We start from the raw sequence: 57,671 nt of genomic DNA, 5'->3' as shown, positions 1-57,671 counted from the left end.
AGAAATTTTATGATGGTGTTTTCCAATATCTGGCTGAACAGCAAGATATGGTCGGAAATCCTTATCTAATGAAATTCTATAAAGAGTTATTGCCTTCATTACGTCGTAGTTATTTTTTGACCTTAAATACTTCTAAACGAGAACTACAAGAAGCATTTGCATTATTTAAACTCGTGATTGATGCAATTTTGATCCGAAAATCACAACAAGCCGCTTTATTTATGGAAGATTTTTGTCGACACTTACGTAACCTTGTGTTGGAATCGCTGACACGAATGAAACAGATTGAATTGGCCTGGGCAAGACGCTCACGCCGCTAGTTAGGGCATTATGCGTTTAAGCAGTTTAAAACTTTCCGGCTTTAAATCTTTTGCAGATAGTACAACTTTAAATTTTAAGGCTAACCGCACAGCAGTGGTTGGTCCAAATGGTTGTGGCAAATCAAATGTAATTGATGCCATTCGTTGGGTGATGGGTGAATCAAATGCTCGTCAACTGCGTGGTGGTAGCATGCAAGATGTTATTTTCACAGGAACCTCCAAACGTAAGCCAGTTGGTGTGGCGAGTGTTGAGCTACGTTTTGATAATACATATGGCAAGTTAGGTGGATCCTATAATGCTTATAATGAGCTAGCTGTTCGTCGTCAGGTCACCCGTGAAGGCAAGTCCGAATATTTCTTAAATGGCACACGTTGTCGCCGTCGTGATATTACCGATATTTTCTTGGGAACAGGATTAGGGCCACGTTCTTATGCGGTGATTGAGCAAGGAATGATTAACCGTTTGGTTGATGCCAAACCTGAAGAAATGCGTATCTTTATTGAAGAGGCAGCAGGTGTTTCACGCTATCAAGCTCGTCGACGTGAAACCTTGCAACATCTTGAACATACTGAGCAAAACCTTTCACGTTTAGAAGATATTGCCCTAGAGTTAAAATCGCAGCTTAAGACGCTTAAACGTCAATCTGAAGCAGCGGTTCAATATAAAACGTTAGAAGGTCAGATTCGTACGCTTAAGATTGAAATCTTATCTTTTCAGGCAGATAAAAGTGTACGCCTTCAAGAGGAATATACGGTTCAAATGAATGAACTGGGCGAAACTTTTAAATTGGTTCGCTCAGAGTTAAGTACAATTGAACATGATTTAGAAGCAACCAGTGCTTTATTTCAGCGACTCATTCAGCAATCTTCACCACTACAACACGAATGGCAGCAAGCTGAAAAAAAACTATCTGAACTGAAAATGACTCTGGAACAAAAACAGAGTTTATACCATCAAAACAGTACAACTCTCGTTCAATTAGAACAGCAAAGATTCCAAACTAAAGAACGTTTACAGCTTTCTGAATTGCAACTTGAAACGTTGAATAATCAGTTAGATGAACAAACTGAAGCCTTAACTGCAATTGAGCATACCGCAACGGAAGCTGAACAAAACTTTGCTGATTTACAATCCCAACAAAAACAGGCACAACAACAGTTTGAACAAGTAAAAGCTCAGGTTGAAAAACAACAGCAGCAAAAAATGCAAATGTCTGCCCAAATTGAGCAGTTAGGCAAAAATGTTCTAAGAATTGAGCAGCAAAAAGAAACGTTGCAACATCAAGCAAGTCAGATTCAATCGCACGTTGATGAAGATGAGCAGGGTGATCTTGAGCAACGGCAACAGCAGCTTCGTCGTGAAATTGCGACACTTGAGACTGAAATTGAGCAGCTCTCACAGCGTTTAGAGCAGTCTCAACAGCAACATCAGGCAAGTAAAAATCAACAGCAAACGCTGAAAACAGAAATACAAGTTTTATTATCAGAGCAGAAAAACTTAAGCCAGCTTGTTGCTAAGCAAAGCCCGAAGCAACATCAAGATGCACTACGTTTAATGCAAGCTTTGCAATTAACAGAGCAAGGCAAACCACATGCGCAGATTATTGAAAAGTTTTTAGCGAAATGGTTACAAGCTCATATTCTGGAAGCTGAACAAGCTTTTCAAGAAGGAGTTTCCCGTCAGTTAAAACCTTCAGAGCAAACAAATCAATTTAAGCAAAACTTAGCTTGTTTAAATGACTGGATTGAATCTCCCCAGCTATCAATCTTTTCGAATGTAGCGATTGCACAAGATTTGGCTCATGCGTTAAATGAGCAAAAGCAACTGCAACATGGGCAGTCTATTTTGACTTTAGATGGTTATCATGTTGGGCAGGATTGGGTCATTGCTCTTATGTATGATGACGAGAGTCAAAGTGCACAAGGTATGCTCAGTCATCGCATTCGTCTAGATGAAATTGAACAAGTTCTTGAAAAGCAACAACCCGAATTACAAGCATTAGATCAAATTGTAGTTCAGCAAAAAGATGAACTAGGGCAGTTGCAGTCTGATGTGCAACAGAAACAGCAAGTTGTTAAACAAAAACAAAAAGACTTACAACAGCTTGATGTGCAAATTGCTAAACAGCAAACTGCGGCACAGGCATTTTTACTGCAAAAACAGCAATTGAAAGATCAGTTAGCTCAGTTAGACATGCAACTTGAAGAAGATGCAATGCAAAAAGATGATCTGGAGATTGATTTACATGCGCTAGCAATCAAGCTTGAAACCATTTTACCTGACTATAAAACATTGCAATTTCGGGTAGAAGAGTTAACAGAGCAACTAGAGGAACAACAACAAGCTCTGCATCAGCAACAACAAGAACGTGAAATTTTGCGTCGTAACAGCACGCAAACGACTCAACAGATAGAGTTGCTTGAAAAAGATATTTCGTTCTTGCAGAGCCAATATCAGCAAATTAATGCTCAAATGGAACAGGCGAAAAAATTTGTTGATCCTATTCAGTTAGAGTTGCCAAATCTTGAGTCCGAATTTCAGCAACAATTTGCTCAAACTGAAAAGTTGCAAAAGAACTGGAATGAATGGCAGCTTGAATTAAATAGTGTGCAGGAAAAACAACAAACCCTGACAGATCAGCGTCATCAATATCAACAAAAAGATGAGCAGCTCAGAGAACAACTTGAAGCAAAACGTTTGGCATGGCAAGCAGCTAAGTCAGATCGTGAACATTACCAAGAACAGCTTAAAGAGCTAAATGCCGAGCTCCAAAAGGGCTTACAAATCGATTTAACCGAGCACCAGCAAAAACTGGAAAAAGTACAGAAACAGTTTGAAAAAATCGGTGCGGTTAACCTTGCCGCTTCACAAGAGTTTGAAGAAGTTTCCCAACGTTTTGATGAGTTGAGCCACCAGATCCAAGATTTGGAAAATACGGTAACTCAACTAAAAGATGCGATGAAAAGCATTGATCAGGAAACACGTAAGTTGTTTATGACAACCTTTGATCAGATTAATCAAGAGTTGCAAAATTTGTTTCCAAAGGTCTTTAATGGTGGTGAAGCAAGTTTAAGTCTTGAAGATGACTGGCAATCTGGTGTTAAACTGATGGCTAGACCACCGGGTAAGAAAAATAGTTCTCTAGCATTACTTTCCGGTGGAGAAAAGGCTTTAACAGCTTTAGCATTAGTATTTGCGATTTTTAGATTGAATCCGGCACCGTTTTGTGTGTTAGATGAAGTGGACGCACCACTTGATGATGCGAATGTTCAGAGATATTGTAATTTGGTAAAAGAGCTTTCTGAACATGTACAATTCATTTACATTACACATAATAAGCTGGCGATGACCATGGCAACTGATTTGTTGGGTGTGACCATGCCTGAACCGGGTACATCAAAATTAGTCACTGTCGATTTAGAACAGGCAAAAGAATACGGGTTAGTTTCGGAGTCATAGAATGGAAATCAATACGATTATTGGCATCGTTGTCGCCATTATTATTATGCTAATTGGCTTAAAAATGATTTTAAAAAAGTCAAACCATGCTGAACCCTCATTAGACAGTGATTTGCATATTAATCCTGATAGTAATCAGCCGGTTATACCTAGGCATGTGAGAGATCAGCTTGAGCAAGCTGAAGCCGAGGGTGTATCGGCGACTAGCGCAGAGCGAGTAGAACCGACTTTAAATGCGGCGTCACAAGTCAGTGAAACAAAACAAACAGAAACTTTGGCTGTAGAATCTACTAAATCAATTTCGGCCGAACAAATTCAACCAGTTGTTGAAACGTCTCCAGATGAAATTAAATCTGAAGACACTGTAAAAAACTCTACCATTAAGACAGATAGTTCAGTTGAGTTGGTTGATACGGTTTCTGTCAAATCGGAAGAAAGCTTGGAACCTGAAAGCGAAAAGGCTGAGCCTGAGTTGAGTTTGAACCCAAATATTGAAACTGCCGAAATTGCTGAATTTGAAGGCGAGAGTAATATTCTGGATGTGCACTTGCATGAACAGCAACGCTATGATGATGAAAGTGCATTAGCGATGGCTGAACAGATTATTGCATTAAATGTCTATCCAAACCCTCGTCGCGCGTTGTCTGGCGATAAAGCACTTAAAGTGCTGCTGAAATACGGTTTACGTTATGGCGAAATGTCATGTTTCCATCGCTATGAAAATACTGATGAGCCAAGCGTACTTATGTTTTCAGTATTGCGTATGACGGACAATGGACCAGCTGGGTTTGATCTTGAAACCTTATCTACTGAACAAGTCCAAGGGTTGGCATTTTTCCTTGCGCTTCCAAACAGTAAAGCTGTAACTGGTTTTGACATGATGGCGAGTATTGCAGGTTTAATTGCTCGTGAAATTGACGGCAAAGTTTATGATGAGAATAATCTTGAATTTACACCACAGTTAAAAGAGCACTGGCGTCATCATGTGATTGATTATCGTCCGGCACAGGCGACCGCCTAGTTTTAATTTTTTACATTCGTTGCGATAATTGCAACATATCTAGTCGCAGTTCAGGGTGGAGAAATTTCCACCCTTTTTTATGGTGAATAACATAATGGCAACAACTTCCGTGATCGAACAGATGCGTCAGCTTATTCAACTGATTGCAAAGCATAACCATGCATATTATGTGATGGATCAGCCGACAATCTCGGATAGTGAATATGATCATTTATTTCACCAGTTAAAAGCTTTAGAAGAGCAATATCCAGAACAGGTTCAATCAGACTCCCCAACTACAAAGGTAGGCGGACAAGCACTCTCTAAATTTGAAAGTGTGACCCATGTGGTTCCTATGCTTTCATTAAATAATGTTTTTGATAAGGATGAGGTATTTGCTTTTGCCAATCGTGTAGAAGAGCGGTTACCCAATCAAAAAGTACAATATGATGTCGAATTAAAATTTGACGGTCTCGCGATTTCGCTTTGGTATGAAAATGGCGTGTTAGTACGAGGTGTTACACGTGGTGACGGAGAAACCGGAGAAGACATTACCCAGAACGTTAAAACTATTCGCAATTTGCCTAAAGTGTTGCATTCGGATCATTTTGAAATTCCACGTCTGCTAGAAGTACGCGGTGAAGTACTGATACCAAAGGCTGGATTCAAAAAATTAAATAAACATTTGAAAAAACGTGGAGAAAAAGAATTTGCTAATCCACGTAATGCCGCAGCTGGTAGTTTACGTCAATTGGATTCTCAAATAACAAAGACCAGACCTTTAGCTTTTTATGCGTATGGTATTGCTCAATGTATTCCAGACAATAATGTAGAAACAATAGGAGAAAATTTAGACTGGTTATTATCTTTTGGCTTTGAAAATTATGATCATTGGGTTGTGGATAGTATTGAACAAGCTCAATTAAAATATGAAAAACTAATAAATGAAAGACCAAATCTAACAGTAGAGATAGATGGAATGGTCATTAAAGTGAATAGTCTAGAACAACAAAAACAACTAGGCTTCGTAAGTCGAGCTCCAAGATGGGCGGTGGCTTATAAATTTCCTGCTGAGATAGCACTGACAACTGTTGAGCAGATTGATTGGCAAGTAGGGCGTACAGGCACTTTAACTCCGGTAGCACGCTTAGTTCCTGTTAATGTTGGGGGAGTGACTGTTTCTAATGTAACTCTACACAATATTGGCGAAATCCATCGCCTCGATGTTCGTGTTGGGGATACTGTTGGTGTCTACCGTAGTGGAGATGTGATTCCTAAAGTCGAAAAAGTTTGGACAGATTTGAGATTAGTTGATCAAGAATATCATGTGGTGCAGCTTCCTGAAAGCTGTCCTGTTTGTGCCTCACCCGTTGTAATGCCTGAAGGGGAAGCCTTAGCGCGTTGTTCTGGTGGTCTTTATTGTGCTGCTCAGCGAATTGAAGCCATTCGTCATTTCGTGTCACGTAAGGCTCTCGATATTGAAGGTTTGGGCGATCGTTGGGTAGAGTCTTTATTACATCTCGATTTGCTTAAAGATGTTGCCGATATCTATCATTTACATGAGCACCGAGAAACTTTACTCGGTATTGAGAAAATGGGCGAGAAGTCGGTACAAAATCTGATTGATGCCATCGAAGCCAGTAAAAAGACAACCCTTGCGCGTTTTATTTATGCTTTAGGAATTCGTGGGGTAGGTGAAACTACTGCCAGAATGTTAGCCAATACTTTCCAAACTTTAGAAGCCCTAAAAGCTGCCGATGTTGAAGCTTTAAAGAAAACACCGGATGTCGGCGATATTACAGCAGAATGGATTGCTGACTTTTTCTTGGCACCTCATAACATTGAAGTGCTTGACCGCTTAATTGCAGCAGGAATTCATTGGGATGCACCGACTGCACCAACACGCCAGCCATTAAATGGCGAGAGTTGGGTTTTAACAGGTACATTAGAGCAAATGACCCGTGATCAAGCGACTCAAATGCTACAAGCCTTAGGTGCGCGTGTGAGCGGTAGTGTATCGAGCAAAACGAAATGTGTTGTTGCGGGTGAGAAGGCTGGTTCTAAGTTAGAAAAAGCAGCAAAACTTGGTATAGTCGTTATGAATGAGACTGATTTCTTATCTCTTATGGCGAGCTATGGGCAGACCTTAAGCGAATAAGCCTACCGAAATAAGAACCATTGATTTTAGTTACAAATTTATAAATTGATGGTTTATGTCATATTTTAATGCTTGTCTGAGCTTACAAATCGGACAAGCGTTTCTTTTTACAGAGAAAATTTAATTAACTTAAACTGCAAATGCGTATGTTTCTCATTTTAATTTTATAAAAATCATAAACTTAACTATTTTTTACTTTGCAATCATTTTTAAGATTGCCCATAATAGTTCTCATACGATAGGAGATTTATTATGCGTGGCAATCCAGAAGTCATAGACTATTTAAATATGCTCATTGGCGGAGAATTGGCTGCCCGTGATCAATATCTAATCCATTCTCGTATGTACGAAGATTGGGGTTTAAATAAAATTTATGAACGTATTGATCATGAGATGCAAGAAGAAGCTTCTCATGCTGATGCGATCATTCGCCGTGTATTGTTTTTAGGTGCTAAACCAAACATGCACCGTGAAGATATTAATGTCGGTACAGACGTTGTTTCTTGTTTAAAAGCTGATTTGGCGCTTGAATATCATGTTCGTGAAAAGTTAGCGACAGGTATCAAACTCTGTGAAGAGAAAGGCGATTACATTAGCCGTGATATGTTACGTCAACAATTATCTGATACTGAAGAAGACCATACCTACTGGTTAGAAAAGCAATTACGTTTAATTGAGTTGATTGGCTTACAAAACTATATTCAATCTCAAATTTAATAAAAAAACCCAGCTGATGCTGGGTTTTTTTATCGCCTGATTTTTAGCTTTAATAAAATAGAAATAAAAAAGTGTTTTTCTCAATTTTAATATATTCAAAGCCTTACTACATAAGGCTTTGGTAGTTACAAAAAAGTCAGAAAAATTGTATCACACCTCCTGTTTTTTTTATGAAATTGGATATAATTTCGCCAACAAAACCCTTGCCTAGAAACTTCATGAGGCAAGGGTTTTTCTATGGAAAATCGGTTGGTATGGATCGCCAATGATTTTATGGTGAGTTCGCGAAATATGTTATTTACCAAATCTGCTGTTTTAGATACAGCTACTCTCTTAAGCACGCAGCGTCTTGCAACACGACTAAGCTTTTTTAGCTTAGGTTTTGCGACCGCAGCTTGGGCACCACTGATTCCTTTTGCCCAGCAGCGTTTAAACCTCAATCATGCCGATTTTGGTTTGCTGCTCTTGTGTATGGGTATTGGCTCAATGATTGCAATGCCTGCGACTGGCGCTTTAGTGAAGCGTTGGGGATGTCGTCCATTAATTGCGTTGGCATTGATGCTGTTAATGGTGTTATTACCTAGCCTAACGATGTGGAACAGCATTGTAATGATGGCTGTAGCATTATTTGTGTTTGGGTCGGCAGCAGGCTGTCTTGGGGTAGCTATAAATTTACAGGCAGTGGTTGTTGAAAAACATAGCCTGCGAGCTCTGATGTCTAGCTTCCATGGAATGTGTAGTCTTGGTGGTTTAACTGGGGCTATGCTGGTGACTGCATTATTGGCAGTAGGTCTTTCTCCATTAATGAGTACTTTGTCTGTTGTAATGATTTTGCTCGTCATTGGTGTAGTTGCTATTCCTCCTTGTTTAACGTCTTTTGAACAGGATGAAAAGCCACATCAAGTTACAGCCGATAAACCTAAAAGACTCTATCGGCCTAACGGCATTATTTTGCTTATTGGCGTGATGTGTTTTATTGCCTTTTTATCAGAAGGTGCTGCAATGGATTGGGGTGGTATTTATTTAACAAGTAAGTATGAACTTAATCCAGCCTTTGCTGGTCTTGCTTATACCTTTTTTGCTCTGAGCATGACGACTGGACGTTTTACGGGCCATATCTTGCTAAAGCAATGGGGTGAAAAAAATGTCGTAACGTATAGTGCAATTGGTGCAGCAATTGGTATGGCTGTTATTGTGACTGCACCCGTATGGCAAGTGGTTGTATTAGGCTATGCACTTTTAGGGTTAGGCTGTTCCAATATTGTGCCAGTGATGTTTTCTCGCGTAGGTCGACAAAACGATATGCCTAAAGCAGCGGCACTTTCTTTAGTATCAACGATTGCTTATACAGGTTCCTTAAGTGGACCAGCTTTAATTGGTTTAATTGGTGAATCGACTGGTTTAAGTACAGTTTTAACAGGTGTAGCTGTATTGCTATTTATTATTGCTTTACTTAACCGCTTTACACTCGCAAAGGCGAATTAATTTATAAATAATAGAAACAATCTAAAGAACATCGAGAAATTTAATTTCTCGATGTTCTTTTATTTAGATTTATAAAACCTGATAGATAGATTGATAATTGTCTTGTAATAAGCGCTGGGGTTTCATCAGTAAAGTTGGTGTTTTTTCCAAATCATCTAAGAAATCGTTTCTCCAATGAGTAAGATCAGATGCTGATAATCCCTCTATCAATTGCTGATAACGATTGATACGCTCAGCTTTAGACATTTCTAAAGCCATTTTTAAAGCATCCATCATTGCCGCTCTATCTTGCGGGTCAACAATCAAGGCTTGAGACATTTGCTCAGCAGCACCAGCATATTTAGATAAAATTAGTACGCCAGGATTCTCTGGATCTTGAGCTGCAATATATTCTTTAGCGACTAGGTTCATACCATCGCGTAGTGAACTAATCCAGCAAATATCAGAGTGACGATAAATATGCATGAGATTATGGTGTTGAACTGGATCATAGCAACAATCTACAGGTCTCCAGTCTTCATGTGCAAACTCTTCATTAATCAATTCCAACTTGGTCTTAAAACGTTCGTATAAACGTTGATAAACTGCAATATCAGTACGTGATGGTGTTGCAACTTGCAGATGTCGGACTAAGCCATGATATTCAGGATTAGTTTCCAAGAAGGTTGCAAATGCATTAAAACGCTCAAGTAAACCTTTTGAATAATCAATTCGGTCAACCCCAATGATTGTTTTTTGACGAGGTATTTCTTCAAAATTAAACACACAAGGGCTTGGCAAATCTTGTTGCGCTTGTTTTTGAATAAGTTCTGGCTGAACGCCAATTGGGTATGATTTAATTAGTATTTGACGTTTTTTGTAGCTGATACTGTCGCGGTGAATTTTCTGAGCTTCAAGTAAACTTAAACATGTTTGCATACATGCATTTTGATCAATCTGGGTTTGTAAACCAATTACATCATATTGGCTCAAGTCTTGAATTAATTCTCGGGCTACGGGAATTTTGAGCCAGATGTTCAGACTAGCAAAAGGGATATGTAGAAAGAAACCAATTTTATTTTGCATGCCTAATTCACGGCAGTAACGGGCTACACTAAAAAAATGATAATCGTGTATCCAGATGATATCTTCAGGCTGAGCCAGCTGTTTTAACTTTTCAGCGAATAATCGATTGACCTTTTGATAGGTATTATATTCTTGCGAATCATATTCAATAAGATCCTCTCGGTCATGCATCGCTGGCCACAGAACCTTATTTGCAAAACCACAGTAATATTGCGCGTATTGTTGATGGGTGAGAGGGCAGGTAATGTAATCAATTCCCTGAGAATAGGCCTGCTCAAATTCTGGCGCTTCGCTATCGGTAATTTGCTGACCATTCCAGCCTAACCAAATACCATTGCTATCATTCAATGCATCTTGTACAGCTACAGCAAGGCCACCTGCTGAAGCCTTACCAGATGGCATACTTATTCGGTTCGATAATACGATTAATTTAGACATATTTTTTCTCCATTCTGATTTCGGCTATTTTTGACATATAAGTTTTTTATTCTGTTTTGAAATAAAAAAAGAAAATTAGCGACGTCATCGATATCTTTTAATCTATATTTGGCATGTGTTTCACCAGAACCTACTTTAATGGTGAGGCCAGATTGCTGATTAATACAAATAAAACCAGATTCATCTGTTAAATCATCTCCTATAAAAATAGGTAATACTGAGGTTAAATTAAGATGATTTAATATAGTTTGAATTGCTTTGCCTTTATCAGCTTGGTGAGGAATTAATTCAACAACAAATTTTCCTCTATTTATTTTTAACTGAGGGTAAAAGGATTTAATCTGTTGCATTATATTAAATGCATAATTTTCTAAGTTGGGATTTTTGCGATAATGTAAAGCAATAGAATATCCTTTATCTTCAATTAATAACTCAGGATATTTTTCGCAAGATTTTATAATATCGTGTTTTAATTTTTTAAAATTAATACTACTTAAATCTGGTCGAATATAATTATCTGAACCAAAATAAATATCTAAACCATGTAAGCCCGCGATAGGAACTTCAATAGGGTGTAGCAGCTTGACTGCTGTATCTATATTACGACCTGTTACAGCAATAACGGGAATATTTAATTCAATAATTTTTTTTATAATTTCTAATGTGGTTTTTGGAATAAAACTCTGCTCGGGGTTAATTTGAAATGGTGCTAATGTTCCATCAATATCTAAAAATAAGCAGTAATTTTTATCTAAGGATAAAGTATTTATAATATCGTTGGATGTAACAAAATATGTGTTTTCTTCTCTCCTATTAGATATTGTGCTTTGACTGTTCATATTAGCCTTCCTAATATTTTTTGATCAATAATTAATCTTCTAACATTAAAATGAATTGATGAGTCATTTTTTTTAATAAAAAAACATAAGTATTAACATTAATTACATTGCATAATGGATTTATAGGCGAAGTGTGGAGTATGTTGTTTTTTGATTGGCTTCAATGTTTAGATAATTAAATTTTTGTATGTTTCCTATTAATAATGAAGGTCTTGTTTATCAATATATTTCAGAATATTAATGGGTTTTAATGTGTGATTTAAAATCAATATTTTAAATTTTAAGGCTGATTTTAAAAGATATTTTCTTGAAATATTAATATATAATTTGCATTAAATGAGCTTTGGGTAAGAATATGAAGTTACACAATAAAATTTTATTGATTACAGGCTGGGGAGTAGGAATTGAACCTTTAGAATCATTAAAATTGCATTTGCAACAGAAGGGTTTTGATGTACAACTTATTAATATATTTGATGTTTTAACTAGTAGTTTTCAGAAACAGCTTGATTTAGTGGCTGAGGGTGATGTGGTAATAGGCTGGTCTTTAGGTGGGCAGTTAGCAACTCAACTTGTTGATATTTTTTACAAGCAAATAGGGAAAACTAAAACTTTAATTACGCTTGCTTCTAATCCATGTTTTGTTGCCAACACTAATTGGCAGACTGCAATGCCTGCTGATGTGTTCAGTCAATTTAAAACTTCTTTTTTGCAAAACCAACAAGCCACTTTAAAGCGCTTTTATTATTTAATTACTCAAGGATCAGCACAAGCTAAAAAAGATTGGCTAAACATGCAAAATATAGCAAATCCACCCTCTTATGAGTTGTTATTACAAGGGTTAGAAATGTTAGAGCATCTAAACTTGGTAGATAACTTAAAAAATTACTCAGGTCCACAGCTTCATTTATTTGCAGAACATGATGGTGTCATTCCTTGCAAAATTGAGGAAAATTTTGCACATATCGCGACAGAAAAGATGAAATACAAAGTATTAAGTGAAGCTACTCATGCTTTTCCATATCTACAAGTAGAACGAACAATTGAAGAAATCTGCCAATTTTTAACAATTCATCAGCAAAGTTAATCAGCTTTGATTGATATCGCAATTTTCTTTCATTCTTAACAGGTTTAACATGTGTTCAATGAAAGATTTGAACGCTGTAAAAGGGTAAATAGGATGACCGATAATTTTGATTTGGAACATATTTGGCATCCTTATACTTCAATGACCCAACCTTTACCAACATTTAAAGTTAAACGTGCTTTTGGCGCGACGATTGAGTTAGATGATGGTAGAACTTTAATTGATGGTATGTCATCTTGGTGGTGTGCAATTCACGGCTATAACCATCCTGAATTGAATCAGGCAGTGACCGATCAATTACAAAATATGTCTCACATCATGTTTGGGGGTTTAACGCATGACCCTGCAATTGAACTTGGAAAAATTCTTTTAAAAATTACCCCGCCAAGTCTCGATAAAATTTTCTATGCAGATTCAGGTTCTGTTGCCGTTGAAGTTGCTTTGAAAATGGCAGTGCAGTTTTGGACCGCTCAAGATAAACCGCAAAAAACAAATTTTATTACAACGCGTTCTGGCTACCATGGGGATACATGGAATGCGATGTCGGTGTGTGATCCAGTTACAGGCATGCATCAGATTTTTGGTACAAGCTTACCAAATCGTCTTTTTGTTGCAGCACCACAAACCAAATTTCATGAAGAATGGAATCCACAAGATATTGCAGAATTAGAACAAGCGATTCAGCAAAATCATGAGCATCTTGCAGCCTTAATTATTGAGCCGATTGTACAGGGTGCAGGTGGCATGCGTTTTTATCATCCTGAATATCTACGTCAAGCCAAAGCACTTTGTGAACAATATAATCTGTTATTAATTTTTGACGAAATTGCGACAGGCTTTGGGCGTACCGGTAAACTCTTTGCGTGGGAACATGCACAAGTCGAGCCGGATATTATGTGCATTGGTAAAGGGCTAACAGGCGGTTATATGACATTGTCGGCTACTTTAACAACGAAGCATGTTGCCGAGACCATTAGTCGGGGTGAGGCTGGCGTATTTATGCATGGTCCAACCTTTATGGCGAACCCCCTTGCTTGTGCTGTTGCCTTAAAAAGTACGCAATTATTAATTGAGCAAGATTGGCAAGCCAATATTGAGCGAATTGAACAACAACTTACTCAATACTTAACACCACTCAATCAGCTTGATTATGTTGCTGATGTAAGAGTATTGGGGGCAATAGGGGTAGTTGAACTCACTGTTAATGTTGATATGAAAACGTTACAGCAACAGTTTGTTGATCGTGGAATTTGGATTCGTCCTTTTGGCAAATTGGTCTATGTAATGCCACCTTATGTGATTACCAGTCAGGAATTAAGCTATTTGCTTGAGCAGTTGGTTGAGGTTGTTAAAACCATGCAGGGAGTGCATTGAAATGTCATTGCTTGATCATTTTTCTGCCGAGTTAGATGAGTTAAAACAACACGGCAATTTCAGACAGTTCACTCAAAATGTACAGCATGAGCGTTTTATTACGATTCAAAATAAAACGATGCTGAACTTGGCATCTAATGATTATCTTGGCCTAGCTGCGGATGTAAAACTTCGTGAAGAGTTTTTAGAAAATTTTCCAGTCGAACGTAGCTATTTTAGTTCTTCGTCATCCCGTTTATTAACGGGTAATTTTGAAGAATATGAAAAATTAGAAAATAGCCTAAGCCAAGCATTTGGTGGTCGGGCAGCACTATTATTTAATAGTGGCTACCACATGAATATCGGTATTTTGCCAGCTGTTGCCGATGGAAAAAGTTTAATTTTGGCTGATAAGCTGGTTCATGCGAGCATGATCGACGGTATACGTTTATCGGGTGCGCAATATGTACGTTATCGCCATAATGATTTGCAGCACCTGGAGCAACTTTTGCAAAAATATCATGATGATGACAAGATTGAACGCATTGTTGTGGTGACTGAAAGTATATTTAGTATGGACGGTGATGAAACTGATTTAGCCGCTTTAGTGCAGCTAAAAAAACGCTTTGCTAAAACTATGCTGTATGTTGATGAAGCGCATTCAATTGGTGTGCGTGGCGAACAAGGTTTAGGGTGTGCTGAACAATACAATGTCATTCACGATATTGATTTTTTAGTGGGGACATTAGGTAAAGCACTAGCAGCAGTCGGGGGATACATTATTTGTCATCCCATTATTAAAGATTATTTAATTAATAAAATGCGTCCGCTTATTTTCAGTACTGCTCAACCGCCAATTGTGATGGCTTGGGCAGACTTTATTTTTCAAAAAGTATTAGTTGCTCAACCTCAGCGTGAACACTTAAAGAATATTAGCCAATATCTTCAACAAGCTGTTGTGGAAAAAGGTTATGTAAGTCCGTCGACCAGTCATATTATTCCAGTTATTGTGGGAGAAAGTCAGGCTGCTATCGATAAGGCAAAGCAGGTTCAGCAAAGTGGTTTTTATGCCATGCCTGTACGCCCACCAACAGTCCCTAAAAATAGTTCGCGTTTGCGTATTTCTTTAACGTCAATGGTACAGCAACATGAGCTTGAAGAATTGGTGAGTTTTCTGTGAGTCTGAATAAAAACTTGGTTGCCCAGCGTTTTGCCAAAGCAGGGCAAAGCTATTCAGAGCATGCAATTGTTCAAAAACAAATTTGCCAAAATTTAACGGTTTTACTCCAACAGTTTTGCCCTACAACGATGTCACGTGTCTTTGAAATTGGTTGTGGTTCTGGGAATTTAACTCGTCTTATTGCTGCATCTTTTCAGATTGAAGAGTTAATTTTGAATGACTTGTATGCAGATGTGCAGCAGCACTTTAACCATCAAGAAAATTTGAAATGGTTGATTGGGGATGTTGAAACTTTAGTGTTTCCGCAGCAGCTCGACATGATCGTTTCTGGTTCGGCTTTGCAATGGATGCAAGATTTACCCCGTGTACTTCAACATTGTCATACTGCTTTAAATGAAAAAGGCTGGTTATGTTTTTCAACTTTTGGCCCAAGAAACTTAATCGAGATTAAAGAATTAACAGGGCAAGGTTTAAGTTATTGGTCTATTGAAAATTGGAACAATGCCTTAACTCAGGCGGGTTTTGAAGTTCTGCATTTGTCTGAGTCAGAAGCCCAACTCTATTTCGATTCGCCTAAAGCTGTATTGCAGCATTTAAAAGCAACAGGTGTGACTGCAACTGCTCAGCATCGTTGGACTAAGCAAACTTTACAACAGTTTTATCAAGATTATGATCGGTTTAAGCATGCTGAGGGATATTCCTTAACATATCATCCGATCTATTGTATTGCGCGGAGAATTAAATAAATGAGTGGTCAGATCTATTTTGTTAGCGGGATTGATACCGAAATTGGTAAGACCTACGCGACAGGCTTTTTAGCAAAATTATGGACTGAACAGGGTAAAAAAGTGATTACCCAAAAACTCATTCAGACGGGTAATGCTGATATTTCTGAAGATATTGAAAAGCATCGTGAAATTATGGGGCAGGGTTGGTTTCAAGAAGATCATGAAAAGCTCACCATGCCGGAAATTTTTAGTTATCCTGCTTCGCCTCATCTGGCAACACGCCTAGATAACCGAGAAATTGACTTTCAAAAAATTGAAAATGCAACACAAACACTAGCTGAGCGCTTTGATATTGTTTTACTCGAAGGAGCTGGTGGATTAATGGTGCCATTAACTACAAGTTTACTCACCATTGATTATGTTGCTCAGCACCAGTTCCCCGTTATTTTAGTAACATCTGGTCGTTTAGGAAGTATTAACCATACTTTACTTAGTCTTGAAGCACTTAAGTCTCGTGGGTTGAAATTACAAGCCTTGGTATATAACCTAAAAGATGAATCAAAAGATCCATTAATTTCTCAAGATACGTCAAATTACTTGAAAGACTATTTAGCAATTCATTTCCCTGAAGCTCAATGGATTGAGCTGGAAAAAATGAATTAATTTAAAATAGGCTATAAAAAACCGCTCTTATAAGAGCGGTTTTTTTATGCATTATTTAATATTTTAGAATTTCTTAGAACCACGGTTAAAACCAGTCGATTTGCGTTGGTTACCAGTATTCACAGGAGCTTCTTTTTCGTCATCGCGACGTTGTTGACGCAAGAAACCGCCACGACGAGCTGCCATTGGCTTTTCGGTCATACGGTCAGTACGACGTTTTGCCATACCAAATAAACCTGTGCCTTGACGTGGTTTTAATTCAACTGATTTTGCTAGATTATCGATATCAGTTTTATCGAGTTCCATCCAGCGGCCAGTACGTAATTCGCGTGGTAAAATAACTGTACCGTAGCGTGTACGCAATAAGCGGCTTACTTTAAGTTCTTGTGATTCAAAAATACGACGAACCTCACGGTTACGACCTTCTTTCACTACTACTTGGTACCAGCGGTTAATACCTTCACCACCAATTTCCGAGAAAGATTCGAATTTAGCTGGACCATCTTCAAGCTCTACACCAGTTACCATTTTTTGGCGTATTTTAGGCGTTACTTCACCCATAACTCGAACAGCATATTCACGTTCAATTTCATTTGATGGGTGCATTAAGCGGTTAGCAAGCTCACCATCATTTGTGAACAACAATAAACCAGTACTGTTAATATCTAGACGACCTACCATTACCCAGCGGTCATTTGCAATTTGTGGTAAATGATCAAATACGGTTGGGCGTTTTTCAGGGTCATTACGTGAACAGATTTCGCCCTCTGGCTTATAGTAAATCAATACACGACGACGAATTTCGTCTTCAATTTGAAACTGAACTTTACGGCCATCAATGCGTAATTCATCGCCTGGTTCAATGCGCTCACCCACTTGGGCAACACGGCCGTTCACACTCACGCGTCCTGCGGCAATAACCTCTTCCATATATCGGCGGGAACCTAATCCGATCCGCGCTAATACTTTTTGCAATTTTTCACTCATGACAGCACAACCTTAGACATAATGATCAACAGTCCACCTCTTTATGATTTCGGTGCATTTGCATCGAGGGCCATAAAGGCTTCCTTGGCGTTCTGTAGGGGAGGCAATTGGCCTAGCGAAGCTAGACCAAAAGCATTCAGAAACTGAGGCGTTGTAATTAGCAACGCAGGTCTTCCGGGTAAATCTCTAAAACCGGCTTCTTTAATCCAGTTCCAGTCAAATAGTGTTCTAAGAATCTGACTATTATTAGACACACCACGAATTTGTTCAATATCAGCACGGGTAACCGGTTGATGATAAGCAATGACGGCCAGTGTTTCTAGTAATGAAGGCGACAGTTTTGTTGGTCGCTCTGGCCATATTTGCGCAATAATACTACGATATTTAGATCTTACCTGAAAGCGAAACCCTTGCGCTGTTTCAATCAACTCAATAGATCGGCCATGTTGTAATAGCGCGAGCTGTTGTAAAAGTTGACGAAGCTGTTGTTTATTATACTGATTATTAAATGCTTCTTTTAAACGGGCAATTGAAACGGGCGCTTCACTGGCAAAAATAATTGCTTCAAGTTGTAATAAGACTTCGTGATGAATGTCAGCTAATGACAAATCACTATTATTTTGTTCAAAGCTCATATTGAAGATCCTTGAATTGCTAAAGGAGCTTCAATACCAGACGCAATAATTTTAACTCGCTGTTGTCGGGTTAACTCTAAAACAGCCATAAAAGTCACAACCATTCCCATGCGACCTTGCAAAGGATTGAGTAATTCTTTAAAACTTAACACGTCACCAGACTCTAATTTCTCTTCAATATATGCAATGCGTTCTTCGAGTAATACAGGCTCTTGAGCCACGACATGAATAACGGGTTCTGGGCGATTAAACACACAGAACAACGCATCATGTAATACTGAAATATCATAGCCTTCATAAACAGGAGCGATATGACCTAAGCTTACATTTGCACTGAATGTATCACGCTCAAGAATTGGCATTTGACCTAAACGCTCAGCCGCTTGCTTAATGCGTAGATAGGTTTCAAGTCGATCAATAAGTTCCTGTTTAGGATCTTTTTCAATACTTATAACCGTAGGTTTTGGCAAAAGTAGACGAGATTTCAGGTCAGCCAATAAAGCTGCCATCACCATATAATCAGCGGTTAGCTCAATATTTAACGACTTCATACTATCCATATAAGTTAAATATTGAGTTGCTATGGGAGCAATATCGACTTGAATTAAATCAAAACCGTTTTTTTGAATCAGATAAATTAAAAAATCTAGTGGACCTTCAAACTGTTCGAGCAAAATCTCAAATGCAGCAGGAGGTATATAGAGATCTTCAGGAATCTTGTCATGCCACTCATCTAAAACACGGATGTGTGGAGCGTCTTCCATGGATTGATGAAGTGATTGATTCATTACGATTATAAGCCACGCGAATTTTCAAAAGCATGAGACTTGTTATTCAAGTCAAAGAGAGCTGTAAATAGAAGAACAGCAGATAGTGGAAATCATTCTAAATGAATTGTGCCTTTTAATAAATTACTTAACGACTAAAGTGTAAAAAAAATCCAAAATAAATAAAGAGTATTTTTTTGAGTGATAATACTTTTTTTAAAACTATTGGTAAAAATTGTAAGTGCTTATTCAAAAGCACTTACATCGCCAATACCACGGCGAATAATTTCAGGATGTTCACCCGATAAATCAACAATACTTGTGCTTGTTAAAGTACCGAAACCTCCATCAATAAATACATCAATTCGCTTATCTAACTGATTTTCAATATCGTATGGATCGTCTAGAGGATCTTCTTGTCCTGGTAAAATTAATGTACTGGTGAGTAGGGGTTCACCAAGTTCTTTTAATAGAGCCTGACAAATTGGGTTACTTGGAATACGTAAGCCAATGGTTTTCTTTTTAGGGTGCATCAATCTACGAGGAACTTCACTGGTTGCAGGTAAAATGAAAGTCGTAATGGCTGGGGTATTTGCTTTCAATAAACGATAAGTTGCATTATCAACTTTTGCATAAGTTGCAATATCAGATAAATCACAGCACATAATTGCATATTGATGCTTCGGCCCTAAACCGCGAATCTGCGCAATACGTTCCATAGCATTTTTATTACCGATCTGACAGCCAATTGCGTAGGCAGCATCGGTAGGGTAAACCACAACATCTCCGGCACGAATGCGTTCAACCGCTTGGCTAATGAGGCGTTGCTGTGGATTTTCAGGATGTACATGTAAATGCATCATATTTTGGAGACTCCATCACGCCTGTGTTAAAAATAATTATTAGGCTTTTTAAATGAACTAGACAAGTAGTGAACGTAGTTTTTTTGTCAATTAATCAAGGAGTTCACGTTTGAATTCATTTAATTGTAATGGTGTACCCGAACGTGTACATTGGCAAATAAAGCCAATAAATGCTGTTGCATCACGTGGCAACTTAGCTTCACCTGAAAAGTAACGTTGTATTTGAGCATAAACATTATCTTTAAATATTTTGCCATCTCCGACATCACCTGTCAGGTTATCAAGCGAAACTCTAAACTTTCTACCAAAAGACTGAGAGAACAACCATTCAATTGCCTGCGGCTTAATTTCTACTTGTTCAAATAAACTTTGTTGCTCTTGAGTGCGGCCATCAGGTGCATACCAATATCCTAAATCAGGTAATAGGCGGCGTTTTTCACCAGCAATCGACCAATGACTGATTTCGTGAAGGGCGCTGTTAAAAAAACCATGGGCGAATTGGATTTTAGCAGGACCCTGATTTGTTGCCGGGAAATATTCTGGTTCAAAATCTCCACGAACTAATGTCACATTATGGTGGGAAAACCAGTGATTAAAGTGTAAAATAAGCCAATCGACTTGCTCAGACTCTGATTTTGAGCTTGACCATGGTGAGAGTTGCACTATGTTAGGTACAAGAGTGTTCTGATGAGTTGAATGGGTGCAAACGAGTAATGAAGAGTTAACTTCAGGTTGCGGCTGCAACAGGTGCATTGCTTAATTTACCCCGAGTTCTGTCTAAAGAAGTGCAAAATTGTATCTTAATCTTTGACAGAGTACCGATGAATTTGTAGAATTGCCGCCTTAATTATGTCAGCAAATACCTTTCCGGCACAGATTGAGCCGTTTAAATGGGCTGAACAAGGCTTTACATGGTCAGGTCAACTGCCCCTGTCTCGCTTTGCTCGTATCGCTCGTGAAGCTGTTGGATCAATTGATAATCAATTGATCAACATAGACTGTAAGCTATCAATGGATGCATATCATCGCATTGTGTGGATGGATGGTCATATGGACACGAAAGTTCCAATGGAGTGCCAACGTTGTTTGGAACCTGTTGAAATGCCTCTTGTCTTAGACTTTCATATTGCATTAATGGATGATGAGTCACTGATAGAGCGCTTGGATGAGGATGCTGATTTCATCGTTTTAGGTGAAAGTGAGTTTACGACGAAAGGTGATTATGATACGCCAGCCTCGATTAACTTACTCGCACTACTAGAAGATGAACTGTTATTGTTGGTGCCTTTATCTCCCAAGCATGATGCTTGTGAAAATAAACATCAACCTACCATTCAAAATGTTGTTGAAGAAAAACGGGATAATCCGTTTGATGTTTTGGCAGGTTTGAAGGGTAAACTTAACTCATAATTTGTGATATAATTGTGAGATAAGACAACTGAATTTGTTCTGATCCATTTTTTCGATCTTTGTAAGGAGCCATCATGGCCGTTCAGCAAAACCGTAAAAGTCGCTCTCGCCGTGACATGCGCCGTTCACATGACGCTTTAACCGAGAATGCATTAACAGTAGACCAAGCAACTGGTGAGACTCATCGTCGTCACCACGTTACTAAAGACGGTTTCTACCGTGGTCGTCAATTATTCGCTAAAGCAGCTGATGCTGAATAATTGTATGATATGCATTAAGCGTGATGCTTAAGTATAGAAAAAATGGGAGCGAAAGCTCCCTTTTTTTGTTGTTTTTCGCAATTATAAAAATATAAATAACATGTTAAATTTCCGCTCCAGAAATGAGTGAAAACCCAAAAAAGGATTTCTTATGTCTGCTAAACGTCTTGAACAAGTAGCTTTAGCCACAAAAACTGCGTTTGTGTTTCCAGGTCAAGGTTCACAAAAAGTCGGTATGCTTGCTGAACTAGCAGAACAGTTTAGTGGGGTTGGGCAAACCTTTGCTGAAGCTTCAGATGCGCTTGGATTCGATCTGTGGCATATCGCGCAAAGTGGTGAAGGCCTCAACCAAACAGAAAATACCCAACCTGTGTTATTAACTGCCAGTATCGCTCTATGGCGTGTATGGCTTGATTTAGGCGGTCTGGCACCTAAGTATCTTGCAGGACATTCTCTAGGTGAATACAGTGCTTTGGTTGCTGCAGAATCTATGAGTTTGGCAGATGCAGTGAAACTAGTGAATTTGCGTGGCAAACTCATGCAAAGTGCTGTTCCTCAAGGGGAAGGGGCTATGGCTGCAATCCTTGGTTTGGCTGATGAAAAAGTGGTTGAACTTTGCCAAATCGTGAATGCAGAAGGTCAAGGTTCAGTAGAAGCTGCAAACTATAATTCACAAGGCCAAGTCGTGATTGCTGGAAGTACAGCATCTGTACAACAAGTGATGGCTTTGGCAAAAGAGCAGTCTGCTAAGGCAATTGCTTTACCTGTGTCGGTTCCTTCGCATTGTTCATTGATGAAACCTGCTGCTGAAAAATTTGCAGAAGCTTTGGAACAAACTGCCATTGAGCTGCCTACCATTCCTGTAATACAAAATGTCAACGCGGGAATAGCTACCGATGTTGCTCAATTGCGTCAGGCGTTAACTGCTCAATTGTACCAATCTGTACAATGGACAGACACGATGCAGTTTTTACAAGACCAAGGTATTCACTACGTTGTTGAGTGTGGACCTGGTACAGTATTGAGTAATCTCGCGAAGCGTTTACCAAATATAGAAAAAGCTTTTGCTATTGATAGCAAGAGTAAAATGGAAGATGCCCTAAATGCTGTTTTAGTGGCAGAAGGAAAAATTGCATGACACAAGAACGCAAAGTTGCATTAGTAACGGGCGCGAGTCGGGGCATTGGCGCTGCAATTGCCCAGCAACTTATTCAAGACGGTTATTTTGTTGTAGGTACTGCGACATCTGAATCTGGTGCACAAAAGTTAAGTGAAAGCTTTGGTGAGCAAGGTGCAGGTTTAGCTCTCGATGTGCGTAATCTCGATGAGATTGAAGCAGTCGTTTCTCATATTGAACAGAACTATGGCCCTGTGCTTGTTTTGGTTAATAATGCGGGTATCACGAAAGACAATTTATTGCTACGTATGTCAGAAGATGATTGGGATGACATTCTCAACATTCACCTTAAAGCTGTATATCGTTTATCTAAACGTGTGCTTAAAGGTATGACAAAAGCGCGCTTTGGCCGCATTATTAATATTAGTTCTGTTGTTGCACATTTTGCAAATCCAGGTCAGGCGAACTACTCTGCTGCAAAAGCAGGTATTGAAGCGTTTAGCCGTAGTCTTGCAAAAGAGATGGGTAGCCGCCAAATCACTGTGAACAGTGTGGCACCAGGCTTCATTGCAACAGAAATGACAGATGCACTTAGTGAAGAAATTCGCAAAAAAATGAGTGATCAAGTGGCTTTAAATCGCTTAGGCGAGCCACAAGATATCGCAAATGCGGTGAGTTTCCTTGCAAGTGATAAAGCAGGTTACATTACCGGTACGGTATTACATGTAAATGGTGGTTTATACATGGCCTAGGGCTGATGTATAACTTTTAAAAATTTTTATATTCAATTAAACTAGTGGCAAATCAAACGCCACGAGCAATGAGGAGAATTCCTGTGAGCGATATCGAACTACGCGTTAAGCAAGCAGTTGCAGAACAACTTGGTCTTAAAGCTGAAGAGATTAAAAACGAAGCATCTTTTATGGATGACTTAGGTGCTGACTCTTTAGATTTAGTTGAACTTGTAATGTCTTTCGAAAACGACTTCGACATCACTATCCCTGATGAAGATTCAAACGAAATCACTACAGTTCAATCTGCAATTGACTATGTAACTAAAAAACTTGGTTAATTCGCATATTGCTGAATAAAAAGAAGGCCACCGTAAGGTGGCTTTTTTTATTTGAGTAAAATAAAAGAGATACATATTTTTACAAGATCAACCTCAATTGATAGCAGAGGCTTGTCTTTTTTGAAGTATAACAATAAAGGTCAGTTTAATGACTTTACTATAAACAATAATATGAGGACTAAAAGATGGGTCTTTTTGATTTTGTAAAAGGTATTGGTAAGAAAAATACCGCACCAGCAGAACCACAACCAGCTCCGGCAACACCAGCAGAACCTTCTGCACAAGAAATCGCAAATAAATTATTAGGATTAATTAAAAGTTTAGGCCTAGGGGTAGAGGGTTTATCTGTAACGTATAACGGTGCAACTGATACCGCAATCATTAAAGGACAGGTAAAAAGCCAAGCGGATAAAGAGAAAATTATTCTTATTGTTGGGAATATTGATCATGTTGCACAAGTAGATGATCAAATGACCGTTGCAACTCCTGAACCAGAAAGTAAATTCTACACAGTAAAATCTGGTGATAACCTGTCAAAAATTGCGAAAGAATTTTATGGTGATGCGAATCAATACCAAAAAATCTTTGAAGCAAACAAACCAATGCTTAAAGATCCAGATGAAATCTTCCCAGGACAGGTTTTACGTATTCCTCAATAATTGAGGGTAATAAAAAAGGCGCTTTTAGCGCCTTTTTCTTTTTCTAGAATCTTTTTGGTATTTTTTGCCCATTTGCTATAGGAGTCTCGGCGTTCTTTAAAACACCAAATAACCATGTTTCGGCATGCTGTACCGCAATTTTTAAAGAATCACCTAAAGCCAAACGACCAGCAATAAAACTAGCTAAAGAACAACCTGAACCGTGATACTCACCGTCTAAGCGGGGGCAACTACTACTCGCTGCAAGTTCACCATTAATATATAAACTATTTTTAATATAATCTGGTGTATCTTCGTGTCCACCTTTGACTAAAACAGCTTTTGCACCCATTTCAAATAGCTTTTGCGTTGCTTGTTCTAAGTCATCGACACCCGTGAGAGCACGTAATTCGACTGTATTTGGAGTAATAATAGTGGCTAGGGGAATAAGCTCAACGAAAGCTTTTACAAGAGTGGCTTGATCACCTAAAGAACCCCCGCTGTTTGCCACCAAAACAGGATCGAGTACATATTGATATTCTGGATGGGCGCGAAGAAATTCAGCGAGAGCAGCAATGTTATCTGTGGTGCCAAGCATGCCTGACTTAACGCATTTAATGGGCAAATCACCTACAACTGCATTTGCTTGAGCTAATAATAGTTCTTTTGAGGTTGCTTCGAAGCCAAATACTTGTTGTGAGTTTTGTATGGTGAGGGCTGTACATGCAATGGCTGCATGAGCACCACTTTGTCCAATCGCTTCAATATCAGCTTGTAAACCTGCACCACCTGAAGGGTCTAAACCCGAGAAACAAAGTACGGTTGGACGCACGGTTATTTCCTTTTCAATTTAAATTTACGTTAGTATAAGAGAGTTTGATTAAACTCTCGACCAATTGAATTAAATACTTTACTGGGTTAATGATTGAATGGCTATAAAACATATTTTGATTGATTTGGATGGAACACTAACAGACCCAAAAGTTGGTATTCATACTTCAATTCGTTATGCAATGGATAAGTTGGGCTTTCCATTGGCTGCCGATTTAAATATTGACTGGACAATTGGGCCTCCTTTAAAAGCCTCATTAGCAAAACTATTAGCCACTCAAGATGATGCTTTGGCTGAACAAGCTTTACTTGCTTATCGTGAGCGCTTTTCAGTTACAGGTTTATTTGAAAATGAAGTATATCCATCTGTTGCGCAAACACTTAATGCATTGAAAGAAGATGGGTATCGTTTATTCGTCGCAACAGCTAAACCAACTATTTATGCAAAACGTATCTTAGATCATTTTGACTTAAGCCAATATTTTGTAAATATTTATGGTAGTGAGTTAACTGGAGAACGTACCAATAAAGCTGAACTTATTCATTATATTCTTGAACGTGAGCAATTAAACTCAGAAGAATGCTTAATGGTAGGTGACCGTCAATATGATGTTTTAGGTGCTCGCCACAATGGTATTGAGGCGGTCGCTGTGACTTATGGTTACGGAACACCAGAGGAACTTAAGCAAGCACAACCTAAAGCAATGATTACGCAATTTTCTGAACTTTTGGAATACGTCGAAGATCAGGCAACACAAAAGAAAGTATCTTAAATATTAGTAAATTTTAATTTGAAGGTTTGGCTTTTATCTAAAGCCAAACCTTTTTTTATTTAAATACTGTGTTGTTGGCGGTATTGAACAAGTTCTTCAATTGTAATCACGGTTAAGTGATGAGTTTGGGCATATGCCAAAACTTGAATACCTGATGCCATCGTGCCATCTGGGTTGGTTAATTCGCATAATACGCCAGCAGGTTTAAGCCCAGCTAGTCTTGCTAGATCAATTGTTCCCTCAGTATGACCTCGGCGAGTCAGTACTCCTCCAGTACGTGCACGTAAAGGAAAAACATGGCCCGGACGGTTAAGATCACTTGGAACGGCACCATCTTTAATTGCAGTTTGAATGGTAGTAACGCGGTCTTTAGCCGAAACACCAGTGGTAACACCTTGGGCTGCTTCAATGGTCACTGTAAAAGCGGTATGAAACTGGCTTGAGTTTTGAGAAACCATTGGGGGAAGTTCTAAATGATCTGCTAATTCTTCTGTCAGGCATAAACATACAATACCTGAGCCATCACGAATCATACGTGCCATGGTTTCAACAGTTAGAGTTTCGGCTGCGACAATTAAATCTGCTTCATTTTCACGATCGAAATCATCCATGACCAAGACAGGTTTGCCTTGACGGATATCTTCTAATGCTTGTTGAATGCGTTGTTCAGCAGGAGAGAGGGCTGAGAAAAAAAGTTCTGGTTGAATTAAGCTAGACATAATGAAACGCTCTCGTAAAAATACGGTTGAACATTTCAGGACTGATGTAAAAACAGGCTGGCACTGAAATAAAACGGATTTATCCCAGTTCGTCGTCTTCTTTCATCCGGACTATACCGTCGGCTTTGGAGTCTCACCAAATCTGCTCAAATCATAAAATTTAAGCTCGTGGGCTTGTTAATTTATCAATAAAAATTAACTTTACCACCGGTGGGGAATTACACCCCGCCCTGAAGCGATGGGTTTTATTATAGCGCGCTGGATAAAATTGACTAGATGCTTTTGTAGAATGCTAAGTTTCTTTATGAATAAGTATTTTCACAAATGGAAATAGGCTTATTAACAAGAGCTTACTTGTTGATATGAAAATGGAATGCTATGTTTTTTATAGAAAATTATAAATAAAATAGGTGTTTCATGCAGATAAGAGACGATTATCCCCTTAGGAATACTTTATTTATTCAGCATCTCCATATTTTTAGTTATGTATTTATGGCGGTCAGTATTCTTTATTTAATTGCTGCTAATTGGTTAATGCTTCCAGACAGCATTCAGCTAGCAATCCCACCACTTATATTACTTGTGACAGCATGGATCAGCGTAAAAGATATTTTAAGTGAAGGAGTTAGGCATACTTTACATGGTATTTGCGGCTTGATGGTAGGCTTAAGTTTGGCTGTAATCGGGCAGGTCTATCAAACTGGAGCAGACAGTTATTTACTTTTCCTGATTTGGACATTGCTTTTATTACCTTGGCTATATCGACCAAATATTGGAATCTTTGCTTTAATTTGTATTACTAGCCAACTTACACTTTTTTTATTTTTTAAGCAGACTTTTTGGTTAGAAAAGTTTCCTTATTTATATCTGTTTGCTTTAAATTTATTAAGCCTTATAGAATTTTGGGTATGTATAAAGAAGTATCGTGCTTTACGTTTCGTCTTTATCGCTTGGTTTGCAGTCATTTCAATCATTGGAATGATCCAATATTTATCTGGTGAAAATATTCCTTATCTGATCTCGGCTTTCTTTTCAGGGATAATCGTTTTTTATTATTTCTTCAAAAAAGATGATCAATTATGTGCCAGCTTGATGGCCGCTGTTCTTGGCGTAACTGCAACAATATGGCTTGTAGATAGGATCAATGACTTGTTTAAAGATTCAAATGAGTTCATTTTTTTATTCATTGCAGGCATTATTTTTATCTGGTTTGCGCTGATTAGTTATTTTTTAATAAAAATTTTTCGTCAAAGCCGCTTTTATATAATTCCTTTAGCTATTGGAGCTTGGCTTGCTGGTCTAGCACTTGCGGCTTTTACATTAGTATTTTGGGAAGCTGTTTCTTTAATTATTGGAGTTATTTTTGTTTGTATAGCTTCTATTTTATTGAAAAAATCTCAACACTACTTTTTTCGGCAATTTGCCTATTGTTTATTCATAAGTGGTCAGACTGCTTTTTTGTTTCATCTAGAGTCTGAAACAGATCAGATGTTGTGGGTGCTAATTGCACAGATTTTTATTCTCTGTATAAGTTATTTTTTTAAACCCCATTGGTTCTTTATTTTAATTCAAATGCTCGCTACTTATGGCATAGCATTTATTTACTTACTACAAATGGACCATTCATTGTGGTCAGTAAACTCCACTCAGACTTATTTAAATTTAACACTGCTCAGCTATTTTGTTTTTAGTTTGGTGTTCTTGCCGAAGGCTAAATCGATAGTTCAATATGAGCGTAGTATCTATTTATGTGTGCTTACGGTAGTTGTAGTAGCTACTTTCTTTGATACTTTTATGGGACTGGTTCTAGATAGTTCGGAAGATCGGCAGATATGGATTTTCTATTTATTACCTAGTCTTTGGTTGCTTTGCTTTAGTATTTTTTATTTGTATAAGCAGTTGCATGGAGTAGTGTTTTTCGCATTCTTACTTTTTGGTGTATTGCTCATTGCACTTGGCTATTTTGAAGTTTTCATTTTATTTATCATTCTAACATGGGCGATAAAAAAGAAAGATTATATTGTTTATGGTGTCACTCTAGCAGTATTTGTTTTAGTACTTTGGCAGCTTTATTACAACTTACAAATAACTTTTTTGGCAAAGAGTGCATCGATTTTGATTTCTGGTCTTGTTCTATGGGCTTTATATTGGTTGCTCCACCAAGAAAATCAACGCCATCTTATTGAAGGAGAAAAATAATGAAGAAATATTTTTCTCTTATTCTGGCTATAGCTACCACATTATTTTTTGTGGGATTGATAGCGAAAAATGAATGGCATCTGCATCATAGTAAAAGTATTTTCATTGAGCTTAAGCCAGTTGATCCGCGTTCAATTTTACAAGGTGACTATATGGCATTGGCTTATGAGTTAAATTTGCAAACTCCTAAACCTCTTGCTGAAAAAGAAAATGAAACTCTAAATCAGAGAATCTTTAATTATGCATCTATTCACGCAAAAGTTAGTTTGGATTCACACAATAAAGTAATCCGTACTATTTTAGAACCTAACAATTTATCTGCTGAGCAGAGCTTAATTTTAAAAAATCCTGAAAACCGATATCAAGCTTTATATCCTGCATCTCGGAGTTTCTTATTTGCCGAAGGTCTAGCTCAATGCTATCAGAAAGCAAAGTATGCTGAATTTAAGGTAAATACAAAAGGAGAGGCGATTCTGTTTGATTTGCGAGGAGAGGGGCTTCAACCATTAAATTGCAAACAGCAAAAGAACTGGTGGGAAGGAACCATTTAGGATTTATAAAATGATAAAAGCCCGTCAATGCGGGCTTTTTTTATTCTTAGAATAAATTAGGCAACTTGAACAGGAATACAATTCGCTGTGTGGTTGACTGTATTATTTGGGTTAGCATAGACCAAACGTGGTTTATGAATATTTGCTTCAGCTTCAGTAAAATCACCAAATGTAGCAATAATCACTAAATCACCGACATCTGCTTGATGTGCAGCGCCACCATTTACTGAAATAATTCCAGAGTTATCTTCACCACGAATAGCATAGGTCGTGAAGCGTTTGCCATTGGTTACATTCCAAACATGAATTTCTTCATATTCACGAATACCAGCTAAGTCCATCAATACGCCATCAATTGCACAAGAACCTTCATAGTGAAGTTCAGCATGGGTTACAACTGCGCGGTGAATTTTGCATTTTAATAAACGAGATAGCATGGCTAGCGTCTCCTGAGTAGACCTAAGAGTAAGATCTTATGGTGAAATCTTTAGCTTTTGCTGTTGGCAAAGTGGCTGATGCGCATTTTGCTCCTAAAAAAGCAAGATAGCAAGCTTGATTGTTCAACAATTTAAGTTGGTTTATACGCATTAATTTGATTCATGGCCTGTGGAACTTGTCCTTGAACAAGTAATTTCACTTTAGAAAGGGCATGATCAATTGCTGCATCCATCAGACTTTGTTCACTACTTGGTGCTTTCCCAAGTACATGACCTGAAACTCGCTCTTTTGAGCCAGGATGTCCGATACCAATACGTAAACGATGAAAATTTGGACCAATATGAGGGACAATGTCACGTAAACCGTTATGACCACCATGTCCTCCGCCTGTTTTTAGACGAATTACACCAGGGTTCATATCAAGTTCATCATGAGCAATCAAAATTGCTTCGGGAGCAATTTGATAAAATTTTGCAAATGGAACTACACTTTGTCCAGAACGGTTCATAAATGTAGTGGGTAGAAGTAGACGGACATCGTGTCCTTCTATATTACCACGTCCGCTGATTCCGTGAAATTTCGGATCATTTTTTAATGTAATGCCATATTTATTAGCAAGCTGTTCAATGAACCAAAAGCCTGCATTATGGCGGGTTTGGGCATATTCTGAACCAGGATTGCCCAAACCAACAATTAGCGAAATATTTGACACTAATCTACGCCTTTCAACACTTATGCGCGTTTGAAGTCAGCGTGCATAGGAGTGTTTTTAGCTGGGTGACGTTGTAACGCTTGGATTTTAACGTTTTCAACTTTGTCGCCAACTTGGATTTCTATAACTTCTTCAAAGAAAGCATTGTTTTCTAAAGCTTTTACAAGCTGACGAAGTTCTAAAGTAATAGCTACAGGCTCAGCATTGCCACCATAAATGATAGCTGGAATTAATGCTTCGTGACGAAGGCGGCGGCTCGCACCTTTCCCTTGTTTGTCTTCAGCACGCGCTTGAGCGTTTAATACGAAGTTTGACATGAGTAAATCCTCATTAAAGTTAAATAGACTAAACTTGCGACCAGTTTAGTGATAGAAAACCCCAGCCAAGGCCAGGGTTCATAAAAGCTGCGGTATTATAAACTATCGAACATCGCACTGATAGATTCTTCGTTATTAATACGACGAATCGTTTCAGCAACCATGCTAGCAACAGAAACCTGACGGATTTTGCCCAAGGTTAATGCTTCTTCAGAAAGAGGAATAGTGTCAGTGACAACTAATTCATCAATAACTGAATTACGTAAGTTTTCAATAGCCTTGCCAGAAAGTACAGGGTGAGTTGCGTATGCAACTACACGGCGTGCACCAAATTGCTTAAGCGCATCAGCTGCTTTACACAATGTACCGGCAGTATCAACCATGTCATCTACGATAACGCAATCACGATCTTTTACGTCACCAATTAAATGCATAACTTGCGATTCATTGGCTTTTTGACGACGTTTATCAATAATTGCTAAATCGATGTCACCCATCTGTTTGGCAACGGCACGAGCACGTACTACGCCACCAACGTCAGGAGAAACCACCATAAGGTTATCATGCGATTGTTGACGTAAGTCAGCAAGCAAAGCAGGAGTACCATAGATGTTGTCGACTGGAATATCGAAGAAACCCTGAATTTGGTCAGCATGTAAGTCAATCATTACGACACGATCAATACCAACAGTGGTAAGCATGTCTGCAACAACTTTAGCTGTAATCGGCACACGTGCAGAACGTGGGCGACGGTCTTGGCGAGCATAACCAAAATAAGGGATAACGGCTGTAATACGACCAGCACTTGCACGACGCAAAGCATCTGCCATAACCAAGATTTCCATAAGGTTATCATTGGTAGGGGCACAAGTAGGCTGAACGATAAATACGTCTTTACCACGAACATTTTCAGTAATTTCTACTGAAATTTCTCCATCAGAAAAGTGACCGACTGATGCAGCACCTAGAGGGATATGTAAGTGACTTACGACTTTTTGAGCGAACTGTGGATGAGCATTTCCACTAAAAACGACAAGATTGGGCATGAAGCACCCTTGGCGGTTGGTATGTAATTAAATAGATGGCAGGGGCGGCTGGATTCGAACCAACGGATGCCGAGATCAAAACCCGGTGCCTTACCACTTGGCGACGCCCCTAATGCGGCAGAACTTTAATATTTTTGCAATGCAATGTCAAGATGAATCAACAAAAAGCATAGCAATTAAGTCTGTCTTTAAAATAAGAGAATGGCAGGGGCGGCTGGATTCGAACCAACGGATGCCGAGATCAAAACCCGGTGCCTTACCACTTGGCGACGCCCCTAACGTGTAACCTTAAAATGATTAAGAGGAGATTCTTTTAAACTATTTACCAAGTAAGATTTACATGGTGAATGCTTAAGAATTTCATCAATATTCATTTCATTCGTTACTTCAATAAAAACACAAGCACCTGTACCTGTAAGCTTTGCTTGACCAAACTGATCTAAATATTGCATTGCTTCTTCCACTTCAGGGTATAACTGTCGGGCCAATGGCTCAAAGTTATTTCCAAAATTAGAAGGTTCTAACTGATAGGCGCAAAATTTAGTGGTCTTAGAGTCTCTTGTCAATGTTTTTTGTGAAAAAAGCAATTGAGTGCTGATAAAACAATCAGGTTTTAAAATAATGAACTGTTTTTGATCTAAGTCTATGAATGATAAATGTTCACCAATACCTTCAGCCCATGCATTTTTACCATAAATAAAAATAGGAACATCGGCACCAAGCTTTACGCCATAGTCTGCAAGTTGTTCTTTATTTAGACAACATTCCCATAATTGATTTAACACAATCAGGGTTGTGGCAGCATTGGATGAACCTCCGCCTAGACCTGCACCCATTGGAATATTTTTTTCAATTTTGATGTTTAGACCGCAGAATTTTTTTGCGTGCGGTCTTAATATTTGAGCAGCCCGATAAATCAGGTTTTCCTCAGGTTGAACTTCACTCAATCCATCAATTTTGATTTGTTCATCTAAAGTCGGTATAAATATCATCCAATCATATAAATCAATGAGTTGGAAAATGGTTTGTAATTCATGATAACCATTTTCACGACGTCCTGTAATATGTAAAAACAGGTTGAGCTTAGCTGGAGAAGGGACTCGAATCATAGATTTATATAATTAGACTTAGCGGTTTTGGATGACCATTGTAATACGGTTTTCTTTATCTTCAGCAAGAGCTTGCTTTAAAACCAGTTTGTTTGGCAAAGTTTGTTCACCATCGTAACTGAAATTAACTGTCCAGCCGTCTTCAATGAGTTGGTTTACACGATTTTCATTATCTTTACTGATTTGAGCACTTAAAGTTGCAGGTTTAGCCAATATCCAACTTGTTAAATGAGTAATTGGTGCTTGCCAACCAGTTGCACGCTCTAAAAGTTCTTCTGGAGAGGCGGCAGTAATTAACCCTGTTTTAGCACTATTTAATTTCACTTCACCGGGTTTACCCTGAATTTGGGTTTTTCCTACACCTAAAATGCCGCTTAATTCAATATCAAAATTATCTTGTTGTTGAACCCACGTGAAAAAGGCACTACCAGTTTGCTGTGGTGTGCGAACCCCAATCTTACCTTGTAAATTAAAGTGTTTTTCGTCTTGAACTTGCTGGGTAACCGCGGGTTTAGGTTGAGTAAAATGCTGACAACCGGTTAGAAATAATACACTTGATCCACAGATCGCTGTGCACAGTTGGGCAAATTTGCTCATATGTTTAACTCTTTTTTGCAGATGTAGGTAAAATTAACGCATCAAGCTGTTGTAATTGTGGATCATTGGCATGTTTTTGTTTCAGTTGTTGTAACACAGCGCTAAATTGAGTTAATGATCCTTGCATATACAATGCTTTAGCATAACGAACGCCAATATTTACATTATGGCTGAGTTCATAAGCTTTGCCTAAAGCTTCTGCTGCACCTTCATAATCATTCTGTAAAAATGCAATATAGCCAAGCGTATCTAGAATAGAGGCCTGTTCCGGCGCATATTCTAAGGCTTGTTCCGCATATTGACGTGCTTCTTTTAACCTACGGTTTTGCAGGGCTAGTGTATAGGCATATGCATTTAGATAAGTTGGGCTGTTGGGCTCAAGTTGTAATAATTGCTTTAATGTTTTATCGAGTTTATCGCGGTCAGTATATGGATCAAGTAATAAAACTTCTGCGTAAATGAGTTCCGGATCATCCGGTAAATTCTTTATCGCTTCATCTAATAAATTTAAGGCAGCTTTTTTATTGCCCATTTTCTTTAAAATTTCAGCTTGAGCTTGATATAAGAAACTTGCATGTTGAGGGTAATTTACGCGTTCTTGAGTGAGGAACCGTAAAGCATCGTGTAAATTATCTTGCTTATCATAAATCGCAATCAGATTACGTCTTGAAACAACGTATAAACTGCCATCAACTAAGCGATAGTAAGCTTTTGCTGATTCATAATGCTGTTTGCGTTCTGCATTAATCGCTAAGTAATAATAAGCTTCATTTTGGTATTTTGCAGAGTTTCGTAGGTCAACAAGATATTGTTCTGCTTTGTCATATTGTTTTAAATCAATGCTGGTTAAGCCTGCAATAAACAATGCTTCTTCAGCTTTAGGATTAGCCTCTATAACGTTTTCAAGCTTTTCTAAAGCCAGTTGAGATTGATTAAGTTGTATAAGATAACGGATTTCAGCTAAACGAATGTCTAAATTTTTCTTATATTTACGGCTGGACTTTGCATACCATTTAAGCGCACCTTCTTGATCGCTAAGAGCAATGAGTAGGTTTGCTTTCATTAAAATAAAGCTCGTCACTTTAGGACGTCGACGTAGTGCCTTGTTAATGTTGGTTAGAGCAGATTCTAATTGACCATTTTGGGCTTCTAGGTTAGCGATGAGTGCTAAAATAGAAGGGTTGTTTTTTTCTGCACTAGAACGTAAAGCTGTTAATAATACATCTCGATCTTGAGCATTTTCTGGGGCAATACTCGCTAAAATTTGTTCTAAATCGGCAGTCGGATCTATTTTTAAAATTTTATCTAATGTTTCAGCGGCAAGCTGGTATTCATGTGTTTTTAAGGCAATATGGGACAAATAGAATAAAGCAGGTACATCTTTGGGTTCTTGGGCTACCCAATGTGTAGCAATGTTTAAAGCGGCTTGAAAATCATTATATTCAAGCGCAACATCTAAAGCTCGCTGTTTAATTGACGTAGAGTTACTTTTAATTGCGAGTACTGTGTAATTATGCAAAGCGTTAGGAATGTCATCATAAGCTAGAGCAAATTCAGCGACCATAGTTTGCTCTAATGCCTGATCAAATGAATGCACGGCATAGGTCTCTTGCACAGGGCGTGCATAGACATGCGAGGACATGCTACCTAACAATAAGAATGTGGTAGAATACTGTCTTATCGAAGCACCGTTAAAATTAATACGGCTATTCATTTGACGCAATTTTTATTGATCCAAAGTAATGCTTTTTATGACACCGATGTTGCACAATAGCATAAATTTAGCGAAATGATGATCTGATATGTCTTTCTTTGCATTGGGTGTCAACCATCAAACAGCTTCTGTCGAACTCCGCGAACAAATTGCTTTCAATGCAGAGCGATTAAGTCGTTTGCTTGCCGAACAAAGCCATCACCAAAGCTTAAAGGATTTGGTGGTCGTCTCGACGTGTAACCGTACAGAAGTTTATGCCATGGCTGAAAATGCCGAAAGCCTTCTGAAATGGTTAGCCGATGCCAATAATATTGATGTAAAGCACTTAATTCATCATGTTTATCGTTACGAGAACACGCAGGCAATTACACATTTAATGCGAGTAGCAAGTGGCTTAGACTCTCTCATGCTCGGTGAGCCGCAAATTTTAGGGCAAGTTAAAAGTGCTTTGGCATTGTCTAAAGAAGCTCAAACAGTCTCTCCTGAATTAAACAGTGTTTTTGAATATGCTTTTTATGCAGCTAAACGTGTACGTTCCGAAACTGCGGTGGGCAGCCATGCCGTTTCGATGGGGTATGCTGTTGCACAATTGGCTTTACAGGTTTTTAGTAAGCCTGAAAAACTTACTGTGATGATTGTTGCTGCGGGTGAAATGAATAGCTTGGTTGCTAAACATTTGGCTGAAATGGGCGTCGCTAAAATTATTATTTGTAATCGTAGCCGTGAGCGTGCTGACCAATTGGCTCAAGAGATTTCACATCAGGTTGAAGTTGAAATTATTGATTTTTCAGCATTGGCTGAAAATTTGTATCGTGCTGATGTTGTGTCGAGCTGTACTGGTAGTTTATATCAAGTGATTGCTTATCCTGATGTTAAGACCGCATTAAAGAAACGTCGCTATCAACAAATGTTAATGGTTGATTTAGCTGTACCCCGTGATATAGATCCTAAAGTTGAAGCGCTTGATGGCGTCTATTTGTATGGTGTTGATGATTTACAAAGTGTGATTGAGGAAAACCTCGCTCAACGTCGTCAGGCGGCTGTTGAAGCGGAAGTGATGGTGAATCAATTAGCTACTCAGCTTATTACTCATCAAAAAGTTAAAGAGGCGGGCAGCACAATTCATGCCTATCGCCAACATAGTGAAGAAGTTAGCCAACAAGAGCTGACGCATGCTTTAGAGGCTTTGAATCACGGTGAGAATGCTGAGCAAGTATTACAGCAATTCGCGCATCGTTTGACGCAAAAGCTTATGCATCCGACATCTATTTTGCTACGCGAAGCTGCCAAGGCCGAAAATCCTGATTATTTTGAATGGTTACAACAGCATTTACAGGATGTGTTTGATCATGAGCGTAAGTCAAAACATTAAGACAACAGTCTTAAACTAATTTGTTTGGTTAATTCATTAAGCTGTTGTCTTAAATTTCGTGATTCAATTAGAGAAATTGGCGATTTAAGTTTCTGACGTAAATATCTTTCTTTTAGGCCTAAAGCATATTCTTGGGCTAACTTGTCGGCCACTTCTGGTGCCTGCGTTAATGCCTGAATATTGGTTCTTTGCATAATATCGGCAATTTCATGGCAATAACTGCTACAAGCACCTAGAACATAATATGTTGCCAGCTCTTGGTCATCCGGTAAGTCATCAAAAATACGGTTTAAAATTGCCAGTACTTTTGCTAATAATTCATCTTGATGAATATAAGCACGTAACCCTTCAAAATGAATATAAAGAAAAGGGTGGTGCATCAAAATTGCAATTGCAAAGTCTTCATCTTTAGTATGAATGTTAAATGAGAGCGAGGCATCATGGCTGATTTGTGGTGTAAAACGTTTACCCAGTCCGAGTTTTTCACGGAAAGATTGATTGAGTAAATAACGGAACGAACCCTGTTTGGGTAATAGTTCAGTCAGTTCTCGAAGTTCTCCCATGACCAAGCTTTTGCCTTCAGGGGTACTAATGTCATGTTGACCTGTTAAATGGGCAAAGACAAAATCAGACAAAAGAGGGGACTGTTGTAGTAGTTTTTGGAAATTTTCAAGCCCTTCACGACGGATCAGAGAATCGGGGTCATGGTCATTCGGTAGTACGAAAAATTTGAGTTCGCGTCCATCATTGAGAAGTGGTAAAGCAATTTCTAAGGTTCTGCGTGCTGCTTTTTGCCCAGCAGCATCACCGTCAAAAGCAATGGTAATACGGCTATTTTGTTTAAATAAAATATTAAGATGTTCTGTGTTACTTGCTGTTCCTAAAGTCGCTACAGCCCCTGTAATGCCATATTGCTGAAGTGCAATGACATCCATATAGCCTTCAACCATTAACCAGTCGTTAGATTTGAGTTTTCTACCTTCATAAAGCCCGTAAAGTAGCTGATTCTTGTGAAAGACCTCTGAGTCAGGCGAGTTAATGTATTTGGGCTTGATCTCATCATTTAAGGCACGCCCACCAAAACCAACGACGCGGCCTTTCGGGTCTCGAATCGGGAAAATCATACGGTCACGTAATAAGTCAAAATCACGGCCATTATCACTCGAACGAATAAGTCCTAGTTGCTTTAAACCATCAATGTCATAAGGAAAAGCTTTCTCTAGGTGTTGCCAATCTTCTGGTGCATAGCCTAAGCGCCAAAATTGAATCGTCTGATTAGTTAAGCCACGTTGTTTAAAGTAGTTTTTTGCTTTTTGACTGTTAGGTAATTGGTGTTCATAGAACTGTGCAATATTTTCCAGTAAGTCATATAAATTACCTTCTTGAACTGGTTCCTCAAAGTTGAAAGGCTGTTCAAATTGGGCAAAAGGGTCGTCAAAAAATACCGGTTCAAGCGTGTTGTAGCTTTCATCTATTGGTTGCTGAGGAACCACGGGCTCCGCCGTATTTGCTTTAGCAACTGGCGGCTTTGTAACCTGACGGGTATAAGATAGTTTTTTGTTCTCGGTATTATCTTTGGGTAGTTCGACTCCAGCGCTACTCGATAACTCTTTCATTACATCTATAAAGTTTCGGTTATCAATGTCCATCAGAAAACGGATCGCGTTACCGTTGGCCTGACACCCAAAGCAGTGATAATACTGCTTGTCTCGATAGACATGGAACGATGGAGATTTTTCTTGATGAAAAGGGCAACAGCCGGAATATGTACGTCCCGTCTTTTTCAGTTTCACACGCTGACCAATCAGATCGACAATATCTGTGCGATCTAAAATTTGATCAATCGTATGTTGTGGAATTGCCATAATTCAGATAACCGTATTAAAACTGATGAGAGAGTGAGTCAGAATATTCTGACATGATGAGGCAAGATCTATCCAATAAATATTTTAATATTTTATAAAAACAAACAGGCAAGTGATATCACTTGCCTGTTTGTTGATGTTTTTTAAAGCTTAAACTTATTGAGCAGCGTCATCTGCACCTTGTTTCGCATCATCTGATTGAGAATCAGTTGATGTATCTGTAGAGGTAACAGCAGGAGCAACAGTTGTATTTTCTGCTGCTTGTGGCTCAGGTTTGTCTAATAAGCCAAAGCTTAAACGGTTTGTCCAACTACGTTCTGATTTTGGTGCTTCAACTTGTGTTTGCTCTGGCTCAGCAGTTTCTTCTTTATCTGAATTGCCAATTAAACCGAAGCTAACACGATTAAGGAAGCCACGTTTTTGAGCTTCTGATTCACTTGTGCTTTCTGGTGTTGCGGCAGTAGATTCACGGCCAAAAATACCTAGGGTCGCACGGTTAATCCAGTTACCTTCTTTACGAGCAGCACGCATGTTAACTGTGCCGTCTTTTTTCACCAAGTTAGGGTAATTAAGTTTTAAAACTTCAATATATTGTTGTGAAGTCGCTTTATCACCTAATTGGTTATAGCTATATGCCAAAGTCGCTAATGCTTCTGGAACTTGAGGAGTTTGTGGATAGTGTTCAATTACCCATTGCGAACGTTCGGCAGCTGCAATCCAAGCTTTACGTTTAACATTAAAACGTGCAGCAGTCATTTCATTTTCAGCAAGTTCTTGTCCAATAAATTTCATGCGCTGAGCGGCGTCAACAGAATATTGGCTACTTGGGAAACGACGAATTAAATCAACAAAATTTTGATAAGCAACTTTTAAATAGCTCACATCACGATGAGATTGTTGCAAAGATGTATAGCGCATCAAACTGTCGTAGTTTTGCTCCATATTCGCTACAGCACGAACATAATAAGCATAATCCACATTTGGATGCTGAGGATTTAAACGAATAAAACGTTCCGCTAAGGCAATCGCGCCTTCATAATCTTTTTGCTTAAATTTCGAATAGAGAAGTTCAAGTTGTGCTTGTTGTGCGTATTGTCCGGTCGGATAATAAGTATCGATTGCTTCTAAAGACTTGGTCGCATCAAGATATTGACCACGGTCAAGCGACTTTTGGGCCTTTTCGAAGTAAGCTTGTTCACTAGATTGTGGGCCACTATCGACCACTTCTTTTTTACTTGGATTGCTGCTACAGCCCACAAATGCAGACGCTAAACCTAAAGATAAGGCAAGCATCGTAATTTTATAACGTGGTAGCGACATAAAAACTCCTCTGTTATGTTGGGCAATGAGCTACAATTGCGCTATTAAACCACTTTTATCTCAATGATCAAATGACTTCAGCACAATCTTCAAACACAAACTTATCTGAAACCGACTTCAATTTACTTGAAGATTCTGAGGATGCAGATAACCATACTTCTGATACAACTGCAACACGTTTATCGTTGCAAGTTCAGCTAGATGAAAGCTATCTGGGACAACGTATCGATCAGGTAGCAGCCTTGGTGTGGAATGAGTTTTCACGTGAAAAGCTTAAACAATGGTTGAAGGATGGCCATCTGTTGGTGAATGGTAACATTGTCAAGCCAAAGCACCGTTGTGAAGGGACCGAACTGCTTACACTCGAAGTTGAGCTCGAAGCTCAGACCACGAGCCAACCTGAAAACATTCCACTTAATATTGTCTATGAAGATGACGACATTTTAGTCATCAATAAACCAGTCGGTATGGTGGTGCATCCAGGGGCTGGCAATAGTTCTGGAACTTTAGTGAATGCCTTGCTTTACCACTTCCCAAAATTGTCGGAACTTTCTCGCGCTGGTCTAGTACATCGTATTGATAAAGATACCAGCGGTTTGTTAGTCGTTGCTAAGAGCCTTGAGGCACAATTTTCTTTAAGTAAACAGTTGGCAAATAAATCGGTTTACCGCGTATACGACTTAGTTGTTTATGGAAATATTATTGCTGGCGGTACTATTGATGAACCTATCAAACGTCATCCAGTTGACCGTGTGAAAATGGCGATTTTACCGGGTGGGCGCGATGCAGTGACCCATTACAATGTAAAAGAACGCTTTAGAGATTTTACTCGTGTACAAGCTCGTCTTGAAACAGGCCGAACTCATCAAATTCGTGTGCACTTTAGTTATATTGGTTATGGACTGATCGGCGATCAGATTTATATGAACCGCGTACGTGTACCTGCTGGGGCATCTGAATTACTCATTGACACTTTACGTGGTTTTAAACGCCAAGCATTGCATGCAGCTAAATTGGGCTTAAAACATCCTCGTACTGGTGAAGAAATGCTATTTGAAGCGCCGTGGCCTGAAGATTTTACACATTTAGTGAATGTGTTACGTTCAGAAAACGCTGCATATTAAGGACGCGTATATGGAATTTGTTCAAGGATTACCTCAAGGTGTATTTGTAGGGCAGACACGTGTTCAACATCCTTTGGCATTACCAACGGATCAACTTGAGTTGTCTGGCTTTAATCTGGCTTTACATGTCAACGATGAGGCACAACGTGTTCAGCAACATCGCATGATATTGTTAGATGAGTTTGCCCAGTTCGGTGTTAAAAAAATGACATGGATGACTCAAACACATAGTACGATTTGCCATACAGTAAATGAACAAATTCCTTTTAAGGCATTAATCGGTGATGGTCTGGTCACTCAAACCAAAGGTCATGCTTTAATGATGATGACCGCTGATTGTTTACCTCTCGTGTTAGGAAATGCCGAAGGTACGGAAGTCGCAAACTTGCATGCGGGTTGGCGTGGTTTAGCGGGTGGGATTGTTGAAAACACGATTGCTGCTATGCAGAACCCTCCAGCTTGGGCATGGTTAGGAGCTGCGATTAGCCAACCTTGTTTTGAAATCGGGGCTGAAGTAAAAGCTGCTTTTTGTGATAAATATCCAGAGTTAGAAACAGCTTTTGTTGAGGGGGCATCTCCAAATAAATTTCATGCAGATTTATATGCAATTGCACGTTTTATTTTGCAGAGTCTAGGTGTGAAACAGGTTTTAGGTGGAGATCAATGCTCTTATCAACAGAGCGATGATTATTTTTCTTATCGCCGTGATGCGAAGACTGGACGTATGGCTACCTTTGTTTTTATATAAGCTTTATAAACATAAGTAAATTCACTCTCTTATTTTGTCGTAATTAAACAGAATAAGAGAGTTTTTATTGAGTTTGAAAATATTACGATTGTGAACCGTATTGAAACACTTGTATTTCATATTTATAGATGTAGGTTTAGCAAGCGCTAATAAAATGATAAAATAGAAAAAATCGCTCAAAATTTTAATCTTATGTCTTTGCCTGAAAAACATCTCTCTATTGTTTACCACAGTCCATATGGTCATACCGCCAAGGTAGCTTTCGCTATTGCTGCTGGTGCAGAGGTGATGGGGGTAAAAGTACATCTAATGAATATTGAGCATATTGATTGGGATGCGCTTGATGCATCACAAGGCATTATTTTCGGATCTCCTACCTATATGGGAAGTATGACTGCCGACTTTAAAAAGTTTATGGACAGTACTTCTAAGCGTTGGAAAGAGCGCTTATGGCAAGGCAAGCTTGCGGCTGGTTTTGCAAATTCGGGCGGATTGAGTGGCGATAAACTAGCGGTCTTACAACAATTAAATATTTTTGCCATGCAACATGGCATGTTGTGGTCAGGTTTACCTTTAATGACCACAGGGCATAGTGAAAAAGATTTAAATAGACTATCGAGTTGTTTAGGTTTAATGACACAGTCAGATAACGCCCCTGTTGAAGTTACTCCCCCACAAGGTGACTTAGATACAGCTAAATGGTTTGGTGAATATATTGCTGGATTACTTTATCGCATAAGTTAAAATAAGTATTTGATTTTATATAAATAAATTTTAAATTGTTATTTTAATTACAAAAAAGTTGTATTTTTTTTATTCCTTTTTGATTATTTTTTACCAAATGGTTTATTTGGATAATGATGTCCAAAACTTAATAAATAAAAAAATGGAATAATCATGAAAATTTTTCTAACAGCTCTTTGTCTAAGTTGGGCTACTTTAAGCTACGCCAATTTAGAATCTGCAAATCTTGTTCCTCTCAGTGATTCGGAACTTTCTAAAGTTGAAGCTCAGGCATTATTTTCATTTACCTATACAGATCCAAAACAAGCTGATGCTTCAATGAACCAGCAAAATATTGGCTTTTATAAATTGGGTTTAGAGGCAAATCTTGAATTAAATGCCAATGTTAATAAGTTGCAATTAGGATGTGGGGGAGTAAACGGTTTAGGTGGGTGTGATATTGATATTGATAACTTAAGTTTAAGTGGCTTAAGTGATACCAGTGATGGGCGAGCTTCTTCTTCTGCTGTTTTTAGTAATCCCTTTATTGAATTTGCAATTAAAAATCCAGACAGCGCAGCTTTAAGAGAAATTAAAGGTTTTCGTTTAAGTGCTGAAAAGGTTATGGGACTGCTGACTATGGGGCTTGAAAATTCAGAAACACCAAATGGAATTAATAGCTTAAGTGGTTACATGAAAATTAAAGATACCACTGGTTTAGCTTATACCGCTGCTCGTAATATGTCTTATCAAGATACAGGCAAGACCATTGATGGGACTGTTAATGCATGTATCGGGATTTGTATTCCTTTAGGGTTTAACTCGTCTGATTATAATTTGCAATTACAACAGACCACTGCACCTATTGTGATCAACGGGCAAGTGATTTCTGGTTCACGAATGAATAATGTCATGCTGAACGGGGTAGCAAATATCGATCAGCTTAATTTCTCTGGAGATCTGAAAGCTTCTATTAATGCAGCACTTGGTCTATTAAATTTACAAAAAAATGTAACGGGCAGCATTACCGGATTAAGAGCAGCACTCACAGTTGATCAAAATTTAGGATTTATTCATAAAATTGAATTAAACAATCCTTTCTCACTTTCTTTGCAAGGCCAACAAATATTTTGGCCAGGTGCAGATGCAGCAGCAGAACGGGGGTGGTGGATGGCTTTTGATGATGAAATTGATATTGGCAATGTTACGCCAAGTAAACAAATTGAAATAACTAATGATGTTTTAAAGCAGGTGGTAGGTCCAATTAGTGGTTATTTAACTGCAAACCCAGTGAGATGTAATCTTTTAAATTGTTTGTTTGGTGAAGACTTAGCAGTTGGTGAGGTTAAATTACCCAATACGATTGTGAATTTTCCATTGAAAGATTTACAACTTAAAAATCAATCTTTTGCGCCAAACTGTTATGGCAATTTAAAATTCTGCTAAATTCAAAGTGACATAAAAAAACCTTTAAAGTTAACTTTAAAGGTTTTTTTATTACTTATGAAATATACGAGCTTTATCACGTTGCCAGTCACGGTCTTTTTCAGTTGCACGTTTGTCGTGAAGCTGTTTACCTTTCACAAGCGCAATTTCAAGTTTAACCAAGTGACCTTTCCAGTAACACGCCAAAGGAACACATGAGTAACCTTTTTGGTTAACTGCGCCCATTAGGTGTTCAAGCTGACGTCGGGAGAGCAATAACTTACGGGTGCGTGTTGCTTCAGGTACCACATGGGTCGAAGCCGATAATAAAGGCTGAATTTGTGAGCCAAGTAAAAATGCTTCGCCATTCTTGAAAATGACATAACTTTCCGTCAAAGTCATACGCCCAGCACGTAAGGATTTTACTTCCCAACCTTGAAGTGACATACCCGCTTCAAATTTTTCTTCGATAAAATAATCATGACGGGCACGTTTATTTTGTGCGATTGTTCCGCCATTGTGTTTTTTCACTACTGTTGCTTTCGCCATAATTCAAACTTCCACAATTATGCCTATTGTGCCGTAAACTGATGCTAAGGTGAAGTTTTTCCTGCACATGAATATTTCGCCTCATGTATAACTTTTGCTAAAATAGGTTCACAATACAATTAGAGTACTAGCGGATGTCTAAAACGCGTGTAATTTATCCTGGAACATTTGACCCCATCACGAATGGACACGTTGATTTAGTTACTAGAGCATCAAGAATGTTTGATGAGGTTGTAGTAGCAATTGCAATTGGACATCATAAGAACCCCTTGTTCAGTCTAGAAGAAAGAGTTGAACTGGCACAATCATCTTTAAGCCATCTATCAAATGTTGAATTTGTAGGCTTCGATGGTTTACTGGTTAATTTTTTCAAAGAACAAAAGGCAACCGCAGTACTTCGTGGTTTAAGAGCGGTTTCTGATTTTGAATATGAATTTCAACTTGCCAATATGAACCGTCAACTTGACCCACATTTTGAAGCGGTGTTTTTAACACCATCTGAGCAGTACTCTTTTATTTCTTCGACATTGATTCGGGAAATTGCTCGTTTAAAAGGGGATGTAACCAAGTTTGTTCCGCAAGCTGTGGTTGAGGCCTTTGAACGTAAACATCAACAAGGTTGGTAACGTGTCGTTATATATCACCGATGAATGCATAAACTGTGATGTTTGTGAACCAGTTTGCCCGAATGAAGCAATTTTCATGGGTGAAGTGATTTATGAAATTCATCCAGATTTGTGCACTGAATGCGTTGGTCATCATGACCAACCACAATGCCAATTGTTTTGTCCTGTAGATTGTATTCCTAAAGATCCAGAGCATGAGGAAACGGAAGAACAGCTATTCGACAAATATAAAAAATTAATTGCTCAAAAAAGCACGAGCAATTAGTAAATAAATTTGTTAATATGCGCCCCTGAAGTGAGCTGGATGGTCGCTGCTGTGGAGGTCTTCGTGACTGAAGCAGGGGAGGAAAGTCCGGGCTTCATAGGGCAGGGTGCCAGGTAACGCCTGGGCGGTGAAAGCCGACGGAAAGTGCAGCAGAGAGTAGACCGCCTCATTCGTGAGGTAAGGGTGAAAGGGTGCGGTAAGAGCGCACCGCGTGTCTGGCAACAGTTCACGGCATGGTAAACCCCACCAGAAGCAAGACCAAATAGGAATCCTGAGGTACGGCCCGTACTGGATTCGGGTAGGTCGCTTGAGCGTATGAGTGATTGTACGCCTAGAGGAATGACCATCCTCGACAGAACCCGGCTTATAGGCTCACTTCACCTAATTTATTTAAAATTTTTCTTGACGTGCATTAAAGAAACTAAGATAATGCGCGCACAGTTTAAGGCTATGTAGCTCAGTTGGTTAGAGCACCGCACTCATAATGCGGGGGTCACAAGTTCAAGTCTCGTCATAGCCACCATTTTATAGACCACGCTCCTGCGTGGTCTTTTTTTATGCTTATTTTCTGATTAAACACAGTTTGTGAAGACCAACTTTATAATGATGAGATGTTTTTTGATTTTTCATTGGCTTATTTATATTTAAAAAAATTATTCCCGTTAGCTTAAGGCAATAAGCATCTTAATTGCAGGTGGTATTGGGTATTACCATTCTTATCTCAAATAGATGAGCTCGTAGCACGTGGGGCAGAGGCTTACGGTGAGCTTGAACATGCAGCTTTGTTAGATGAGCTAAAATAGAGCATACAGAGCATGTGTTCAGCTATGTTGAAGCAGAAAGTTGTGTGCTTAACTTAGGCGAATTAATTTCATTACAATCTAAAGAAATACATGTCTATGTATGTGGACTGAAACCAATAATTGATGCTGTGATTAATTGTTGTAATAAGCATTGTTACCTTGATGAATACATTCATTGGGAACGACTTGCTTCAACAGTTCCTGAAGATGGAGAGGCTTTTACAGACGTACTTGGCAAGTCTAATCAAGAAATGAAGTCAAAAGTAACTAGTCAATTTTACAAGTGATCAAAACATTAAATATTGATGTGGAATGCTTATGTCGTGAAGGCGTATGTGGTACATGTGAAACTGTTATTTTGGATGGTGAAGTAGAGCATTTCGATCAATACTTAAGTGATGCAGAAAAGGCTTCACAGAAGAGCATGATGATTTGTGTATCTAGAGCTAAAGATAAAAAACTGGTATTAGATTTTTAATACATTTCTTTGGTCGATCAATTATTTAAAATATAAATTTGCTAAAAAATGAACAAACAAAGGTGATCTGAATCTTATTTGTTCATTTGATGGAATTTAATGATTTTGAACTCTTGACCTGTTCTGTAGAACTATAGATAATGCGCACACAGTTTACGGCTATGTAGCTCAGTTGGTTAGAGCACCGCACTCATAATGCGGGGGTCACAAGTTCAAGTCTCGTCATAGCCACCATTTTAAAAACCATGCTCATGCATGGTTTCTTTTTGTCTTTTTTTACTCATTAAAATGTTTTTCAATCATATCGAGTGTTTTTGGGCTTTGATAAAAAGGAGCTAAAATCGCTTGAAGTAACGGCTCTAAAATACCGTGCTCATTAAAGACATTCATGACTTTAGGGTAAAAACGTAAAGCTTCAGTTTGTAAATCGGTTTCGGTTAAACCAATCTCACTTAATACTTCAAATAAACTCTCGTCTTTGTAAAATTCATAAAAAACTTCTACGCCATACAAAATAAGATCTTGCATAAATTGTGACTGGCGTAATTCTTTCCAATATTCGTAAATTAAAACAAAGAACTCTTCAACATCAAGAGGAGTTAACTGTTTCATAAACTCATACATTTTTTTATGTCTAAGATCTTCCCAGACATGTCGTATAAGACTTTCTAAATCTTCAGTCGACAAAAGACTTAATTCTGTGAGTTGCTCGTGAATAAAGCTGGCAATCCAAGTTTCAAGTTTATGCTCAAGACGTTGTTGTTGTAAAAAAGAGAATTTTTTGAGTTTATGTTGCCATTCAAAATGATAGTCATCTACTCTAGATGCATTTAGAAATTTTGGTATTTTCTGTTCTAAGGTCGAGGTCGCAATATATTGGCAAAGTTGTTGAACGGCGGGGCTAGTTCTTAAAAACTGGTTGAGATAATGAGGAATATGTTCCATTTCTAAAAATTTGGAGAGCCACATTTCAAATTGGTGGTCAGATACCAAATCTTGTAGCTGAATTGGAGACTTCATAGCAGACAGATAAATACGCTGAGCAATTTCCCCAATAAACTCAAGTAAACCAGCACCTAGCTGCATTTCAAAAGCATAGCGTTTCACAACGGCTTGTAGTTGCTCTAAATCCACCACTTCATTAAGCTTGATTTCGTCAGCATGTTGCATAAAGAGTTGAATGAACTGCTGGAAATAAATAGGTGAGTTTTCTATAGATAATTGTTTTTTGAAAAATTCCACCTGCTCAAGCAAAAGTGCTTGAGCAAGTGCTGTGGTTTTTGATGAGTTTTTCTGCTCAGTCATTCGCTGTCCAACCGTTGACAATCGGATAACGTCGTTCACGACTAAATGCACGAGAAGTAATTCTCGGCCCAATCGCGCCTTGACGACGTTTATATTCATTACGATCAACTAACCGGATAACTTTTTCAACTACTTCTTTATCAAAACCTTTGGCAATAATATCTGCCTGACTTAAATCTTCTTCAATGTATGCGTAAAGAATGGCATCTAATACATCATATGCAGGTAAAGAGTCTTGGTCTTTTTGGTCTGGGCGAAGTTCTGCTGAAGGTGGACGAGTAATAACACGTTCAGGAATAACAGGAGTTTCACTTAAGCTATTACGGTATTTAGCTAATTCAAACACGATCGTTTTATAAACATCTTTTAGAACAGCAAAACCACCAACCATATCACCATAAAGTGTACAGTAGCCAACTGAAAGTTCAGACTTGTTGCCAGTAGCGAGTACTAAATTACCAAATTTATTTGATAAACCCATGAGTAATGTGCCGCGTGCGCGCGCTTGTAAATTCTCTTCGGTTGCATCTGCTGGTGAGTTGCCAAAGAAAGGATACAAGGTTTGCATAAAGCTATTTACAACTGAATGTATTTCAGCAATACCGAAAGTCACACCCATACGACGAGCTTGTTCTGCTGCATCTTCAACACTAATTTGAGAAGTGTAGGTATAAGGCATCATTACGGCTTGTACTTTTTCTGCACCGATTGCATCAACAGCAATAGCTAATGTAAGGGCAGAGTCAATACCGCCAGATAAACCTAAAATTACACCTGGGAAGCCTGAACGCTCGACGTAATCACGTGTGGCCATGACTAAGCCTTGATAGATCTCTGCAAAAGTTTCTAATGCAGGAGCAGATTCAGTGACTTTAAATGATTTATTTTTATGGTCAAATTCAGCAATATAAAGGTCTTCTTTAAAGCTTGGTGCTTGTAAAGCAATTTCACCATTTTTGTTACTGACAAAACTTGTGCCATCAAAAATTAAATCGTCTTGTCCACCCACTTGGTTAACGTAAACAATATTCAGATGAAGTTGTTTTGCAAGTTCACTTAAGGTTTGTGTACGGTGCTGTGGTTTACCGACTTCGTATGGTGATGCATTTAATACAAGAACAGTATCAACATTTAATTGGCTTAACTGTTTTACGGTATTAATTGACCAGATATCTTCACAAATCAATACGCCAAACTTATGTCCAAGATATTCAAACACCAAATGCTGATGTCCTTTTTGGAAATAACGTTTTTCATCAAAGACGCCATAGTTTGGTAAATTGTGTTTGTTAAAAACACCCAAAACTTGACCATCTTTCATGACAGCAGCAGAATTATAACGTTGACCATCTTCTGTCTGGTTCACAAATCCGAAAACCATGACAATATCTTTAATTTCGGCAAGTTGAGCAAAAGCCTTTTGCATACGTTTATTTAAATTTGGACGTAACAGTAAGTCTTCAGCTGGATAACCAATAACAGAAAGCTCGGGAAAAATAATCAGGTCAGCGTTTTGTTTTTTCGCCTGATTCACTTGCTCAATCATCTTTTTGGTGTTTGAGTCAATATTGCCAATATGCGGAGAAAACTGAGCAAGGGCAACTTTAAAACTTTTCATTCAAACCTAATCCTAGATCATAACGAATATAGATACACACAGTGTTGATTTTTATAGATATAATTTTTCAACGATGTGTATGATACGATAGTAAACAATTAAAATAGTAAACAAAAATGTCAAGATCAATAATATATACCAATCACATATTTTCTGCGTAAAAATAACGAGATTTTCTGTATAGAATAGAAACAGGCTTCATTATTTTTATTGTTTGTATACTGCCTTATCACAAGCCAATTTGGAATAAGCGCGTTATATTTTTTTCAATAATTTGAATTAAGTAAGCGTGATTTTCTTGTTTAGATAAGTATTTCTGATTTATAAGAATTCTCATTTACATTAAGCAAAAAATGTTACGTTCAAAGAAAGACTGATTATTTAGTTACAAATGAAGTTGAGGTGAACAGATAATATTTGGGATTTTCCCAGAGCAAATGTCACGGGCAATTTCACCTTGTTGTTCAATGTTATAAGAGCTAAACGCCTTGTGTGGAGAGTAGGTGTATTTATAGGGATTGTAATTTTTAAAGCTAAGATAATAGGCCGATTGCAACAATGCACCTTTAAGTAGGACATGAATACCTTTTTGATATTGCATGACATGAGTGAGTTCGTGAATAAAAATACCCTGCATAAATTTAGATTCTAGAGCGTAATTTTTACTGTAATCGGAAGGGTTGACGTAAATATTTCCATTTGGTGCCATAAAAATACCGCAAGACTGCCAAGGTAAATAACGAGTAGCAATAATTTTAGGTTGTTCACAATTGAGCATGTCACCGAAAACGAGTTGTGCTAATACTTTTTCTTGAGCAGTTAGATATCTGATGGGATAGTTTTTTAAGTGACGAAAAATAAAAAGTGTAAGAAGTATAAATTGTTGTTGGGTTGAGTGTTTAAGGGCAGTAAGGGTTAGCATAGCTTTGCCATTAAATGAGTTCATCTATTTCTTTAGGATAGTACAGATTACGCATTATTAAATAAAGGGTCGGATTTACTCATTGGGTATAACTTTAAGAGAGCATTGATTTTATGCTTTTGATTGAAAAAAGTTAAATAGAGGGATAACTCTGCGAGTTTTTATTGTCTAAATTAAAGAAATTGCTCGGAAAAGCAAAAGCCCCAGTTAAAACTGAGGCTTTACGACAACTAAAATCACTACAGCAAATAAGATTAAAGTTGGCATTTCATTAAAGAAACGCCAGAACTTATGTGATTTATAGTGTGCATTTCCGATAAGTTTTTTACGATAGTAGCCACATACCAAATGGTAGATGACTAATAAAGCGACTAAAGCAACTTTAAGATAAAACCATGTTGCCTGATGGTAATGTCGAGTTGCATCGCCCCATTCGACAAGAAAATGGGCGGTAATTAATGTGGCAATCATAGAAGGCCACATAATTCCGCGATACAACTTACGTTCCATTATTTCAAAGCGTTGATGACTAGCAGCATCTTCACTCATGGCATGGTAAACATATAGACGTGGTAAGTAGAACAAAGCAGCGAACCAACAAACCACAGCAATAATATGTAATGCTTTTACCCACAAAAAAGCATCAGAAGGTGCATCCATCGATAATCCTAGGTGGGATTATGCATCCCACTTTTTGAAAATAAGGCAAGCGTTAACACCGCCAAAGCCAAAACTGTTACTCATTACAGTATTCAATTTTGCATCACGTTTTTCAAGTACGATATCAAAAGGTTTTGCGCCTTCATCTAGTTCAGTCACATTAATATTTGGTGCAATAAAGTCATTTTGCATCATTAGAACTGAGTAAATGGCTTCTTGTACACCAGCTGCACCTAAGCTATGACCTGTCATAGATTTAGTTGAGCTAAGAGGAGGTACATTGCCTTCACCAAATGCACGTTCCATTGCTTTAAGTTCTGTAATGTCACCAGCTGGAGTAGAGGTACCATGTGTATTTACATAGTCAATTTTGTCTACGCCATGTTGTTTAGCTTCTTCAAGTGCCATTAATACACAACGTGTAGCACCTTCACCACTTGGAGCAACCATGTCTGCACCATCGCTGTTTGCAGCATAACCAACGACTTCAGCTAAAATGTTGGCACCACGTGCTTGAGCGTGTTCAAGTGATTCAAGTACGACAAAACCACCACCGCCAGCAATAACGAAACCGTCGCGGTCTGCTGAATATGGACGAGATGCTGTTTCTGGAGTTTCATTATATTTCGAGCAAAGCGCACCCATTGCATCAAATAATAAACTTTGAGACCAATGATCTTCTTCACCACCACCAGCAAGCATAAGATCTTGTTTGCCAAGTTGAATAAGGTTGTATGCATAACCAATTGCGTCAGCAGAAGTTGCACAAGCACTCGTAATAGTATGAGCAATACCTTGCAATTTAAATGCAACACCTACGTTTGCAGTAATCGTGTTTGACATGTTGCGTGGTACGAAGAAAGGTCCTACTTTACGTGCACCTTTAGTCTCTAAAAGCTCTGTCATTTCAACAACAGATGCAGTTGAACCACCACCTGAACCGCCTGCGATACCGTAACGTGGATTACCACCGATTTGCTCAGCAGTAAGTCCTGCATGTTCAACAGCAGCTACAGCAGCATTGTAAGCGTACATTGCACATACGCCCATAAAGCGTTTTAACTTACGATCAATATGATCAAAATCTTGTTCTGCAGCAGCGCTCACATGACTTTTAAAATTGAGTTCAGCATAAGTTGGGTTAAAACGTGTCCCGGAGATTCCGTTTTGAAGTGAATGAGTAACTGCTTCTAAAGAGTTACCGATACATGAGTTAATACCCATACCAGTGATTACAACACGTTTCATCTACAGGTCCCTTTATGGTGATATTAAGAGTCTATCGTGATCAACAGCTATGAAAATGAATAGGAGAATATAGCTATAAGAAAACAAGACTCATGTTTTTTCGTTGTTAACATGATAGCAGAAAGGATTTTTATTTCTTATGGCAAATCTTTATGACAATTTTACATTTAAAAAAATAACTAAATACATGGTATGTTGCATTTAGGGTTAACTAAAATACACACATACAAGTTGAGATAAATCCACATTCCACCTAGTATTTGTGTCTAATTAGATAAATTAAAAAATCGAGGTACTTGATGACAAAATTCAATAATAATCAATCTGACAATTTGTTTTCTCAGGTCTTCGGAGTGGCTAAAAAGCTCAGTTCTACAGGATTGAGTATCTTGCAACAGAACCAATCAGGTGATGTAAGTAAGGTAATTGAACCAATTCCAACTGGTAAAACGGTTGAAGGTAAATCGAGAACAAAAAGCCCATTTGAAGTTGAGCAATATGAAAGTCCTCAACAAATGCTTCGAGAACAGTTACCGAAAGTAACTCGTCAGGTCTTTGGACGGCATTTTACAAAAGTAAATGGTGTGGCTACATTTCTTTCCCCAGATTGGGATCAAAAAGTCTCAGGCTATTTATTTGATTGGTTGAATGACTTTAGTTCAAAAAGCACCTTAACTGAAAAAATCTTGGAAGAAGCGGGTGCTAAAGATTTGTTTGAACTAACTAAGGATACGGGTCGTTCTCAACGTTTAAGTCAGGCGCTTATTGAACAAAACAAATTAATTGCGACAATACAAGGGGCAATCACAGGCGTGTCCGGTGTGGTTGGTGCAGCTGTAGATGTTCCTGTTTCACTCGTCTTAGTTTTAAGAACAATTTATCAGACAGGAAGATCACATGGCTTTGACCTTCAAGAAGTTACTGACCAAGATGTTGTCGAGTTTATCTTTAAAGAAGTTGATATTAGTCTGATTGCTGAAAAGCAAACGCTATTGTTAGCTTTAAAAACATTACGAAATATGTTGGAAACACAAGATATTCATCAATTTCAGCAGGTGCTAGGTTCAACTACCGATTTAGATACTTTAAAGAACTGGTTAGTTGATGAAGACGGGGAGTTTAAATGGGGGTGGTTAAATCGTATTCCGAAGCTCTCAACCTTTGGTAAAGTTACACCAGTTGCTGGTGCTGTTTTAAGCGCAGTATATAGCTGGAAACTACAAGAAGATGTTGGTCACAAAGCACAAGCTATCTTTGGAGCTGCAAGACATTATTTAAATGAACATCCAAGTGAGCATTTATCTCCGCTACAGGCTTATTATGCTGCGGTTACACTTATTCAGAAAGCCAGTCCACGTCTTTTAAATGTTGGTGAAGACGGCAATATTCACGCTGAGCATCATCATAAAGTAGAAAATCATGATGTAATTTCAAAAGTATCTATTGTCTTAAAGAGTACTGAAGGTAAAAAGAGTGAAGAGAAAATTCAGGAAAATGTTCATCAGGGTATCGAGCAACTTGTCGATAAACATGTAGAGGAACATGAGCATACTGAACAAAAACCAGCTTTAGCTCCAGAGGAAGATGAGGAGGAGCTGGATGATAAAAAATACTCTTAACAATACGCTTACAAATAAGAGGTTTAAAAATAAAATCTGAACTCTATTTAAATTTGTAAGTTATCCTGTCAAAGATTGATATGGTCAACATTTGGTAAGTATTGCCGTGTTGACCATTTTTGCATCTTAGCTTACAATTATGTGCCCTTAAAAAGAGGTATTTCTTTTTAAGGTTTTTTAATAACGGGAGAATTGCCATATGGCAACAACGAATCAGTTGATCCGTAAGGGTCGTACGACTTTGGTTGAAAAATCCAAAGTTCCTGCGTTGAAGGCTTGTCCACAACGTCGTGGTGTTTGTACACGTGTTTATACAACTACACCAAAAAAACCTAACTCAGCTATGCGTAAGGTTTGCCGTGTTCGCTTAACTTCAGGTTTTGAAGTATCTAGCTACATCGGTGGTGAAGGTCATAACCTACAAGAGCACAGTGTTGTTCTTATCCGTGGTGGTCGTGTTAAAGACTTACCAGGTGTACGTTACCATACCGTTCGTGGTTCATTAGACTGTGCTGGTGTTAAAGATCGTAATCAATCACGTTCTAAATACGGTACTAAGCGTCCTAAGAAGTAATTCTAGGAAACTAGTCCAATAAGCCCTTTAGCGTTTCGCTTGTTTGAATTCTTCATAGTTTTGTAATTCAAGCGACGTATAGTAAGGCCAGCGTCGTGTACATGACACTTGTACAAACTGCTGGATTATCCTGAAGTGTCATATTATTAGGTGTATTAAAATGCCAAGACGTCGCGTAGTCGCTGCTCGTGAGATCCTTCCAGATCCAAAATTTAGCAGCCAAACAATCGCTAAATTCATGAACCACGTAATGCAAGATGGTAAAAAATCTGTTGCTGAAGGTATCGTTTACGGTGCTTTAGAACGTGTTCAAGAAAAAAACAAAGTAGACCCAGTTGAATTTTTCGAGACTACTCTTGAAAAAGTTCGTCCTATGGTCGAAGTAAAAGCACGCCGTGTTGGTGGTGCTACTTATCAAGTACCTATGGAAGTACGCCCATCCCGTCGTACTGCCTTAGCAATGCGTTGGTTAGTAGATGCTGCTGCTAAGCGTTCTGAAAAAACGATGGCTTTACGTCTTGCTGGTGAGTTGCTTGATGCAGCTGAAGGTAAAGGTTCAGCAATCAAAAAACGTGAAGACGTGCATCGTATGGCTGAAGCCAACAAAGCCTTCTCTCACTACCGTTTCTAAGCGGATAAAACAGTCCCTAATCAGGAGAATATTCATGCGTACAGCAGCTCGATTCAACATTGCTCTTTATCAAAGTGGGAGCTTTGCGGGTATTTAAGTTGCCTGCTTGGATATTTGTACGCATCAATCTAATTGATGCGTCCTGTTTTAAATATAACATTTAGGAATGTAGACCTCATGGCTCGCCAAACCCCAATTAGTAATTACCGCAACATCGGTATTTCTGCGCACATCGACGCAGGTAAAACAACTACAACAGAACGTATTTTGTTCTACACAGGTGTATCTCACAAAATTGGTGAAGTACACGATGGTGCAGCAACAATGGACTGGATGGAACAAGAGCAAGAGCGCGGTATTACAATTACCTCGGCTGCTACGACTTGTTTCTGGTCTGGTATGGGTAACCAATTCGAACAACACCGTATCAACGTAATTGACACCCCGGGACACGTAGACTTCACAATCGAAGTTGAACGTTCTATGCGTGTTCTTGACGGTGCGTGCATGGTTTACTGTGCAGTTGGTGGCGTACAACCTCAGTCTGAAACTGTATGGCGTCAAGCAAACAAATATAAAGTGCCTCGTTTAGCATTCGTGAACAAGATGGACCGTACTGGTGCAAACTTCTTCCGTGCTGTTGAGCAAGTTAAAACTCGTTTAGGTGGTAATCCTGTACCTATCGTTGTGCCAATTGGTGCAGAAGATACGTTTGCAGGTGTTGTTGACCTTATCGAAATGAAAGCGATTATCTGGGATGAAGCATCTCAAGGTATGAAGTTTGAATATGCTGAAATTCCAGCTGACCTAGTTGATACGTCTAATGAATGGCGTACCAAAATGGTTGAAGCTGCGGCTGAAGCTTCTGAAGAATTAATGGACAAGTACCTTGAAGAAGGTGATCTTTCTAAAGAAGAGATCATTGCAGGTTTACGTGCTCGTACATTAGCTTCTGAAATTCAAGTAATGCTTTGTGGTTCTGCGTTCAAAAACAAAGGTGTTCAACGTATGTTGGATGCTGTAATTGAATTCTTACCATCACCTACAGAAGTTAAAGCGATCGAAGGTATCCTTGACGACAAAGACGAAACTAAAGCGTCTCGTGAAGCATCTGACGAAGCTCCGTTCTCTGCGTTAGCGTTCAAAATCATGAACGACAAGTTCGTAGGTAACTTAACATTCGTACGTGTTTATTCTGGTGTTCTTAAACAAGGTGATCCGGTTTATAACCCAGTTAAATCTAAGCGTGAACGTATCGGTCGTATCGTGCAAATGCATGCGAACGAACGTCAAGATCTTGATGAAATCCGTGCAGGTGATATCGCAGCGTGTGTAGGTCTTAAAGACGTTACTACTGGTGATACATTATGTGATGAGAAAAACATCATTACACTTGAGCGTATGGAATTCCCAGAGCCAGTAATTTCATTGGCTGTTGAACCAAAAACTAAAGCTGACCAAGAAAAAATGTCAATTGCTTTAGGTCGTTTGGCTAAAGAAGATCCATCGTTCCGCGTTCGTACAGACGAAGAATCTGGTCAAACAATTATTGCTGGTATGGGTGAGCTTCACCTTGACATCATCGTTGACCGTATGAAGCGTGAATTCGGTGTTGAAGCGAACATTGGTAAACCAATGGTTGCTTACCGCGAAACAATCAAAAAGACTGTTGAGCAAGAAGGTAAGTTCGTTCGTCAAACAGGTGGTAAAGGTAAATTCGGTCATGTATATGTTCGTTTAGAGCCTATGGATGTTGAAGAAGCTGGTAAAGAATACCAATTCGCTGAAGAAGTTGTCGGCGGTACTGTACCTAAAGAATTCTTTGGTGCGGTTGACAAAGGTATTCAAGAACGTATGAAGAATGGTGTATTAGCTGGTTACCCTGTTGTGGGTATCAAAGCGACATTATTCGATGGTTCTTACCATGATGTCGACTCTGATGAATTGTCGTTCAAAATGGCTGGTTCGTACGCTTTCCGTGACGGTTTCATGAAAGCTGATCCTATCCTTCTTGAACCAATCATGAAAGTTGAAGTAGAAACTCCAGAAGACTACATGGGCGATATCATGGGTGACTTAAACCGTCGTCGTGGTATGGTTCAAGGTATGGATGATCTTCCTGGTGGAACAAAAGCAATTAAAGCAGAAGTTCCATTGGCTGAGATGTTTGGTTACGCGACTCAAATGCGTTCTATGTCTCAAGGTCGTGCGACTTATTCTATGGAATTCGCTAAATACGCTGAAACTCCACGTAACGTGGCTGAAGGCATCATCGCTAAGTTCCAGACTGGCGGTAAAAAAGGTGACGACGAGTAATCTTTCGATTACTATAAGCCCAAACTAATTCTTAGTTAAAACCAAGCGCTCGTGCAGTGACCCTGCATGAGCAGTTTATAAAGGAAGATCATCATGGCTAAAGCCAAGTTTGAACGTAATAAGCCACACGTAAACGTGGGCACAATCGGTCACGTTGACCATGGTAAAACAACTTTAACTGCTGCGATTGCAACTATTTGTGCAAAAACTTACGGCGGTGAAGCGAAAGATT

General features: G+C 38.6%; 56 protein-coding genes, 4 tRNA genes, 1 other RNA gene, 1 pseudogene and 1 riboswitch (1 of these 63 running past the window's edge). Of the genes and pseudogenes, 36 read left to right on the top strand and 26 right to left on the bottom strand.

Features of this window, described 5'->3' with window-relative positions:
- From HL290_RS16765 to HL290_RS16740, 6 genes are all read left to right on the top strand, one after another.
- Positions 1-320: the 3' portion of a GntR family transcriptional regulator gene (locus HL290_RS16765; protein WP_003653383.1), read on the top strand. Its footprint begins 376 nt before the window's first position; 320 of the gene's 696 nt are visible here — the last part of the coding sequence; its start codon lies beyond the left edge, outside the window; the stop codon is at positions 318-320.
- A gap of 10 nt (positions 321-330) precedes the next feature.
- Positions 331-3,780: a chromosome segregation protein SMC gene (gene smc / locus HL290_RS16760; protein WP_198497056.1), complete on the top strand. Its 3,450-nt coding sequence runs from the start codon at positions 331-333 to the stop codon at positions 3,778-3,780.
- A 1-nt stretch (position 3,781) separates the two neighbouring features.
- Complete coding sequence (locus HL290_RS16755; RefSeq protein WP_198497055.1) at positions 3,782-4,801, top strand: cell division protein ZipA C-terminal FtsZ-binding domain-containing protein; 1,020 nt, start codon at positions 3,782-3,784, stop codon at positions 4,799-4,801.
- A 94-nt stretch (positions 4,802-4,895) separates the two neighbouring features.
- Positions 4,896-6,938 (top strand): NAD-dependent DNA ligase LigA, encoded by a 2,043-nt coding sequence (ligA, locus tag HL290_RS16750; RefSeq protein ID WP_198497054.1) that lies wholly within the window; start codon positions 4,896-4,898, stop codon positions 6,936-6,938.
- Positions 6,939-7,190: 252 nt separating this feature from the next.
- A complete protein-coding gene (gene ftn / locus HL290_RS16745; protein ID WP_001214863.1) occupies positions 7,191-7,655 on the top strand; it encodes a heteropolymeric bacterioferritin subunit Ftn in 465 nt (154 codons plus the stop codon).
- Between the two features lie 291 nt (positions 7,656-7,946).
- The gene (locus HL290_RS16740; protein ID WP_198497086.1) at positions 7,947-9,140 is read left to right on the top strand and encodes an MFS transporter; all 1,194 of its coding nucleotides are present in this window, start codon (positions 7,947-7,949) and stop codon (positions 9,138-9,140) included.
- 69 nt (positions 9,141-9,209) lie between these two features.
- On the opposite strand, the gene HL290_RS16735 is transcribed toward HL290_RS16740, so the two are convergent.
- Both HL290_RS16735 and otsB read right to left on the bottom strand, forming a co-directional pair.
- Positions 9,210-10,643 (bottom strand): alpha,alpha-trehalose-phosphate synthase (UDP-forming), encoded by a 1,434-nt coding sequence (locus HL290_RS16735; RefSeq protein ID WP_198497053.1) that lies wholly within the window; start codon positions 10,641-10,643, stop codon positions 9,210-9,212.
- Entirely contained in the window at positions 10,631-11,482 is an 852-nt protein-coding gene (gene otsB / locus HL290_RS16730; RefSeq protein WP_198497052.1) for a trehalose-phosphatase, read from the bottom strand. The genes HL290_RS16735 and otsB overlap by 13 nt, the downstream gene beginning before the upstream one ends.
- A gap of 355 nt (positions 11,483-11,837) precedes the next feature.
- Between otsB and HL290_RS16725 the strand changes: the two genes are divergently transcribed.
- From HL290_RS16725 to bioD, 5 genes are all read left to right on the top strand, one after another.
- Complete coding sequence (locus HL290_RS16725) at positions 11,838-12,569, top strand: hydrolase (protein ID WP_198497051.1); 732 nt, start codon at positions 11,838-11,840, stop codon at positions 12,567-12,569.
- Positions 12,570-12,662: 93 nt separating this feature from the next.
- On the top strand, positions 12,663-13,943 hold the full coding sequence (bioA, locus tag HL290_RS16720; protein WP_198497050.1) for an adenosylmethionine--8-amino-7-oxononanoate transaminase: 1,281 nt from the start codon (positions 12,663-12,665) through the stop codon (positions 13,941-13,943).
- 1 nt (position 13,944) lies between these two features.
- A complete protein-coding gene (locus HL290_RS16715) occupies positions 13,945-15,102 on the top strand; it encodes an 8-amino-7-oxononanoate synthase (RefSeq protein WP_198497049.1) in 1,158 nt (385 codons plus the stop codon).
- On the top strand, positions 15,099-15,848 hold the full coding sequence (gene bioC / locus HL290_RS16710) for a malonyl-ACP O-methyltransferase BioC (protein WP_198497048.1): 750 nt from the start codon (positions 15,099-15,101) through the stop codon (positions 15,846-15,848). Before HL290_RS16715 ends, bioC begins: the two co-directional genes overlap by 4 nt.
- The gene (gene bioD / locus HL290_RS16705) at positions 15,849-16,493 is read left to right on the top strand and encodes a dethiobiotin synthase (RefSeq protein WP_198497047.1); all 645 of its coding nucleotides are present in this window, start codon (positions 15,849-15,851) and stop codon (positions 16,491-16,493) included. It begins immediately after the preceding gene.
- Between the two features lie 63 nt (positions 16,494-16,556).
- Here the strand turns inward: bioD and rluB are convergent, their stop codons facing one another.
- The 5 genes from rluB to HL290_RS16680 form a co-directional block, all read right to left on the bottom strand.
- Positions 16,557-17,480, bottom strand: a complete 924-nt coding sequence (gene rluB, locus HL290_RS16700) for a 23S rRNA pseudouridine(2605) synthase RluB (RefSeq protein WP_003653361.1) — start codon at positions 17,478-17,480, stop codon at positions 16,557-16,559.
- Between the two features lie 41 nt (positions 17,481-17,521).
- Positions 17,522-18,115: an SMC-Scp complex subunit ScpB gene (scpB, locus tag HL290_RS16695; protein ID WP_004641560.1), complete on the bottom strand. Its 594-nt coding sequence runs from the start codon at positions 18,113-18,115 to the stop codon at positions 17,522-17,524.
- Positions 18,112-18,903, bottom strand: a complete 792-nt coding sequence (locus HL290_RS16690) for a segregation and condensation protein A (RefSeq protein WP_198497046.1) — start codon at positions 18,901-18,903, stop codon at positions 18,112-18,114. The genes scpB and HL290_RS16690 overlap by 4 nt, the downstream gene beginning before the upstream one ends.
- A 224-nt stretch (positions 18,904-19,127) precedes the next feature.
- The gene (locus tag HL290_RS16685) at positions 19,128-19,745 is read right to left on the bottom strand and encodes an L-threonylcarbamoyladenylate synthase (protein WP_003653356.1); all 618 of its coding nucleotides are present in this window, start codon (positions 19,743-19,745) and stop codon (positions 19,128-19,130) included.
- A gap of 90 nt (positions 19,746-19,835) precedes the next feature.
- Positions 19,836-20,498, bottom strand: a complete 663-nt coding sequence (locus HL290_RS16680) for an elongation factor P hydroxylase (protein WP_198497045.1) — start codon at positions 20,496-20,498, stop codon at positions 19,836-19,838.
- Positions 20,499-20,594: 96 nt separating this feature from the next.
- Here HL290_RS16680 and HL290_RS16675 point away from each other — a divergent pair, with 96 nt between their 5' ends.
- The 6 genes from HL290_RS16675 to lysM all read left to right on the top strand — a co-directional run bounded on the left by HL290_RS16675 (position 20,595) and on the right by lysM (position 24,263).
- Positions 20,595-21,155, top strand: coding sequence for a YceD family protein (locus tag HL290_RS16675; protein ID WP_004641565.1), 561 nt, complete (start codon positions 20,595-20,597; stop codon positions 21,153-21,155).
- A gap of 74 nt (positions 21,156-21,229) precedes the next feature.
- Positions 21,230-21,415 (top strand): 50S ribosomal protein L32, encoded by a 186-nt coding sequence (gene rpmF / locus HL290_RS16670; protein WP_000290730.1) that lies wholly within the window; start codon positions 21,230-21,232, stop codon positions 21,413-21,415.
- 151 nt (positions 21,416-21,566) lie between these two features.
- Complete coding sequence (gene fabD / locus HL290_RS16665) at positions 21,567-22,553, top strand: ACP S-malonyltransferase (RefSeq protein WP_005042715.1); 987 nt, start codon at positions 21,567-21,569, stop codon at positions 22,551-22,553.
- On the top strand, positions 22,550-23,284 hold the full coding sequence (gene fabG / locus HL290_RS16660; protein ID WP_092709241.1) for a 3-oxoacyl-ACP reductase FabG: 735 nt from the start codon (positions 22,550-22,552) through the stop codon (positions 23,282-23,284). The genes fabD and fabG overlap by 4 nt, the downstream gene beginning before the upstream one ends.
- A gap of 83 nt (positions 23,285-23,367) precedes the next feature.
- Complete coding sequence (gene acpP / locus HL290_RS16655; RefSeq protein WP_004641570.1) at positions 23,368-23,604, top strand: acyl carrier protein; 237 nt, start codon at positions 23,368-23,370, stop codon at positions 23,602-23,604.
- A 185-nt stretch (positions 23,605-23,789) separates the two neighbouring features.
- A complete protein-coding gene (gene lysM, locus HL290_RS16650) occupies positions 23,790-24,263 on the top strand; it encodes a peptidoglycan-binding protein LysM (protein ID WP_004641572.1) in 474 nt (157 codons plus the stop codon).
- Between the two features lie 43 nt (positions 24,264-24,306).
- Here the strand turns inward: lysM and HL290_RS16645 are convergent, their stop codons facing one another.
- Complete coding sequence (locus tag HL290_RS16645) at positions 24,307-25,074, bottom strand: hydroxymethylpyrimidine/phosphomethylpyrimidine kinase (protein ID WP_198497044.1); 768 nt, start codon at positions 25,072-25,074, stop codon at positions 24,307-24,309.
- 97 nt (positions 25,075-25,171) lie between these two features.
- On the opposite strand from HL290_RS16645, the gene HL290_RS16640 reads away from it, so the two are divergent.
- Entirely contained in the window at positions 25,172-25,846 is a 675-nt protein-coding gene (locus tag HL290_RS16640; protein WP_005042712.1) for an HAD-IA family hydrolase, read from the top strand.
- A gap of 59 nt (positions 25,847-25,905) precedes the next feature.
- Here the strand turns inward: HL290_RS16640 and ribB are convergent, their stop codons facing one another.
- Complete coding sequence (gene ribB / locus HL290_RS16635; protein ID WP_198497043.1) at positions 25,906-26,565, bottom strand: 3,4-dihydroxy-2-butanone-4-phosphate synthase; 660 nt, start codon at positions 26,563-26,565, stop codon at positions 25,906-25,908.
- A 90-nt stretch (positions 26,566-26,655) separates the two neighbouring features.
- Positions 26,656-26,806: riboswitch (FMN riboswitch) on the bottom strand.
- Between the two features lie 176 nt (positions 26,807-26,982).
- Between ribB and HL290_RS16630 the strand changes: the two genes are divergently transcribed.
- Together HL290_RS16630 and HL290_RS16625 are read left to right on the top strand one after the other, a co-directional pair.
- Complete coding sequence (locus tag HL290_RS16630; protein ID WP_198497042.1) at positions 26,983-28,764, top strand: DUF2157 domain-containing protein; 1,782 nt, start codon at positions 26,983-26,985, stop codon at positions 28,762-28,764.
- Positions 28,764-29,315 carry a GDYXXLXY domain-containing protein gene (locus HL290_RS16625; RefSeq protein WP_198497041.1) on the top strand — a complete coding sequence of 184 codons (552 nt, stop codon included), beginning with the start codon at positions 28,764-28,766 and terminating at the stop codon, positions 29,313-29,315. Before HL290_RS16630 ends, HL290_RS16625 begins: the two co-directional genes overlap by 1 nt.
- A gap of 56 nt (positions 29,316-29,371) precedes the next feature.
- Here the strand turns inward: HL290_RS16625 and panD are convergent, their stop codons facing one another.
- The 9 genes from panD to HL290_RS16580 all read right to left on the bottom strand — a co-directional run bounded on the left by panD (position 29,372) and on the right by HL290_RS16580 (position 35,248).
- Entirely contained in the window at positions 29,372-29,752 is a 381-nt protein-coding gene (gene panD, locus HL290_RS16620) for an aspartate 1-decarboxylase (protein WP_002120296.1), read from the bottom strand.
- Between the two features lie 131 nt (positions 29,753-29,883).
- A complete protein-coding gene (gene pth / locus HL290_RS16615) occupies positions 29,884-30,465 on the bottom strand; it encodes an aminoacyl-tRNA hydrolase (RefSeq protein ID WP_003653332.1) in 582 nt (193 codons plus the stop codon).
- 20 nt (positions 30,466-30,485) lie between these two features.
- Positions 30,486-30,782, bottom strand: a complete 297-nt coding sequence (gene rplY / locus HL290_RS16610; protein ID WP_004641581.1) for a 50S ribosomal protein L25 — start codon at positions 30,780-30,782, stop codon at positions 30,486-30,488.
- A 95-nt stretch (positions 30,783-30,877) separates the two neighbouring features.
- A complete protein-coding gene (locus tag HL290_RS16605; protein WP_003653329.1) occupies positions 30,878-31,828 on the bottom strand; it encodes a ribose-phosphate pyrophosphokinase in 951 nt (316 codons plus the stop codon).
- Positions 31,829-31,864: 36 nt separating this feature from the next.
- Positions 31,865-31,939 (bottom strand) — tRNA-Gln (locus tag HL290_RS16600).
- A gap of 91 nt (positions 31,940-32,030) precedes the next feature.
- Positions 32,031-32,105: transfer RNA gene (locus HL290_RS16595), tRNA-Gln, on the bottom strand.
- Entirely contained in the window at positions 32,104-32,937 is an 834-nt protein-coding gene (gene ispE / locus HL290_RS16590) for a 4-(cytidine 5'-diphospho)-2-C-methyl-D-erythritol kinase (protein ID WP_005042701.1), read from the bottom strand. The genes HL290_RS16595 and ispE overlap by 2 nt, the downstream gene beginning before the upstream one ends.
- Positions 32,938-32,955: 18 nt before the next feature.
- Entirely contained in the window at positions 32,956-33,534 is a 579-nt protein-coding gene (gene lolB / locus HL290_RS16585; protein WP_003653326.1) for a lipoprotein insertase outer membrane protein LolB, read from the bottom strand.
- A 4-nt stretch (positions 33,535-33,538) separates the two neighbouring features.
- Entirely contained in the window at positions 33,539-35,248 is a 1,710-nt protein-coding gene (locus HL290_RS16580) for a tetratricopeptide repeat protein (protein WP_198497085.1), read from the bottom strand.
- 88 nt (positions 35,249-35,336) lie between these two features.
- Between HL290_RS16580 and hemA the strand changes: the two genes are divergently transcribed.
- Positions 35,337-36,620, top strand: a complete 1,284-nt coding sequence (hemA, locus tag HL290_RS16575) for a glutamyl-tRNA reductase (RefSeq protein ID WP_198497040.1) — start codon at positions 35,337-35,339, stop codon at positions 36,618-36,620.
- Here hemA and HL290_RS16570 read toward each other — a convergent pair.
- Positions 36,617-38,485 (bottom strand): DNA primase, encoded by a 1,869-nt coding sequence (locus HL290_RS16570; RefSeq protein WP_198497039.1) that lies wholly within the window; start codon positions 38,483-38,485, stop codon positions 36,617-36,619. The genes hemA and HL290_RS16570 overlap by 4 nt on opposite strands.
- A gap of 156 nt (positions 38,486-38,641) precedes the next feature.
- Entirely contained in the window at positions 38,642-39,805 is a 1,164-nt protein-coding gene (locus HL290_RS16565) for an outer membrane protein assembly factor BamD (protein WP_198497038.1), read from the bottom strand.
- 71 nt (positions 39,806-39,876) lie between these two features.
- Between HL290_RS16565 and rluD the strand changes: the two genes are divergently transcribed.
- The 4 genes from rluD (at position 39,877) to HL290_RS16545 (ending at position 43,846) form a co-directional block, all read left to right on the top strand.
- A complete protein-coding gene (gene rluD / locus HL290_RS16560) occupies positions 39,877-40,929 on the top strand; it encodes a 23S rRNA pseudouridine(1911/1915/1917) synthase RluD (protein WP_005042691.1) in 1,053 nt (350 codons plus the stop codon).
- Between the two features lie 10 nt (positions 40,930-40,939).
- The gene (gene pgeF, locus HL290_RS16555; protein ID WP_198497037.1) at positions 40,940-41,677 is read left to right on the top strand and encodes a peptidoglycan editing factor PgeF; all 738 of its coding nucleotides are present in this window, start codon (positions 40,940-40,942) and stop codon (positions 41,675-41,677) included.
- 192 nt (positions 41,678-41,869) lie between these two features.
- Complete coding sequence (locus HL290_RS16550; protein ID WP_004641600.1) at positions 41,870-42,421, top strand: flavodoxin family protein; 552 nt, start codon at positions 41,870-41,872, stop codon at positions 42,419-42,421.
- A 153-nt stretch (positions 42,422-42,574) separates the two neighbouring features.
- Positions 42,575-43,846 (top strand): hypothetical protein, encoded by a 1,272-nt coding sequence (locus HL290_RS16545; RefSeq protein WP_198497036.1) that lies wholly within the window; start codon positions 42,575-42,577, stop codon positions 43,844-43,846.
- Between the two features lie 51 nt (positions 43,847-43,897).
- Here the strand turns inward: HL290_RS16545 and smpB are convergent, their stop codons facing one another.
- Positions 43,898-44,374, bottom strand: coding sequence for an SsrA-binding protein SmpB (gene smpB / locus HL290_RS16540; RefSeq protein ID WP_004641603.1), 477 nt, complete (start codon positions 44,372-44,374; stop codon positions 43,898-43,900).
- Positions 44,375-44,508: 134 nt separating this feature from the next.
- Here smpB and coaD point away from each other — a divergent pair, with 134 nt between their 5' ends.
- The 6 genes and pseudogenes from coaD (at position 44,509) to HL290_RS16510 (ending at position 46,780) form a co-directional block, all read left to right on the top strand.
- Positions 44,509-45,000: a pantetheine-phosphate adenylyltransferase gene (coaD, locus tag HL290_RS16535; RefSeq protein ID WP_004641605.1), complete on the top strand. Its 492-nt coding sequence runs from the start codon at positions 44,509-44,511 to the stop codon at positions 44,998-45,000.
- 1 nt (position 45,001) lies between these two features.
- Positions 45,002-45,265 carry a YfhL family 4Fe-4S dicluster ferredoxin gene (locus HL290_RS16530; protein WP_003653306.1) on the top strand — a complete coding sequence of 88 codons (264 nt, stop codon included), beginning with the start codon at positions 45,002-45,004 and terminating at the stop codon, positions 45,263-45,265.
- A 27-nt stretch (positions 45,266-45,292) separates the two neighbouring features.
- An RNA gene (gene rnpB / locus HL290_RS16525) (RNase P RNA component class A) lies at positions 45,293-45,648 on the top strand.
- A 63-nt stretch (positions 45,649-45,711) separates the two neighbouring features.
- Positions 45,712-45,788: transfer RNA gene (locus HL290_RS16520), tRNA-Met, on the top strand.
- A gap of 158 nt (positions 45,789-45,946) precedes the next feature.
- A pseudogene (cntB, locus tag HL290_RS18710) lies at positions 45,947-46,546 on the top strand (carnitine monooxygenase, reductase subunit CntB); the annotation flags it as partial.
- 157 nt (positions 46,547-46,703) lie between these two features.
- Positions 46,704-46,780 (top strand) — tRNA-Met (locus HL290_RS16510).
- 42 nt (positions 46,781-46,822) lie between these two features.
- Here HL290_RS16510 and HL290_RS16505 read toward each other — a convergent pair.
- From HL290_RS16505 to HL290_RS16485, 5 genes are all read right to left on the bottom strand, one after another.
- On the bottom strand, positions 46,823-47,851 hold the full coding sequence (locus HL290_RS16505; RefSeq protein ID WP_005048631.1) for a hypothetical protein: 1,029 nt from the start codon (positions 47,849-47,851) through the stop codon (positions 46,823-46,825).
- Entirely contained in the window at positions 47,844-49,469 is a 1,626-nt protein-coding gene (locus tag HL290_RS16500; RefSeq protein WP_198497035.1) for an NAD+ synthase, read from the bottom strand. Before HL290_RS16500 ends, HL290_RS16505 begins: the two co-directional genes overlap by 8 nt.
- Before the next feature lie 385 nt (positions 49,470-49,854).
- A complete protein-coding gene (locus tag HL290_RS16495) occupies positions 49,855-50,415 on the bottom strand; it encodes a hypothetical protein (protein ID WP_198497034.1) in 561 nt (186 codons plus the stop codon).
- 183 nt (positions 50,416-50,598) lie between these two features.
- Positions 50,599-51,051, bottom strand: a complete 453-nt coding sequence (gene hemJ / locus HL290_RS16490) for a protoporphyrinogen oxidase HemJ (RefSeq protein ID WP_004641616.1) — start codon at positions 51,049-51,051, stop codon at positions 50,599-50,601.
- 18 nt (positions 51,052-51,069) lie between these two features.
- Positions 51,070-52,299, bottom strand: a complete 1,230-nt coding sequence (locus HL290_RS16485) for a beta-ketoacyl synthase N-terminal-like domain-containing protein (protein WP_004641618.1) — start codon at positions 52,297-52,299, stop codon at positions 51,070-51,072.
- Between the two features lie 299 nt (positions 52,300-52,598).
- Here HL290_RS16485 and HL290_RS16480 point away from each other — a divergent pair, with 299 nt between their 5' ends.
- The 5 genes from HL290_RS16480 to HL290_RS16460 all read left to right on the top strand — a co-directional run.
- Positions 52,599-53,918 (top strand): EcsC family protein, encoded by a 1,320-nt coding sequence (locus HL290_RS16480; RefSeq protein WP_004641620.1) that lies wholly within the window; start codon positions 52,599-52,601, stop codon positions 53,916-53,918.
- Positions 53,919-54,117: 199 nt separating this feature from the next.
- Entirely contained in the window at positions 54,118-54,492 is a 375-nt protein-coding gene (rpsL, locus tag HL290_RS16475; protein WP_002050319.1) for a 30S ribosomal protein S12, read from the top strand.
- Positions 54,493-54,652: 160 nt separating this feature from the next.
- Positions 54,653-55,123 (top strand): 30S ribosomal protein S7, encoded by a 471-nt coding sequence (gene rpsG, locus HL290_RS16470; protein WP_003653285.1) that lies wholly within the window; start codon positions 54,653-54,655, stop codon positions 55,121-55,123.
- 177 nt (positions 55,124-55,300) lie between these two features.
- Positions 55,301-57,439 (top strand): elongation factor G, encoded by a 2,139-nt coding sequence (gene fusA, locus HL290_RS16465; RefSeq protein WP_004641624.1) that lies wholly within the window; start codon positions 55,301-55,303, stop codon positions 57,437-57,439.
- A gap of 93 nt (positions 57,440-57,532) precedes the next feature.
- Positions 57,533-57,671: GTP-binding protein (locus HL290_RS16460; RefSeq protein ID WP_227545342.1), on the top strand; the 139-nt coding region annotated here is incomplete at its 3' end.

Origin of the sequence: Acinetobacter sp. AC1-2 (genome assembly GCF_016124155.1) — a bacterium.
In the GTDB taxonomy this organism is placed as follows: Bacteria; Pseudomonadota; Gammaproteobacteria; order Pseudomonadales; family Moraxellaceae; genus Acinetobacter; species Acinetobacter calcoaceticus.
The sequence above is the reverse complement of the archived record's forward strand: the minus strand, read 5'-3'. Positions and strand labels throughout refer to the sequence as shown.

Excerpts from the sequence above, each read along its gene's own strand:
- smc (WP_198497056.1), top strand. The coding sequence starts at position 331 with ATGCGTTTAAGCAGTTTAAAACTTTCCGGCTTTAAATCTTTTGCAGAT.
- rluD (WP_005042691.1), top strand. The coding sequence starts at position 39,877 with ATGACTTCAGCACAATCTTCAAACACAAACTTATCTGAAACCGACTTC.
- rpsL (WP_002050319.1), top strand. The coding sequence starts at position 54,118 with ATGGCAACAACGAATCAGTTGATCCGTAAGGGTCGTACGACTTTGGTT.
- fusA (WP_004641624.1), top strand. The coding sequence starts at position 55,301 with ATGGCTCGCCAAACCCCAATTAGTAATTACCGCAACATCGGTATTTCT.
- HL290_RS16485 (WP_004641618.1), bottom strand. The coding sequence starts at position 52,299 with ATGAAACGTGTTGTAATCACTGGTATGGGTATTAACTCATGTATCGGT.
- hemJ (WP_004641616.1), bottom strand. The coding sequence starts at position 51,051 with ATGGATGCACCTTCTGATGCTTTTTTGTGGGTAAAAGCATTACATATT.
- HL290_RS16725 (WP_198497051.1), top strand. The coding sequence starts at position 11,838 with ATGAAGTTACACAATAAAATTTTATTGATTACAGGCTGGGGAGTAGGA.
- panD (WP_002120296.1), bottom strand. The coding sequence starts at position 29,752 with ATGCTATCTCGTTTATTAAAATGCAAAATTCACCGCGCAGTTGTAACC.
- coaD (WP_004641605.1), top strand. The coding sequence starts at position 44,509 with ATGTCTAAAACGCGTGTAATTTATCCTGGAACATTTGACCCCATCACG.
- HL290_RS16605 (WP_003653329.1), bottom strand. The coding sequence starts at position 31,828 with ATGCCCAATCTTGTCGTTTTTAGTGGAAATGCTCATCCACAGTTCGCT.
- HL290_RS16500 (WP_198497035.1), bottom strand. The coding sequence starts at position 49,469 with ATGAAAAGTTTTAAAGTTGCCCTTGCTCAGTTTTCTCCGCATATTGGC.
- fabD (WP_005042715.1), top strand. The coding sequence starts at position 21,567 with ATGTCTGCTAAACGTCTTGAACAAGTAGCTTTAGCCACAAAAACTGCG.
- HL290_RS16480 (WP_004641620.1), top strand. The coding sequence starts at position 52,599 with ATGACAAAATTCAATAATAATCAATCTGACAATTTGTTTTCTCAGGTC.
- rluB (WP_003653361.1), bottom strand. The coding sequence starts at position 17,480 with ATGAGTGAAAAATTGCAAAAAGTATTAGCGCGGATCGGATTAGGTTCC.
- HL290_RS16625 (WP_198497041.1), top strand. The coding sequence starts at position 28,764 with ATGAAGAAATATTTTTCTCTTATTCTGGCTATAGCTACCACATTATTT.
- pgeF (WP_198497037.1), top strand. The coding sequence starts at position 40,940 with ATGGAATTTGTTCAAGGATTACCTCAAGGTGTATTTGTAGGGCAGACA.
- lysM (WP_004641572.1), top strand. The coding sequence starts at position 23,790 with ATGGGTCTTTTTGATTTTGTAAAAGGTATTGGTAAGAAAAATACCGCA.
- HL290_RS16755 (WP_198497055.1), top strand. The coding sequence starts at position 3,782 with ATGGAAATCAATACGATTATTGGCATCGTTGTCGCCATTATTATTATG.
- HL290_RS16675 (WP_004641565.1), top strand. The coding sequence starts at position 20,595 with ATGTCAGCAAATACCTTTCCGGCACAGATTGAGCCGTTTAAATGGGCT.
- bioA (WP_198497050.1), top strand. The coding sequence starts at position 12,663 with ATGACCGATAATTTTGATTTGGAACATATTTGGCATCCTTATACTTCA.
- otsB (WP_198497052.1), bottom strand. The coding sequence starts at position 11,482 with ATGAACAGTCAAAGCACAATATCTAATAGGAGAGAAGAAAACACATAT.
- HL290_RS16545 (WP_198497036.1), top strand. The coding sequence starts at position 42,575 with ATGAAAATTTTTCTAACAGCTCTTTGTCTAAGTTGGGCTACTTTAAGC.
- HL290_RS16685 (WP_003653356.1), bottom strand. The coding sequence starts at position 19,745 with ATGATGCATTTACATGTACATCCTGAAAATCCACAGCAACGCCTCATT.
- rplY (WP_004641581.1), bottom strand. The coding sequence starts at position 30,782 with ATGTCAAACTTCGTATTAAACGCTCAAGCGCGTGCTGAAGACAAACAA.
- rpmF (WP_000290730.1), top strand. The coding sequence starts at position 21,230 with ATGGCCGTTCAGCAAAACCGTAAAAGTCGCTCTCGCCGTGACATGCGC.
- HL290_RS16495 (WP_198497034.1), bottom strand. The coding sequence starts at position 50,415 with ATGAACTCATTTAATGGCAAAGCTATGCTAACCCTTACTGCCCTTAAA.
- smpB (WP_004641603.1), bottom strand. The coding sequence starts at position 44,374 with ATGGCGAAAGCAACAGTAGTGAAAAAACACAATGGCGGAACAATCGCA.
- lolB (WP_003653326.1), bottom strand. The coding sequence starts at position 33,534 with ATGAGCAAATTTGCCCAACTGTGCACAGCGATCTGTGGATCAAGTGTA.
- fabG (WP_092709241.1), top strand. The coding sequence starts at position 22,550 with ATGACACAAGAACGCAAAGTTGCATTAGTAACGGGCGCGAGTCGGGGC.
- bioD (WP_198497047.1), top strand. The coding sequence starts at position 15,849 with ATGAGTGGTCAGATCTATTTTGTTAGCGGGATTGATACCGAAATTGGT.
- HL290_RS16740 (WP_198497086.1), top strand. The coding sequence starts at position 7,947 with ATGTTATTTACCAAATCTGCTGTTTTAGATACAGCTACTCTCTTAAGC.
- ispE (WP_005042701.1), bottom strand. The coding sequence starts at position 32,937 with ATGATTCGAGTCCCTTCTCCAGCTAAGCTCAACCTGTTTTTACATATT.
- HL290_RS16640 (WP_005042712.1), top strand. The coding sequence starts at position 25,172 with ATGGCTATAAAACATATTTTGATTGATTTGGATGGAACACTAACAGAC.
- ligA (WP_198497054.1), top strand. The coding sequence starts at position 4,896 with ATGGCAACAACTTCCGTGATCGAACAGATGCGTCAGCTTATTCAACTG.
- rpsG (WP_003653285.1), top strand. The coding sequence starts at position 54,653 with ATGCCAAGACGTCGCGTAGTCGCTGCTCGTGAGATCCTTCCAGATCCA.
- HL290_RS16690 (WP_198497046.1), bottom strand. The coding sequence starts at position 18,903 with ATGAATCAATCACTTCATCAATCCATGGAAGACGCTCCACACATCCGT.
- HL290_RS16565 (WP_198497038.1), bottom strand. The coding sequence starts at position 39,805 with ATGTCGCTACCACGTTATAAAATTACGATGCTTGCCTTATCTTTAGGT.
- ftn (WP_001214863.1), top strand. The coding sequence starts at position 7,191 with ATGCGTGGCAATCCAGAAGTCATAGACTATTTAAATATGCTCATTGGC.
- HL290_RS16630 (WP_198497042.1), top strand. The coding sequence starts at position 26,983 with ATGCAGATAAGAGACGATTATCCCCTTAGGAATACTTTATTTATTCAG.
- hemA (WP_198497040.1), top strand. The coding sequence starts at position 35,337 with ATGTCTTTCTTTGCATTGGGTGTCAACCATCAAACAGCTTCTGTCGAA.
- HL290_RS16715 (WP_198497049.1), top strand. The coding sequence starts at position 13,945 with ATGTCATTGCTTGATCATTTTTCTGCCGAGTTAGATGAGTTAAAACAA.
- HL290_RS16550 (WP_004641600.1), top strand. The coding sequence starts at position 41,870 with ATGTCTTTGCCTGAAAAACATCTCTCTATTGTTTACCACAGTCCATAT.
- scpB (WP_004641560.1), bottom strand. The coding sequence starts at position 18,115 with ATGAGCTTTGAACAAAATAATAGTGATTTGTCATTAGCTGACATTCAT.
- ribB (WP_198497043.1), bottom strand. The coding sequence starts at position 26,565 with ATGTCTAGCTTAATTCAACCAGAACTTTTTTTCTCAGCCCTCTCTCCT.
- HL290_RS16680 (WP_198497045.1), bottom strand. The coding sequence starts at position 20,498 with ATGCACCTGTTGCAGCCGCAACCTGAAGTTAACTCTTCATTACTCGTT.
- HL290_RS16570 (WP_198497039.1), bottom strand. The coding sequence starts at position 38,485 with ATGGCAATTCCACAACATACGATTGATCAAATTTTAGATCGCACAGAT.
- HL290_RS16580 (WP_198497085.1), bottom strand. The coding sequence starts at position 35,248 with ATGAATAGCCGTATTAATTTTAACGGTGCTTCGATAAGACAGTATTCT.
- HL290_RS16505 (WP_005048631.1), bottom strand. The coding sequence starts at position 47,851 with ATGACTGAGCAGAAAAACTCATCAAAAACCACAGCACTTGCTCAAGCA.
- HL290_RS16735 (WP_198497053.1), bottom strand. The coding sequence starts at position 10,643 with ATGTCTAAATTAATCGTATTATCGAACCGAATAAGTATGCCATCTGGT.